Here is a 57,671-nt window from a genome sequence, read left to right as displayed (position 1 = left end):
TTTTTTAGCATCTCTTTCCATCACGCTTAAATCTGCACCAACATAGGGAGCTAAATCAATTTTATTTATGACCAATAGATCGGATTTAGTAATTCCAGGACCACCTTTACGGGGAATTTTATCACCAGCCGCAACATCTATAACATAAATTGTTAAATCTACCAATTCTGGACTGAAAGTTGCCGCCAAATTATCTCCTCCACTTTCTAAAAACACCAAGTCTAAATTTAGAAACTGCATCTCCAACTGTTCGATCGCAGCCAAATTCATTGAAGCATCTTCCCTAATAGCAGTGTGAGGACACCCTCCCGTTTCTACGCCTAAAATGCGATCGCTCGCCAAAGCTTGAGAACGAACCAAAAACTGAGCATCCTCATGAGTATAAATGTCATTAGTCACCACCGCGATTTGATAGCGATCGCGCATTGCCTTACACAAAGCATCAACTAAAGCTGTTTTTCCCGACCCCACAGGTCCCGCAACACCAACTCGAAAAGCGTTCATTTAACTCCTAAACAACCTTGTATACTGAGTTTCATGAGCCATGCTTGCTAGAGACAAGCCCCAACTACAACAATTAAGATTATCATCTTCCAACTTCATAATCTCCCCTGTGGCAACAACAAGTAATTCTTGTAACGAAAGCAAGACTAGCTGTCCTGCAGTTTGTCCTAAAGGAATGAGTTTTACACCAGCAGTTATCAAATTGCTTGCCCAACTGTGTAAATATGCCAAGAGTGCAGCTTGTACTTCAATATTCCAATGTGCAGCAGCAATTCCAAAAGCAATAGCGTAATTGCAAGGATTACCAACAGCATCTGTAATAGGCACAATTTGTGGTAGTAATTCTACCAGAAGTCGGATAAGCGATCGCCCCATTTGCCAGCTAGAAGCGCGTAACTCCTCAGTTTCACGAGCCGCCGATAACCAGCTATTCCAATAGGATAACCCCTTTAAATCCCCCATTTTCAAAGACTTGTAAGCCCTTACCATAACAGCACCTTCTAACCGAATTGCCCCATAACGCAGTTCTGCCTCCAACCAATGTTGCAAAGTGACACGATCCTGAATAGAGCCATTTTCTACCAATGTTTCCAATCCTTCAGAATAGCTGTAGGCACCCACTGGCAAAGCAGGGCTAGCCAGTTGTAAAAGACACAAAAGATGATTTTCAGCGAGCATGATGGTGTCCATAAGCACCAGATTCAGGTTGAAAAGGTGTAATTTCTTCTTTGACTTCTAGCCCAAGTTGTTCGAGCATTGTGCGTAAAACTGGATCGGGAGACAACCGTAAATAAGTTGTTGCGATCTCTATAGGTACATGACGGTTTCCCAAATGGTAAGCTGCCCTAAGTAAATCTAACAGAGTTGGGGCAGTGACAGTAAAAACAGGTTCGGGTTTGGCAGCAATTCTCACCAAACTCTCACTCGTTTCATCTAGCAAAATATCTCCGTCTTGCAATACCATCCCTCTCGGTAAACGAACAAAGACTGTTTGTCCATCCTCCGTCTCAAAGCGATGACGGGTGCGAGTCCGTTCCTCTGCAGTTAAAGCCAGAGTTAAAGTCACTACTGTATCTGGATTTGGTTGTTTGCGCTGGGTCAAAGTATACATGGGGCATAATTCTTTCGCTAGATGAAGTTTACGGCACCACAAGTAAATTAGGTGATAAACATCTACGGAGATCGCTATGAGAGCAGATAATCCAACTCAGCAACATCCCACGCAAGATCATCCAACACCACCCTACTACGATCCAAAACCCGCTAGTATATCTACCGTTCAAGACCACGGACAGAACGACCGTAAAAAAAGTTTTCCCATAGAGCTTTCGCTCAACGTTTCAATAGGAGTGTTAGCCGTTCTCCTTTTTGCAACAGCTTATTATTACGGGCTTCTTCACTAAGATTACGTTTGTAGTTGCGCTTTAGCGCACGAGAGCGTAACTACGAACCAATAATTCTATTAACTAATCTATAAACGCGCTTTGTGCTATATAATCTAAACAGCCCTGAGCAAACACAATGCATCAAGGTAAATCGTCATAGACATTTAGTCGTTCTTTCCTGACTCCCCTTCACAATGCGTTTATGAAATTACCCGAACTCAATGCCGACACAATCGATCGCATTATTGAAATGGCGTGGGAAGACAGAACACCATTTGAGGCAATAGAAGAACAATTTGGTTTGCAAGAAAAAGAAGTCATTGCCCTGATGCGCCGAGAAATGAAAGCATCCAGTTTCCGGATGTGGCGGGAACGAGTGACAGGGCGTAAAACCAAGCATATACAAAAGCGAGAATTTGTTGCCGGTCGGTTCAAATCAGAAAATCAAAAAACATAATTACATTAGAGGCTGTCTAATTAGTCACAATATAAGCTAGAGAGGGTATCTCCAAAACATCTGAAAAGTCTTTCAAGAGAGGACTGAGCATGAGTACGGTTGAGAGAACTCCTCACACAAGCCCTATACAACTATCATCGTCTGTTCTGAGTAAAAGCCAAAGCGAAATTTACAGGCGTAACCTTCTCTGGCACGGCTTCTTTGTCACTACGCTAGGATTTATCATCGGCATATTTATACCTCTGTACGCCAATCCACGTGCAGGACTCGCAACTCATACACTCGCGATCGCACAAGGAATGTTTTTAAGCGTTACAGGTCTTACCTTCCCATACCTTAAGATACCGCACTGGATGGGTATAATAACTTTTTGGCTACTAGTGATTAGCGCTTATGTAGGTGTCAGTGGTGAATTTCTAGGTGCCGTATTTGGCTTAACAAAGATTTTGGTAATCACTGCACAAGGACTTCCTCTTGGTCCTCTTTGGATGGAAAACATTGTTGAAATATCTACCAAAGCGATAACTGTCTTTATCCTTCTAGCCTGCGGCTTCATCCTCTTTGGATTAAGACCAGTGACCAGTGACTAGTTTCCATCTGCGTTCGTCTGCTACAGGCTGCGGTTCAAATCAAGAAAAAGCGAGAAACTTTTGAGACATATATTAAGTCTCCTTCTATACTCTACTCAAGCACTCGCCCATGTTTGAATCCGCCAAAGGCATCCCCGGATTGCCCGACTTAACGCATCCTACCGAACTTATTCAATTCGGGAACCATCTACTCAAAGCCTCACTATTACTTGTATTCCTAGTGCTTGCCCTAGGAATTGCAATTGCCCTATTAAGTTTTACCCTACGCCGAAACCAAGAGCAACAAGCCATTTTAATCGGAGAATGGGCTGTTAGTTACTTCCAACTACTGAAAGGATTGCAACACTTAACCCTGATATTAGTACTGGTTGTAGGAGGATTTTTTCTCTGTTCCACATTAGGTAACCGATACCATCATTGGGAACAGGCAAAAGTCGCCCAAGTAGCTGAAAGCGTTGCAGGTGAAAGACTAGAACAAATGGCACCCCAGGTGCGTTATATCACCGAAGAACCATATACATACACCACTCAAGTTAATGGCAAAATAGTCAAAGTCAATGATAAGCAAAAAATCAACCGTTTCCTTACCTTAAGTGGTTCGCAAATTCAAGTCAAAATCGATCAAAGCCCAGATGTTCAAGCTCGCCGTGCAATATATAAAGTTGATTATGTTGCTGACTATAAAATAGTTAATCCACTTAAAGATATTAATAATTTTTTCTTTGAAGCACAACCGCCTATTGGCTATTCCCTATTGCAAAGCTACAAAGTCGAACGTGATGGAACTCGCTTACAGCAAACCAATACAGGCGATTATGGCTTTCCAATTCAACTACAGCCCGGTCAAGAAACAAGTCTGAAAGTCACGTACAAAGCTCAAGGAGGACCGCGTTGGGTTTATAACTCTAACGGACAGTTACTGTCTAACTTTCGCTTGAGTGCGATCGCAAACTTTGCCGGAGCCGATTTTGCCAGTGGTATTATACCAAGCCAAATGGAAACTGATGGACGAAGCACTAGATTTACATGGATTTTTGACGATAACGTTTCTGTGAGAAACCCATTTGGAGTTTTTACCAACACCAATCCCATTCGTGATACTGGAGTCCTTCCCCGCTTGCTTTTATTAGCACCAGGAATATTTCTCTGGTGGATATTATTGCTATATTTATCACTACCAATAAGTTTAAGAAACGTCACAATTGCAGGTGGAATCTTCTTTGCTTGTTTGCTTACTTTGACCTATCTCAGCCGCCTCATGAGTCCTCCAATAGCTTGGACTTTCATTTCGCTCATCTTGCTATTTTTAACTTGGGGTTTGGGGTCAAACCGTAATGCTTCCCTAGCCGCCATTATCTGTACAATTTCCGGTGCTGTGTTTCCCATTTTTGGGTTGTTAGTACCTTATAGCGGTCTAACCCTCAGCCTTGCGGGTTTTCTTTCAGCGATTTGGCTTGCAGTTCGTCATTGGTATGGCTGGTATGGTTTGGAAAAAGAATGAGGGCTTGCAAGATCCCCGACTTCTTGAAGGATGCTGTTGGCGAATGATGGGTCTCACCCCCCATTCACCAGCTGTATCCTGCCCTCTGCCCTCGCTTGCGTGCCTTCTTCAATTTATTTTTTGGAAGTTTCTGATGATAAAGGCAAGGCAGATGACCCTGTAAATTACTTCGCGATCGTTACAGGTATGGATTTAACTGGTTGTAACTTAAGGTTAGATTGCCATTATCAAATACAAATTGTTCAAAATTAGTGGCGATCGCGGTCATCCCATCTCGCTCAAAAATCACCTTATTGTTGTTAGCGCCCAAACTGATATTAAAGTCGTCTATCTTGTAGCCAAGGCTGAGTGTATCGAAACCTGCACCACCATCTATTTTCGCGTCACCGAAACCTTGAACAAAGTCTTTTGAGTCACCCATATCGATGTTGACGCCACCACCAAAACTGGAGGCTTCTAGTCTATCGGCTCCATCACCCATATTAACAATGCCGCCAAAGATGCCGTAAGATTTGCTGCCAGTAGCCTTGGCAATGATACTATCTTGTCCATCTCCAGTACGAATATTACCGTTGGTGTTGTCAATGGCGATCGCTATGTCCTTAACTTCTGCAAAAGCATTGACAACAGACTGAGCCAAAGCTTGATTTTCTGAGGGGGCACTGCTGACAGCAGAACTAGCAGCTTGTGACAAGGTCGCCGCACGAGAAGTAGCTGTAGCAGAGATCGTATCTGCACCCCTACCTGTAGTTATTGTGCCATCTTTATTATTAATACCTCTGGCAATGATGGTTGCGCTAGCTAAACTTTCAGCAATTGCAAGAGCAAAAGCTGTTAGATTGGGAGAAACAGGAGCTTTGGCAACAGCCTCGACGATGGCTGAGGCATCTGCTATAGCTGTAGCAACTGCTGTAACAGAACCTTCCGTATCGCCATAAATACCATCACTACCCATACCGTTGTTAATTTCACCACCTGAGTTATCAATACCATCGGCAGTAACCTTAACATTAATCGAGGCAAAAGCATTACTAATAACACTAGTATCAACAGTCTCAGCAAAAGCGATGGCTTGAGATACTGTTTCTGCTGTAGCCCAGATGTTGGCTGTTGCAGTACCTTTTAGTTGATCGAGTCCTCTTCCTGTATTGATAGTCCCTTTGTTGTTAATACCGTTGGCCGCAACACTAGCCCTTGCACTAAATGCGTTAGAGGCAATAACAGAGTTAAAGTCTCGGGCTCCTACACCCACAAGGACTCCGAAACCAAAGTCACCATTTACAGAGTCAGTACCAATGATTTTATCAGCACCTCCACCTGTATTTACAATGGATGACTTGGGGTTGAAGATCGTTGTTCCCGGCTCAATGACATTTGATATCTGATTAAAGTTGACTGTACTTAAGTTTAAGCGTGTCATTAAATAGTCCATCAGTACGATAGTTATTATTGTCTCAAACCTTGATTATTTCGTAAACTCTCCTCCTCGACTGAGTTAGCTTTTTATCGTTTCATCTCCGAAAATTTCTCTACAAAGAGCGATTGTTGAAGAAGGCGAGGACGGATAATTCTAGAGTGTCAATAATAGACCAAGACGGGAATTGGGATTATCGCTTTTTAGTATTTTTGTTCTATTTCGGCAGTCCCCAATGGGCGTAGGTTATCTCCTTACGTCAAACATATCCCAAAGCAGAAATTGTTTTGTTGGGCTTGGACTGGCACGCTGCTTTCCTGAAAAATAGACCATCACCGATTGATAGAGTTGTTGTTATTCCCCGCAGTTGTGGTGTCCGTGGTGATGCTAATACGGAAGAAGACTCCGCAGAACTAGCTGACTTTTTTGCCAAAATGGTGGCAGAAAAGTTTGATGTTGCTATTCAAATACATGGCGGGGGACGTTACTCTAACCCTTTTGTACCATGACTCGTTCCCGTCACCGTCCTGCCATTTCTTGGCGTCTTCACTGTCCTGTGTGTGGTGTTGATTGTACCCGTGGCTCTTGTAACTATCGTAACTCTTTTGTAGATGATGTCTCCGTACAAGAGGTGGTTGAATCAGTGCTGGAATTGCTTGGTAATAAGTCTACTACAACTGAATAAACTCTATCTTACGGAGGCTATAGCAACTCCTTCAGAAAGATGCGTTCGCCATAAAATATCCGGTATCAATTAATTCGTGAGGTAAGCACATCACCACATCTCAGGAGACTCATAAATGAATTGGAAGGACATTTGGCCGCTGCTTAAAGAAACATATCAAGAATGGAGTAATGATAAGGCGTCTAGATTAGCAGCTGCCCTATCTTACTACACAATTTTTTCCATCGCTCCATTGCTGATTATCGTTATTGCAATCGCAGGAGCAGTCTTTGGAGAAGAGGCAGCTAGGGGGGCAATTAAGGCGCAACTTCAAGGATTAATAGGTCAATCTGGGGCAGAAGTGATTCAAACAGCCATAGAAAATGCCAGCCAACCTCAAGCTGGGACTGTTGCTTCTCTTATAAGTATTGTTGTCCTTATATTTGGTGCTACTGGTTTATTTAACGAATTACAAGATTCCCTCAATACCATTTGGGAAGTGCAGCCAAAACCGGGACGCGCTGTCAAGACTATGGTTAGACAACGCTTTACATCGTTTGCAATGGTGGTAGCCATTGGATTTTTACTGCTTGTTTCTTTAGTTGTCAGCGCAGTCCTAGCAGGTATAGTAGGTTACTTCAGTCATTTACTCCCAGGAATTGATTTTATCTGGCAGGTGATTAACTTCATTCTTGGCTTTGCAATCACTACGATATTATTTGGACTGATTTTTAAAGTTTTGCCAGATGTTAAAATAACCTGGAATGATGTTTTAATTGGAGCTGCGCTCACTTCACTGCTGTTTTCTATTGGTAGGTATCTTTTAGGGCAGTACTTAGGAAACGGTAGTTTTGGCTCAACTTATGGTGCTGCTGGTTCATTAGTTGTTATCTTGGCTTGGGTTAACTATGCCGCTCAAATTCTATTTTTTGGTGCTGAATTTACCCAAGTTTATGCTAGAAAATATGGTTCCCGTATTGTTCCGACTGAAAATGCGATTCCTCTGACTGAAAACGCTCGTCGCAATCAAGGATTAAAACCTCAAGGCAATACACAAGTACTAACTAGAAAACCCGCAAGCGATCGCAAATCGCTGTCTAAATTAGCTAATAAGTTATTGCGGAGTATCACACCAACTAAGCGTATAAAAAGGAGAAAAAACCGCTAAGAATTTAATCCCGTGTTGCAAAAAGTTATAACTCTAGGCGCACGAACTCATCTCACTTATAAGCCAGGAGAACTCGGTCAACTCGCGCATACCTTTGATGAGATGGCAGAAACACTCAAAATACAGGAGCAAGCGATCGCAAATTATAAAGTAGGTTGGGTTGAGGAACGAAACCCAACCTACACAATACATTTAGAGATTTAACATTTACTTTATAAATGACCTCTAACTAATTTGACCATAAAATGCTAAACAATAAAATATTGCCTTTCTTCCAGTCCATAGGAACACCTATCACTATATTATACCAATTTGAAAAGAAAATGCGACAGATAGTTGGGTGAGATGAACTTTAGGTAAGGCTTTCTCAATCAAAAACCAACAATCAAAATGGTATTATTTATTACAAATCGAGTCTTAAATGAAGGACCAACTCCTGTAAATCCAGATGGTTCTTTTGCTTTACCAAGATCTATCGGCTTTGCACTCTCAAATAACCAGGCTGAACAATCTGTTTATTTTTGCCGACGTAACGCTCAAAATGAATATATTGAAATTGGCAGCCAAACTTTTTTTAGTGAGTTAAAGTCTGCAAATGTTCAGCAAATACTGCTTTTTTTACATGGCTTTAATAGCCTCCCTGAAACCAATATTTTTCCAAAAGTAGAAGAACTTCAGGCTTTGTTTGACCAAAAGTCTGCTGGCTATATTTTAGTGATTCCCCTTATTTGGCCTTCAGATAATGATTTTGGCGTTGTCCAAGATTACTTTGACGATCAAAAGGCAGCCGACGCTAGCGATTTTGCTTTTATGCGTTTATTTGAAAAGTTTTTGGGATGGCGTGAGGAGAACAGCACTTTGGAAGACCCCTGTCTCAAACGGGTTAATATATTAGCTCATTCATTAGGGAATCGAGTGTTACGAGGTGCCCTCAATCGTGCAGTTCAGTACTATCAAATGCACGGTCTACCTCTTATCTTTCGCAATACGTTTATGGCTGCAGCGGATGTCGTTAATGAAGCACTAGAATCACGTCAGGAGGGTCAGTTTATTCCTCAAACTGCGCGTAATTTGGTGGTCTATCATGCCGCAGACGATCTTGCGTTGCGCTCTAGTAAAGTGGCAAATGGTATAAATTCCATCTCTTCACCGCGACTTGGGCATACGGGACCAGCATGGATGGACAGGGTACCTAAAAATGTTTATGCATTTGACTGTGCAGATTTTAACAACAGTTATGATTCTCCTTTAGGTCATGGTTACTTTGACAAGGCAGAAGATGGTAGCCCTGGGTTGGTATTTGACCATATGTGGGAATGCATTAGAACCGGGAGAGTACCTGTGGAGGTACCGGGAGCTCGCACGCAAATCTTAACTAATCGGTTTTGGTTGGAAGGATAACTCAGGTTATTCTTGATTTTCCTGCAACAATTCGTTTGACTGCGCGTTTGTCGCCAATTTTTATGATAGCGGTATTGCTTGCGTCCTTTTGCATCACGTCCTGTAGCTTGTCAGTGTCCGTTAGGTGATGGACAAATCCATACATCAGTCCAAGCGGGCGGTATAACAAGAGATTTAAAGCGATTCAATTCCTGTTCATCGCAAATTTCATTGCCATGAATATCAATGTAGCAAAATTCCTCGTCTACGCGTTGACGCTGAATTCCTGGAACATCATCGCTAACGTAGCGTAACCCTACTATCTTTGCTGATTGAATAGGGTCAATTTGAAGCGCCGCTTCAACAACATTTTCAATAACTTCCTTTTGAAGCACGGATTCCATAGGTGGAAAAATACCTGTTTTAGGATGAGCGATCGAACAGCAAATTCAATGTATATTTTTAAACTTAACCAATTCCTACCTAACTAAAATCTATAGAAAAGCAGAGTTATTCAAGCTGTAAGTCATAGTAGGTAGGGCTAAAGCCAACCGTTTGATATTGGTGGGCTTTAGCCCTACCTACTAAAAACTTAAAAATATATCCTGTTCGCCTGTTGATGTCATTGAAGACCCTTATTAACTGAATTTCCTCATTGTCTTCATTTTAAGTAGCCGTTATGAACTGCGTACACTAGGGCAAATGAATTGTTTTTTATACTAAACCATGCATTTGTGTAACTCATTGCTCTGTTACCTATAGAAGCCAATTAGAGGATTGCCCTACTTCTTTTCTGAGGTTCCTTTACATGTGTAGTTTGTTTCGCAGCTCATCAGTCAGCCATATATTATTAGCTTTTGGAATGGCAGTCGCTACAGTATCTCCTGTCATGATGTCGATCCCAGCTTCAGCGCAAAATGCTGTTCCAACCCTTCTAACTTCAACATCAAAAACAAATTTTTCTGACATTAAAGCCGATTATTGGGCGCGTCCATTTATTCAAGCCATAGTTGAAAGAAATATTATAGATGGCTTTGCCGATGGTACTTTTAGACCCAATCAACCTGTAAAACGCGCAGAATTTGCGGTTATGCTTCAAAAAGCTTTTGAGCAAAAGCGGGTTCGGCAGTTAAACGCTGGAGGCTTTAAGGATGTTCCTTCTAACTACTGGGCTGCTTCTGCAATTCAGGAAGCATATGAAACAGGATTTATGCCCGGTTACCCAGCAAACTTGTTTCTTCCCAAACAGGAAGTTGGTAAGTTTGAAGCAATTGCTGCTTTGGCAAATGGTCTGGGCTTGACAGCAACTGCTCCTGCATCCAATATTCTCAATGGGTATTACACTGATGCTCCGATAATTCCTAACTACGCTGCTGATGCTGTAGCAGCAGCAACACAAGCTAACTTAGTTGTTAACTATCCCAACGTCAAGCAACTCGATCCACTAGAACCTCTAACTCGTGCCTCCGCAGCAGCGCTGTTATACCAAGCATTGGTTTGGCAAGAACGAGTAGAACCACTTCCTAGCAATATCACGACTGCTAAATATATAGTTGGTCAGGCGACTGATACCAGCAAAAATAATCAGATAACTCCTCATGATGTTGTGACGGTTACCGCATCTGATAGTTCATTTTCCATCCTTACTTCTTTGTTAAGGACAGCAGGTTTAGCAGTGATTCTGCAACACCCGAATAATTCGCTGACTCTGTTTGCTCCAACTGATGAAGCGTTTACTAAATTACCCGAAGGCACTTTAGAGTGGTTGCTACAACCACAGAATAGAGAAACACTCATTAGAATTTTGACATATCACGTGATTCCTCGGAAACGCCAAATCAATGAACTTTCTGAAGGAAAGCTAAAAACTTTTGCAGGCAAACCTGTCAATATTCAAATCAATTCTCTTACTAACCAAACGACGGTGAATAACGCAAAAATTCTTCAGTCTAATATTCAAGCAAGTAACGGAATCATTCATGTTATTAATCAAGTTTTGATTCCACCTAATGTTAATTTGAGTAAAAAATAACCTAGGCGAATGGAATTCGCGTCTATACAAGCAAAACCCACCTTCGTGGGTTTTAGTTTCTTAATTTTTGAGAAGTTTGAGTGCTAAAGCGCTGTGGAGAGATTAAAAGGGGGTTGTCTTTGTCTTTAACAATAGTGGTTTGTGCAATTCGCCAGTGACAGACTTGACATAAATGTGAAATTAAACCAAGGAGGTTAAAAAATGCTCGAGCGCAGACTGAAGTCAAGTTTAGTGTAGCCATAACTGAAATACCTGAAGGACTTAGAGTTGCAGATCGGTGTAAGGCACGTGAAGCGTTTGTCATGGAATTACTCCTTCAAGGTGAGAACTGATGAACAGTTTAGGCTGGCACAATAGTACAAGAAAAACAACGTGGGGAACTTTAAGATGAAACACCTTGAAATAAAAGAAGCAGATACGGCTCTTGCTCTTCTACTTGATGAAGTCACTACAACTCACAACGAAATTCTTATTACCCGAAATGGGATGCCTATTGCCCGTATAGTTCCCTTGACGATAAATTCTGATATACCAAACAATTATCCACTGCGCGGAATGCCAATAACAATCTCTGAAGATTTTGACGAAGCCATGCCAGAACTGTAGGATGCACTGTCTCAATGATTCTATTGGATACTCACGTGTGGCTTTGGTTACTGCACGAACCCAACCAATTATCTAGTCAAGCACAAACTATAATTAATGCAGAAGAACTACAAAATGGTTTGTTAGTATCGGCGATTTCGGTATGGGAAATTGCTGTCAAGTCAAGTATTGGGAAATTAAATTTACCATTACCTATCGAGGAGTGGTACAAATTAGCGAAAACTCATTCCGGCATTGTAATTGAACCTTTGTCACCTATAGATGCCATAGCTCCTAAGATGCACATTTTATAACCCTGATACAGCAAGGGTTTTAGAAAATGAAAAAAATGTGCGTCTTTCATATATTACTAGCGGCGATTTTCGCGGCTAGTCGGAGGCTCATATCTTGCACCATCGTCTTATTGCAAAAATCAAAGCCCAAAAAGCTTATTGTTTCGTAGGTAGGGCTAAAGCCCACCAGCCCTCCCAACAGAAGGTGCAAGATGTCAGATAGCCAGCACTCAATTACCAGGTGATTTTCACCTAGACCCAGCTGACAGGATTATAGTAGCAATTGCAAGGCGAGATGGAATATCTTTAGTCACTTGCGATACCAAAATTATAGATTATTTTCATGTGCAAACTATTTGGTAGTTTTCAACAATAATCGTTTGTGCATAAGTAAACTTTCACTTCACCTAATAAGTTATATGGAAGAGTTAGCTCGAATAAAATAGACTTTTTTTATCAGAGTTTATTTTATTTTTCAAGAAAAATTCTTGTTTTTCAACTATCTCCTTCTATTTTCCTCAATTGAGATACATCTACTTTGTTTTAGGTGAAGTTGATGAAACAAAACAGACGAAGCCGAGGTGTTATTCTCACCCTCAAAGGCTGGGATAAACTTCAAACTGCTAAAACTAAAGCCGAGTTGACCGATAATGCTCACGATGGCTTTACTTTAGAAGAACTGAGTTCGCGCATGGGTTTGTCGCTGCATACTGTCTCTAGGATACAGGGACGGTTGGAACCGATAGATAAAAGTTCGTTGCAATCTGCTTTTGCTGCTTTTGGGTTGGAGTTGTGTAAGGAAGATTATACTCGACCAAACCCTCCTAATGAATTAGAAGTGCGACGCGCTTGTCCGCAGTATGACTGGGGAGAAGCACCAAATGTCTCTGTGTTTTATGGTCGCTCTGCTGAACTGGTGCAACTACGGGAATGGATATTAGAAGAACAATGTCGTTTAGTGGCGTTGCTAGGAATCGGTGGTATTGGCAAAAGTGCCTTAGCAGTCAAGTTAGGGCTGCAAATTCAAACGGAATTTGAGGTAGTGGTGTGGCGAAGCCTGCAAAATGCGCCACCAGTAGAGGAGATTTTAACGAGCGTACTGCAATTTTTGCTGTGGACGTTGCGAAAAGAAATAGCAATCGCTCAAAGCTTTGATAGCAAAGTATCGAAGCTGATGGAATGTTTGATGAATCACCGTTGTCTGTTGATTTTAGACAATGTGGAAACTATTTTATGTAGTGGTGGTCAGGCGGGGCAATGTCGTCCTGGCTACGAAGGGTACAGTCAATTACTTAAATGCCTTGGGGAAGCACCTCATAGGAGTTGTGTCCTTCTGACTTCTAGAGAAAAACCGAGAGCGATCGTACCATTAGTTGGAGAGCGAACAGGAGTGAAATGTTTGCGATTGGGAGGATTGAGTTCCAGCGAAGGACAACAGTTATTCCAGCAGAAAGGACAATTCACGGGTACAGAACAACAGTGGCAAATGCTAATCGAGCATTATGGAGGCAATCCTTTAGCATTGAAGATGGTAGCATCTGGAACCCAAGAGCTTTTCAACGGTAAGATAGCCTCGGTTTTGGAGTACGTGGAACAGAGAGTATCGATTTTTGAGGACATTAGCGAGTTGTTAGAATGCCAAATCAACCGTTTGTCGGTGGTGGAAGAGGAAGTGATGTATTGGCTGGCAATTCATCGAGAACCAGTCTCTCTTGCCGAGTTAACTGAGGATACAGTGACATCTTCTTTCAAACGTCTCATACCTTCAGCAATCAAATCCCTGTTGCAACGCTCATTAGTTGAAAAAAACGGCGAGCATTTCTTCCTGCAACCAGTGGTGATGGAACATATCACACAGCGATTTGTTGAACGGGTTAGTCAAGAAAGGAGGGACTCGCTCATCCAGAACATCCAAACCCCTACTCCCTACCCCCCTCTTCCAAACCCATGCTTTGATAAAAGCAACAGCCAAATATTACATTCGGAAAACTCAAAAGCAAATCCTACAGCAACCGTTGCTTGAGCAATTGCTAAGGTTATTCAACCAAATGAATCCAAGGCAAAGCAGAACGAACAGTGTTAAATAGGTGTTTATCACCTGTGTAGAAATCTGCTTGAAATCTTTGAGCTAATGCTAAATAATAAGCATCATAAGCAGCAGGGAGGTTAAATTATTGCGCCACTTCTCAGGCTTGCTGATGAAGTTGGCGATCGCTGTAAAATTGAATGGGTAAATTCAGAGGTATCCGCTCAATAAGTAGGGGTAGCTACACTACACGAGTGCGCGATGCCACTTTTGTAAACAAGAACTATTGCACGTAGAGGCAATGATACAGCCACCGTTGTATCCAAAGCTGAAAGTGAGGCGTTGGCTGGGGTTCACCACTAGGGGTGAGAGGAGCATGCTTCCGAAAAAAAACACACGTAAAAAAGTATCCACGCTATCGGGGGCAATGAAAATCTTAAGCCTGTGGAGAAAATAAGAGGAACTGTGTTGATGCAAGTTTTGATGGTACGTGATTCTGGGAGTAGCACGAAAAAATAAAAAATCAAAAGGTACACATGGTGGCCTAGAATGTAAAACATGACGCAAAAACATGAGGGTGAAAAATCAAAGATTGAATTGCTGCAAGGTATTGACCCAAGAGAAATTGCCGATTCTTCGCTGCGTCAAACTATAGAAATACTGCTGAACATAATAGAAGAACTAAATGCAAAGGTAAAAAAGTTAGAAGAAGAAAACCAAAAGTTACAGGATGAGAACAACCGTCTCAAAGGAGAAAAGGGCAAGCCAGACATCAAAGCAAATAAAACTAGTGGATTCAAAAAAGACCATTCATCCGAGAAAGAACGAAAAACTCCAAGGGAGCATAGTAAAAGTAGTAAAAATGCCAACATTCAAATAGAGCGAGAAAAAATTTTAGAGTACCCTCAGTCTGAGCTACCGCCTGATGCGGAGTTTAAGGGTTACGAGGATGTAATCGTACAAGATATAGTACTTCAAACAGACAATGTACTATTCCGTAAACAGAAATTTTACTCGGCGTCAGAAGGTAAAACATACTTGGCACCATTACCTGTAGGTTATGACGGAGAATTTGGTCCGGGAGTAAAAGCATTGGTCATAAGCCTATACTATGGAGGCAATATGACTCAGGGTAAATTATTAGAATTTTTAGAGGATATTGGTATTTCGATGTCAGCAGGTTATCTATCAAACCTGCTAATTAAAAGCACTGTTGATTTTGAATCTGAGTTTAACGAAGTATATATATCAGGTCTAGAAAGTAGTACTTGGCAACACTTAGACCAAACGTCGGCACGTGTCAAAGGGATAAATTACACTACCAACGTAGTTTGTAACCCGTTGTACACAGTATACTCAACGACATTAAAAAAAGATAGATTAAGTGTACTAGGGGTATTACAGAATAAACCAGAGCTTGATTTTCTTCTCAATCAGCTTACCTACGAGTTATTGGATACTTTAAATATACCCACTAAATGGATTAATCAGCTCAAATTATTGCCTCAAGAAACAGTATTCACAGAGTCAGAGTTTAGTTTTCTACTGGATACATATTTAAGCAAACTAGGGTCTCAACATCGTACTCGTGTATTAGAAGCAGCAGCAATTAGTTTTTACCATCAGCAAACCGACATTCCAATAATACAGCTCCTCGTATGCGATGATGCTCCTCAATTCAAGCTATTAACTGATAATTTAGCTTTCTGTTGGGTGCATGAAGGACGGCACTACAAAAAATTGACTCCATTTGTTGCTTACCACCAAAAGATTTTAGACGATTTCCTGACAGAGTTTTGGAATTACTACCGAGAATTACTGGCTTATAAAGATTCTCCAAGCCAAAAGAAAAAACTTGAGCTTGAGTCAAAGTTTTGGGAAATTTTCGGTACTGAAACTGGTTATGGGCAGTTGGATGAGCGAAAACGGTTAACAGCAGCGAAAGTATCTGAACTGTTATTAGTATTAGAATATCCAGAACTGCCGTTACATAATAATCCTGCTGAACTGGCGGCTAGAACAATGGTGCAACGACGCAACATTAGCTATGCGACTCAAACGATTGAGGGTACTAAAGCTTGGGACATTTTTATGTCTCTTGTTGCGACTACTCGTAAATTGGGAGTCAGCTTTTTCAAATATATGCAAGACCGGATTTCTCAGAATTACGAAATTCCCTCTTTGGGAAATGTTATTAGAGATAAATATTTTCTTATGCATCAGCCAGAGTCATGGCTTGAAGAACTATTTTGGATGTCAGGATAAACACAAAGGAGATGTTAATCCACTTATCAAATTAAAAACTCACTACATTTGAGTGTGCTTGTAATCGTGCTGCCTAAAAATTTCTTTGTTCGTTGGTGCAAAAGTCGCCAGGAACATTGGTGCGCTTAAAAGTGCATTTTTGCACTAGTACCGTGCGGCGTCAATACATATACTATTTTTCAGCCTTGCATTCCACCGAATTTTCGGAACTTTTAACGAACCGCGTTCTGATCTTGAGGTCCCAATCCCCATAGAGACGCACAAAACAACTTCGGTCTTTCTTCAAACTTCACACCGATGTTCAATCATGGCTATTGCTTTTCACTCGTGCATCGCCCGTTGACTGGATTGGGTGATGTCCGATCGCCTGTTTACCGGATTGGGTGATGTCCGATCGCCTGTTTACCGGGTTGGGTGATGTCCGATCGCAATTCTACCGCATGGGGTTGAGCGCACATCCCTATACCACCCGAAGCGTTAGTCAGATAAAAGACGTTTTTGTCAACAGGGCACGCCCGCGCTTTATAGTAGTTCCTCCCATTCTGATTCTATATTCTGATTCCACAGCTTTGGGGTCAGACCCATCAAGATCCCACAGTATCCTCCACTCTCGACCGTATCAGCCCGCTACCCCAACTTATTGAGCCGATACTAGTTCTTGATGGTTGGAGTTCAAAAGTGACCAGTAGAGAAGGTTTATCTACTAAGTCAAATTGAGTTGAATCTTCGTCTTCTAAATGCAAAGCGACTGCCTCACGAAGGTTATGCACAACTTCATCCAAAGTATCTCCCTGAGTTACCACGGAAACTTCTAGACATTCTGCTACGTATCCGTGCTGTTCACCTGGTTGAATGACTGCTCTAATATTCTGCTTCAACTCCATAAGCCATCTTAAAAATACAAGAATTTATTAAGTTAGGTTATACTTTTATACTACACCATTAACTATAAATAATTCGTATCCGCTCAATAAATTAGGAGTTGTGACAGCGAATGCATTCCTTGAGGTGTCCTTGCTCCGCTTGGCGTAATTTGAGAAAACATTATGTCTCTAGTTTCAAATATAATGAAACCTGTTTGCGGGAGCGACACAGGAATTCTAGACTTGAATTTTTGATAAAACGAGGTAAGCACTTGATGAAAGCAATTGAAGTCACTGGCAAAATTGATGATGGGGGAAACCTGATTTTAGATAAACCGATAAAAGGAGCAACTTATCCTCATCAAGTTCGGGTCATTATTTTGGTTCCAGAATCAGTAGAAGCAGAAGATCTCGCTCCGGATGATACACCCGTCGAGGAAATCAAAGCTAGCTTGAGAAGAGCTTTACAGCAAGTCAAAGCTGGAGAAACTAGACCAATCAGCGAGCTATGGAATAGAATTGATGCAGAATGATGTATCTAGGCGCATTTTTCCTCTGTGCGATATCATAGAAGCGACGGGTAAAGGCAAGCTGAGATACAAAGAAGAGGTATTTATGCAAATCATGCTTTTGAGCCACGAAGAGGTGGCAAAAATTGCAGAACGTATGTACTCAGATAGCATTCGACAAAAAGTAGAATCAAAAGAAAATATCGGCAAGATGGTAATCATTGATATTGGGTCGGGTGACTACGAAGTAGATAAAAACGGTTTACATGCAGCAAACAGATTGAGTGAAAAACATCCAGACGCACGGCTTTATGGAATTCGCATTGGCTATAACGTCGCGGCTTCACTGGGTGGCGTAATGGAGCGTGTTTGCGAGTGATTTCTGGTATTGTTACTGCTGGACACGCGATTATCACTGTGATGTTCCGTATTCCTAATCGGGCAGACTTGCCAATTGAATTTGTTGTAGATACAGGATTTACAGATGAGCTTTGCTTACCACCAGAAGCAATAGCTTTATTGGGATTGCGCTTTAAGTATGCCATGCCTGCTAATTTAGCCGATAACAGTCAAGTTGTACTGCCAGTTCACGAGGCTATTATCCTTTGGAACGGTGAGGAGCGTGATGTTCGCGTACTTGCTACAGGACGAAGACCTTTAGTTGGAACCGCATTGCTGGAAGAACACGAGCTGGTTGTGCAGTTTACAGAAGGTGGATTGGTGACAATTGATGAATTGTAGTACCAGAAATGACGAAAAATTCATCAATAAAACGCTCCCCAGCATCAATATTGCGCGGCTCTTGCTCTTCTACTTGATGAAGTCACTACAACTCACAACGAAGTTCTGATTACCCGAAATGGGATGCCTATTGCCCGTATACTTCCCTTGACGATAAATTCTGATGTACCACACAATTATCCACTGCAGGGAATGCCAATAACAATCTTTGAAGATTTTGACGAAGCCATGCCAGAACTTTGGGATGCACTGTCTCAAGGATTCTATTAGATCCCCACGTTCCGGCATTGTAATTGAGCCTTTGTCACCTATAGATAATCACAGTGAAAGCTGTTTATCCTTCTATCCTCATCAAGTTCGGATCATTATTTTGGTTCCAGAATCAGTAGAAGCAGAAGATCTCGATCCGGATGATACACCTGTCGAGGAAATCAAAGCTAGCTTGAAAAGAGCTTTACAGCAAGTCAAAGCTGGAGAAACTAGACCAATCAGCGAGCTATGGAATAGAATTGATGCAGAATAACGATGTGGTTGTAATTCAGTTTGCTACGGAATTGGAAGAAGAAATTAGAGAGTTACTATCTGAGTTTTATCCTCATGAAGGATAGCTGACTGGAGAGCCATACTTTAGTAGTAACACTTTGAGCTACGAAGAAGATTGGTTTGGGTGAATGTGCTACAAGTATTTTATGGTCGTTCTGCTGAACTGGTGCAACTACGAAAATGGGTGTTAGAACAACAGTGTCGTTTAGTGGCGTTGTTAGGAATTGGTGGCATTGGTAAAAGGTATGCTTTCAGTTCCGTTTCAGAGGAATCTGCTTTTGCTGCTTTTGGGTTGGAGTTGCGTCTCGCCAGCAACAGACTTGACATAAATGTTAAATTAAAGCAAGGAGGTTAAAAAATGCTGGAATCAAAGACTGAAGTCAAGTTTACTGTAGCCCTAACTGAAATACCTGAAGAACTTAGAGTTGCAGCTCAGTGTAAGGCACGTGAAGCGTTTGTCATGGAATTACTCCGTCAAGGTGAGATTAGCGCTGGTAGGGCAGCAGAATTACTAGAAGTCAATCGCTCGCAACTATCGGAATTGATGTATCAGTACAAAATATCTCCTTTTGATGGCACAATGACTGCCGAAGATTTGCAACAAGAGGTAGCTGAATATCTTGAAGATTTGAGGAAATTTTCTGTGTGATTGTTGTATCTGACACTACACCTCTGAGTGAATTGGCTAAAGTTGGGCATCTGCTCCTATTAAAAGATGTATCTAGGCGCATTATCATTCCTACAGAAGTCTACAATGAGTTGATAGCAGCAGATAACCCCTTGATTACAGCAGTACCTTTAGAAAATTGGATTGAAGTACGACAAGTTATTGATACACAGAAAGTAGTAACACTTCGAGCTACAAAGAAGATTGGTTTAGGTGAATGTGCTGCAATAACTCTTGCTGAAGAAATAGGTGCAACACGGATTTTAGTTGATGACCTTGCAGCACGAAGAGAAGCCTTGGCAAGAGGTTTGTCTGTTATTGGTACGGTAGGTATACTAATAATTGCTAAACAGCAGGGTTTAATTCCCAGCATAAAAGAAGTCTTAGACGATCTTATTGCCAACGGTACATACATCAGTCAACAACTTTACCAACAAGCTTTAACTGCTGTAGGAGAGTAAACTTCAAATGCCCTCGTTTATGAGGTTTTTTTTCATTACCGCTCAGTTTTGCATCGAAGTGCTATAACTCTTGCTGTTAATTGTGGAGAGTTGCAAGCAGCAGAACGTTTAATTGTTCGCTTGGTTCCGCGATCTCCTTGATAAGTATGAATAAACGGCTTTTTCCTGTCCACCTACTTACTATAGGCTAGCACTATAATTTTACTGTACCAGCCTATCCTTTCGTATCCGCTCGATAGATCGGGAGTTTTGACAGCGAATGCCTTCTTTTATGTTATGTAATTATTGATGCTACATTCTGCTATATAACCGTGCTGTTCCCCTAGATGAATGACTGCTCAAATATTCTGCTTCAACTCCATAAGTCATCTTAAAAATACAAGAATTTTACTAAGTTAGGTTACGCTTTTATGCTACATCATTAAATATAAATATAGCCGTTTTCGCTTGAATGAAGTGCAGATTTATCTGTGTTTATCTGCGATTCCTTAATTATTTGATGTGCATCCACTTGAAAATTTAGCATAACTGCGTCCCATGTTGGGGAAGTTCGCAAGTTTTCTGCATTTTTTATTAAACTCATCAATAAAACGCTCCCCAGCATCAATATTACGGCTCGTAAAATAATCAATAATTTCTTCCAAATCTTGATTAGCTTCTGGGGAGATAATGTGTTGTTTCATCCTTGATTCTCTCTAGCTTTACGCAATTTCTCCCGCAGTCGCTCAACGACAACTTCCCCGTCAATACCTTCACCTCTCTCTAACTGTTCCGCAGCGACTTCTACTTTTTGACGGGTTTCCTCAATCCAATTTTGATAGCCTTTTTCCCAATCCCTCAATAGTTTCAGTGCTTTACTAATAACTGCTTCTGGATTGTCGTATTTACCTCCAGCAATTTGTGTTTGAATAAATTGCTCTTCTTCGGGCTTAAGTTGGATGTTCATAATTTTTATTTATTGTGGATTGGCTCTGTACCTCTATTATGGTGCAACACTTTGTTATATAGCAGTCCTAAATGATTTACAAACACCTCTTCCTTGTCTTCCTTGTCTCCCTTGTTTGGATCTCAAATAGGATTGCTATATTTTATTTGCTAATCATGAGGTTGTTTTTTTCTCAACAAAACCGTCAGCAGTTTTCGGCTATTATATATTATATAACTTCATTTTTTGTAAGGCTGCTTAATACACTTCAGGGGCTGTGTACCTCAAAGCCAAACTTACCCAAAAGCTCTATTAAGATGCATCTACTTTGTTCTAGGTAACGTTGATGAAACACAACAGACGAAGCCGAGGTTTTATCCTCACTCTCAAAGGCTGGGATAAACTTCAAGCATCCATTACTAAAGCCGATTTGACTGATAATGCTCAATTAGGCTTTACTTTGGAGGAACTGAGTTCGCGCATGGGTTTAGCGCTGCACACTGTCTCCAGGATACAGGGGCGCAGTGAACCAGTAGATAAAAGTTCGTTGCAATCTGCTTTTGCTGCTTTTGAGTTGGAGTTGTGTGAAGAAGATTATACCCGCCCAAACCCTCCTAACGAATTGGAAGTGCGACGCGCTTATCCACAGTATGATTGGGGAGAAGCACCGAGTGTATCTGTATTTTATGGTCGCTCTATTGAACTGGTGCAACTACGGGAATGGGTGTTAGAACAACAGTGTCGTTTAGTAGCATTGTTAGGAATTGGTGGTATTGGCAAAAGTAGCTTAGCAGTTAAGTTAGGGCTACAAATTCAAACAGAATTTGAGGCAGTGGTGTGGCGAAGCTTGCAAAATGCGCCACCAGTAGAGGAGATTTTAACGAGCATACTGCAATTCCTGCTGTGGGCATTGCGAAAAGAAATAGCGATCGCTCAAAGTTTTGATGGCAAAGTCTCAAAGCTGATGGAATGTTTGATGTACCACCGTTGTCTTGTGATTTTAGACAATGTGGAGACGATTTTATCAAGTGGCGATCGCGCAGGACAATGCCGTCCTGGGTATGAGGGGTACACTCAATTACTTAAATGCCTTGGGGAAGCACCTCACAGGAGTTGCGTCCTGCTGACTTCTAGAGAAAAACCAAGAGAAATGATACCGTTAGAAGGAGAGAATACAGGAGTGCGAAGTCTCCAACTAAGGGGATTAAATCCTACCGAGGGACAACAGTTATTCCAGCAGAAAGGACAGTTTGCGGGTACAGAACGAGAATGGCAGGTACTTATCGAGCATTATGGGGGCAATCCTTTAGCACTTAAGATGGTAGCATCTGGAACCCAAGAGCTTTTTAACGGTAAGATAGCCTCTGTTTTGGAGTATGTGCAACAGGGGATATTGATTTTTGAGGACATCGGCGACTTGTTGGAATCCCAGTTCAACCGTTTGTCGGTGGTGCAAGAGGAAGTCATGTATTGGTTAGCAATTCATCGAGAGCCAGTATCTCTCGCCGAGTTAGCTCAGGATATAGTGATATCTGCTTCTAAGCGTCAATTACCGCAAGCAATCAAATCCCTGTTGCAACGCTCGTTAGTTGAAAAAAGCGGCGAGCATTTCTTCCTGCAACCAGTAGTGATGGAATATACCACACAGCGATTGATTGAACGGGTTTGTCAAGAAATTAGGGAATGGGGCATTGAGCATCGGGCATCGGGTGTAGCGTTTGAAAACCAATGCCCTACTCCCCTATTCCAAACCCATGCTTTGATGAAGGCTACAGCCAAAGATTACATTCGGGAGACACAAAGACAACTCATTATACAACCCTTGCTCGAGCAATTGCTAATGGAATTAGGCAGTCAACAAAAGCTTGTTCAAACGTTGCAGGATGTACTAGAGCAGCAAAGACATCAAGCAGCAAGACTAGCAGGATATGTGGGGGGTAATATTGTTAATTTGCTAGCACATATGCAAGTAGATTTACGAGGGTCTGACTTCTCAAATTTAACAATTTGGCAAGCTGACTTACAGCGTGTAAATCTAGCTGGAGCTAATTTCCAGTCTTCCGCTTTCGATCGCTGTGTATTTGCAGAAAAATTAACTAGTGTGAGGTCAGTAGCATTTAGTCCAAATGGCAAATTGTTAGCCATAAGTGACATTGATGGATACATTTACTTACGCAGCACCTCGGATTATCAACACCTTTTAACACTTCAAGGGCATCGGCATCATAGTTTGACATCATCTGTTACTTTTAGTCCCGATGGCAATATCTTGGCAAGTAGTAGTGATGATAATGCTGTTGAGTTGTGGGATACTCAAACAGGTAACAGCTTAAAAGTTTTACAAGAGCACACTGCACCGATTTGGTCGATCGCTTGGAGTCCTGATGGTTGTCAAATAGCAACTAGTAGTTACGATCGCACTATCCGCTTGTGGGATGTGAATACTGGCAATTGCGTCAGAATTTTTCAAGGTCACACCCATGCAGTATCGGCAGTCAGCTTTAGTCCAGATGGTTGTACCTTGGCAAGTGGCAGTCATGACTGTACGGTGAGGGTGTGGGATGTTGCGACAGGTGAAACCTTAAAAGTTTTGCAAGGTCATGCGACTTGGGTCAGTGGAGTCAGTTATGCACTTAGAACAGATTTAAGTCACAGTCCAGAGGTTACGCTTTTAGCAAGTTGCTGTTTTGACGGTTCCATTCGCCTGTGGGATTCCCAAACTGGTACTTGCCTCAAGGTGTTAAAGTATGATACAAATCACGCATTGTTGACACTCAGTTTTGCTCCAGATAATCGGACTTTGGCAAGTGGTAGCGATGACTGTTCAATTTATTTATGGGATGTGCAGCAAGATGAGTGCTGCTTGGTGTTGTGTGGTCACACCCATCGCGTGTGGTCAGTGTGTTGGAGTCATGATGGTAACATTTTAGCAAGTGGCTCTCAGGATGGTACTGTGAGGTTATGGGATGTGCAGCAAGCTACGTGCCTTAAGGTATTGCAAGGACATACAAATGAGGTTTGGTCTGTAGCTTGGAGTCCGGATGGTTGTACCTTATTAAGTGGTAGTACGGATGAGACGATGAGGCTTTGGGATATAGATACTGGGGAATGTACAAAAATATTGAGAAGCGATCGTCTTTACGAGGGTATGAATATTGCGGGTGTAACTGGGTTGAAAGCAGCACAGAGATCAGTGCTCTTGGCTTTGGGGGCGGTGGAAGGTGTGGGGTAGGTTTTATGGTAGGCAATATCGTGTATGTTATTTTGTAAAAAATGCTTGGGGAAATTTGAAAACTAAGCAATGAATCGAGGATTTTTCAAGCTATATAGCTTCTAGGTTTGCTCTGGAGACTTTTTTTCAGCAGACTCTAACTCAATTGCGACACTATCCATTGCCATAACCTACTAAGCTGCTGTTTTACCTTCTGGTAGATTGAGTAGAGAGTATTCATCAGCCAAGAGGAAAATGATTCAAGAGAGGCTATAATAACTCTCCTTATACCCTCCTCTAGTCCATCAAGTTCATCGATTATTTGCTGTTTATCTTCATTAGTTAAAGCCATAATTGAATAACATTCATTAATTAAATATGAAATCCGTCTGTTTATTTTTTCCAACCACAGTCAGGATTGGAAAAAATAACCTTTTAACTAAAGATACTACAAATTGTACTCCAAAACCTTTGTAATTGGTCTTTTACCTTATTGTAAATTTCGGTTGCTGCGCTTCTTAACCAATTACTAAATGCCTCAAGAGAAGATATTTTTCTTTCTCTTTCCCCGCTATCTAATTGATCTAGCATTTCCAAAACTCTTTGTTTTTCTTCATCTGTCATTTTACCCATGCTTTGAAGTCTCCTTAATGTTGTGGTGTTGGGGAATCTTCAAGCCATTGTTTGACCTTAAGTATCATCTCTTGGTCATCCGCTAAGTCTTTAGAATTAGCTTGTATAACTAAGAAAAGCAAGTCACAGGATGGGATGATATCTTGATAAATCTTTTCATATTCTTTATCTTCTGAAATGCTTCGCCCATAACCAGGCAAATCAATAACAGATAAAGTTCCCCCTGTCGATAGTTCAAAATTCTTGACTTGTGCTTCAGTAGTACCTACAACTGTATGGCTGGTTTTCAATTTAGCGTTAAAAACATTGTTAATCGTTGTAGTCTTACCTACACCTGTTTTTCCTAAAACAGCTACTCTCGGTGGATGTGCATATTCTTCAGTCAATTTGTTTCGTATAAGTTCTAGTTCTTCAAAAGAAAGAATTTTTTTCATTTCATCAAAAAGTTCATTCCTTGAATCGTTTTTTTGCTCTTGATTCCTTATGCGCTTTTCACGCTCTTGCTGAACAAATTCTTTTACCTCAAAGTCGGCTAAATCGAAAGGATCGGTAGGACGCACGTTATCAAGTTTAAACCCAGCATGAGCGTTCCTTATTATCTTGCTTAATAAGGGTAGAAGACGGTAACACTTTAAAGCTGAATAATATTCCAAATACGAGGAAGATATTTGTGAATATTTAGCCAACTTATTAATGATATCTTCACTACGACGTTGAATCGCTCTCTCTGCTTCCTTAGTAGGTGCGTTCAGTCGTTCATTCCATCCATTTTCCACTAACTTATCAACTTGATTTAAGCCGATAACTAAACGAAGTTGGATATTTTTCTTGGTCTTTAAGAAAGAGCTTATCATCGTAAATCTTTTCCTTGTTCAACTTAACGTGCATTGCTATAAGCTGTTGAAAGAATACTCGACTTAAAATTTTCTAATCCCCATTTATAGACAGCTGTATATGGAACAATTTGAGTTTTGCTAAAAGGGAAAATACCACTAATGATATCATTAAATATTTTATAAACATCATCTATTTTTTCTGGCAATAGTCTGAATTGTGCTTGCGATGGTTCATTTAAGTCAATATTAAAAGATCGTTCACCCTCATCTACACCTAATTGATCTATTTTATTCAGAGCAACTGTAAATAAAAGTGATGAATGAAATAGTGGAATTAGTTTATTTAAGAAAATTTGATCTCGCTTGTAAGCTCTAGTATCTGCCTGAGTAATCCATACTAAAGAGTGCGCTTTTGGTAGCCAATATTGATAATAAGGCATATAGAATTCGTCAGCTTCTATGCTCTCACCAATACCAGGCATATCAACTACTTGTACTTGAAAACAACATAAATCTGAATATTGCAACTGATTCAAAATAGCAACTTGAGGTTCCTTGGTACAAGCAACTGCATTATCAGTATCCCAATTAAATCCGAACAACTGATTTATAGTGGTACTTTTACCAACGCCTGTTTTACCAAAAAAAACGATTGTAAATGGATTTTCTATAATACTGTTTGTTGAAATTGGATATATTGTACTCACCCTAATTATTACTCCTATGTACTAAAATCAATTGTTTCTTTCAGTTATAATTTGGAAATATTGATGAATTATGATTTGATTGTTATTGAATATGGCAACGTCCTTTGTCCAGCTTTAGTACTTGCTTTTTGTTCATGCACAATAATTATTAAAATCATCAAAAAACAAGGATTTACGTTTTAGATTGGAAAAAATTATACAATAACGACTACAATTAACACATTCAATTTCATTTACTATTATTTCTCCAAGTTTTACAAATATATTAGGTGTAAGTCAAATCAATGCAATGCCACTAAAAATGTTACATGATTATAGTTTGCCTATTTTTACTGACTGACACAAGGTAACTTTAGCAAGTTAATTTCAACTTAAGGCTTTCGTAAACAAACAAGAGCGATCACCCATATCTACTAGTACAAAGTAACTCCATTACCAAAAGTACGTTCACTTAGTGGTAGCTGACTGAAGCATTGCTCAATATAATTTATTTAACTGGAGTATAAAAAATTATTTACCAAAACGGTAAAGCATCAATGGACGCATTGATTGGTCAAAAGTTACTGCTGTATTGTTGACATTGGAGACTACCATGATTGAGACAACCCAAACATTCACTCCCGATTGGGTATCTCCTCCCGGTGATACCATTGCTGACGCCTTAGAAGAGCGTGATTGGACGCAAGCACAATTAGCAGAGCGTTTAGGCTACACCACGAAACATATCAGTTTGCTCATCAACGGCAAAGCACCGATTAATGAAGAAACAGCCCTGAAGCTAGAACGAGTTTTGGGTAGTACAGCAGCATTCTGGCTCAGATATGAAGCTCAATATCGCGCCGCTTTAGCTAGGAAAGAAGAAGAAAACCGCTTAAAGGAGTGGATATCTTGGTTAGATCGCTTACCAGTCAAAGAATTGATGAACCTTGGTGTAATTCCCAAGTGCCATTTAAGCGCCAAGAATAAACCAGCTTTGGTAAAAAAGTTACTACAATTTTTCGGTGTTGCCGAGCCAGAAGATTGGCAGAAATACTATGCAGGCATGGAAATTGCTTTTCGTCGCACCCGCTTTGAACAAAGTGATGTTGGTGCTATTACTGCTTGGTTGCGTTTGGGTGAAATAGAGGCAGAAAAACTGGACTGTCCTAAGTACAGCAAATCAAAGTTTGAAAAAGTGGTGCGCTCAATTTGCACGTTGACGGTGTTACCACCAGAGGAATTTGAACCACAGATGCAACAGTTGTGCCGAGACGCGGGGGTTGTGCTTGTTTTTGTACCATCAATTCAGCGATCGCATATCAGTGGTGTAGCGCGGTGGTTAAACCCCCATAAGGCACTGATTCAACTTTCAGTTGACAGTAAAACTCATAACCGCTTCTGGTTTCATTTTTTCCATGAAGCAGCACATATCCTACTACATGATAAAGAAAATATCTTTCTTGATGAATGGGATGCTCTTGAAAGTTCGGAATCAGAGCTAGAACAACAAGCAAATCAATGGGCGCGGAAACTTTTGCTCCCGTCTGAGTGCTAACCCATCGCTTAAGAAAATAAGCTAACGTGAGAACAGCCTCTGTATTCAATGCTTCCAAAACTTGGAGATTTTTAGAATGAAATGGACACTTGAAGAAGCCAAAAAACAGCTACCTTCAATAATTAATGCCACAAGTCTTGAGCCTCAGCTAATTTATACTCAGGAGGAATTAGTGGCTGCAATTGTAGATCCTGAGCTTTTCTGCGAATTTTTAAACTGGCGGCAAAAAACTGCCACAACATCTCTAGCTCCAGTCTTTAAAGAACTTCAGCAGTTATGTACTGAAGAAAATTATAGCCTAGAGATACCATCACGAAGCAATCGTGACAATCCTTTTACTGAGGAATAGGATGAGTCATCTTTGTGACACGAATATAATCAGTGAATTAACTCGCCCAATGCCAAATCCAGGGGTAATAGCATGGAGTGGTACTGTGAAATCTATTAATATAAGTGCGATTACAATTGAGGAAATTTATTATGGTTTAACAGCGAAGCCTAATGCTAGAATTCAAAACTGGTTTGAAAGCTTTCTGACAACTCACTGTCAAATTCTCCCCATTACCTCAGAAATTGCCAAGTGTTCAAGTGAGTTAAGAGGGTTTTTGAGAACTCAAGGGAAACCACGATCTCAAGCTGATATATTTATTGCAGCAACAGCTAAAATACATTCTTTGACATTGGTTACTAGAAATATTAAGGATTTTGATGGTTGTGGTATATCCACGTTAAATCCATTTAGTTGAATCTTTAGTACTAAATCTAAAAAATATTTGCCAATGCTATTGTAAGTACCAGCCATTACTCGTGCCTCAACGTAAACGCGTATTACAGCACGTAAATAAAGGGCTGGAAATAAGTTCTGAGGAACTAATTCAGCCCCACCCTTGGAAAGTAATACGCAATACCAACGGGGCGCTTTGCTAACGCATCTACCAAACAATCGGAACTAAACCTGATGCAGTTATATTTTTGTCACACGTCACTAACTGCACTATCTCACCTTTACTTACCAACACTGCAAGCGGCAGAACGTTTAATAGCTACAGCTTTATCTGGAAATCCACCGACTGAAATAGCCGAAGAATTAAAAGATTTGTTTATTCAAATTAATTTACATCCTTATTTACAACGTCATGGCATAAGTATTGATAACGAACAAATTAATGCTTTAATTTTAAAGAATGCAAGATAACGGTAGATGGAATTTATTCTTTCAAATATGAGCTTCATATCGCTTAATAAAAACCCACGCTACTACTTCGAGCCAACTAAGCTTACTGCTGTGTCTTTAATATCTTTAGCACTTGTATACAGTTGATGCGATAAAGTCCCATAGCTAAAAATCATGTCATCAATTCGCTGCCACAGTTCTTCAAGGTTCATCATTAGCTCTGCTTCGTCTCCTTCTGTACAAACTGAAATAATATGATTTTTACCTCCATCCCAAAAGCTAACCGCGACTAGAAACTCTGTTTCGTCCTTGCCTGCCCATATCTCTGTTAAACTCGCTATAGTCTGTGGTATTTTATCAATTTCCGTACAAGGGTAGGCGATTAATTGTTCGCTTGGTTCTAGTTCAAAGCTGGCGAATAATAAATTGTTAGTTGAGGATAGTTCTTCAAACCTGACTGTATCCTGCTCAACCAGCAATTCAAAATTTCTACTATTACAGCACGTAAATAAAAGGGTAGCCATCAAGGGTGATAATTTGTTGTCTTGTGCTAACGCAACTCTAGCAAGGGAGGTGACCCTCTGTCCTAGCAATGCCTGAAACTGTCCTTTTAATCTATCCATGCGAGTGCAGCTCCTTTTCTTGCTTCTAAAAATGTAACAAATTCACCATTCGATTGTCGAATCACAATTGCGTCACCTTTTCGGCTCCATAGTGCATCAGCAATAGACATATAGCGTTGTTGCCTTGTCTCTCCAGTTATGACAATTTCCTCAATCAGTATTTTGATTTCTTCTTGTCCTTGAGCAGAAGACACTTTGGCAATCTCTTTTTTTCCCATAGTCCGACGAATTTGCTCAGCATGTTTACGAAACTTTTCCAAATAGTTATTGCCGTAACTCACAGTTTGAGGAAACGAGTTAGGACTACTCACCGTTTGAACCTCCAAATCTGCCATAGCCCGGTTACAGGATGTTTGAAAGGTTATGATTCATGTATCAAATATTTTTTACCCCACCCTAACCCTCCCCGATGGATTGGGGAGGGAACTAAATTTCTCTCATTTCCCCCCTTTCACGCGTGGGGACTAAGGGGGGTAATCATGTGATTAAAATGACAGTTAACCACTTTTCAAACATCCTCTAAGATTGAGTCTTAGAATAAGAAGATAGCCATCGACGCTTTGGTTTCAGCGTTCAAAAGCAAATCTATCTTGATGTTGGTGGAATCCCCGACGGAAGATATAATAAAGAAGTTTGGAATAAGTATTGCGATCGCGTAGGATGGAAAGTGAACGGAGAGTGGAGCGACAAACCCCAAAAGTTTCTTTTCTCCGGCTTTGCTTGTGGTCGGTATTTTTAGCAAAAGCCTCGGTACTTAGCAGCGCACTCTTCCAAAGTTCGCCCTAACTGTAAAAAGGCAGGATGCCATTGGGTGATACCATCATTGCAAAGAGCGCTCGTGAATACCATAGTTACTAAAATCGTTAATACGAACCAAATATAAAGATTTTACTTTCCGTTACATAGTTGAGTTTTTCTCGCCGACTTACTGATATTTTGTATTGACTGTGTTTATTGGATGAAAATGCTAGTCTATTCTTAATGAATAACAGTCAAAGATAAACCCAGTATGACTCAGCTATCTAGTAACCGCACCTCACGTCGCGGAAGGGTATTTCCAGAACGCAAGTTATCTCCAGAAGAAATAGCAAAGCATCAGGCAGAAGATGAAGCTTTTGCTCAACGCTGTCGCCAGATTTATGACCGAGTTGCCAGCGAAATGATGAAAGAACATTATGATTGGTTCATAGTTATAGAACCTGATTAGCTGATTCTTATACTTTTTTTAGCGAAATTTCACTATGGAACTAGCATTAATAAAGCTAGGAGGATCGCTCATTACAGATAAGGATAAGCCTTATACTGCGAGACCTGAAGTGATGCAACGATTGGCTAGAGAAATCAATTATATACGGAATCAAAACCCCAATCTCAAATTAATTATTGGTAATGGAGCAGGTTCTTTTGGTCATCAATCGGCTAAGAAGTACAAAACTATTGATGGTTTTGTCTCTCCTTATGAAAGATTGGGATTTTGCCAAGTACACCAGGATGTTTTAGACCTTAATCTGCTACTAGCTAAGATTTTCTTGCAAGCAGATTTACCAGTGGTTAGTCTCCCTCCTATAACAATGGCAGTCACAAAAAATAAAAAGCTATTGGAAAGTAACTTTTCTTCTATAGAGAACAGTCTAACTGCCGATTTGATTCCTTTAGTTTTTGGTGATGTTAAATTGATGGAATTCCAAATTGGATAGTATCAGCTAAGACACTTGCTAGCTCCCGGTTTGCAAGTCGTGCGAAATGTTCGGCTCGTTTGTAAACCTCATCTGGCAACGTAATAGTTATTTGATTACTCATAACTTTCACGAGTTTTATTTTTAGATTTTTACAATTTTATCATAAATTATCACCGACTAAATTTATTTACTTAAGGGAAAACCACTCTGTATGCATTTTGTGGAGTGATTTTGTTAGTTAGCGATCGCTACTGTAACTACTTCATTAATTTATGATTTAGACACCTCAAACAAAAAACAAAGGAAAGAAAAGCAGAGATTTTCTTCAATTCACTAGAATTTAGAGAAAATTGGCTTTTCAGTGTATCGGCAACGCGGTAGTCATATTACAACAATTCGTCAAGAACCCACCAATCAAGTTACAGTTCCCAATCATAAAGAAATTGCCAAAAGCACATTACGAGCAATTATCCGACAAGTTTGTTTAAGTGTAGAAGAGTTTATTGCTTTGCTATGAAATCTACTTCATAACTCTCCTAAGTGCAACAACTAATATCTAGCATTAGACTTTAATCATACCATTTTGCATACAGATAGTTGTTAAGAATGTTTTCATCTTTGCTCAGTAATATATTGTTATTTATTAGAGCATTTGCTGTAATAATTCGGTCGAAAGGGTCGCGAGTCCAAGTAATCGTTAAAGCCATACTGATAATATCATTAAAGCTTCGCTCGCATATCTTTAAGCCAATTTGATTGGATAGATGAGCAATAATCAAATCTGGTTTATCCTTAATACGTTTTATCTCATATAAATACTGTAATTCTAATCTAACAATTTCCGAAATATAAACTTCATTTTCATTAATTAAAGTTTTAGCAATGTTAGTTAACTTATCTGTCAAACCAGAATATAGCCATGCTACTACATGAGTATCAAGATAAATCAATCTTAACCTCCTGCTCCCAACTGAGGTTAACTAAATCATCTGGATTGCCTTGAATAACATCAGGTTTAAAAGTCAAATTTTTAAGTTTATCTTTTTTTTCTGTAGAAATAATTTTTAATGACTTTCCATTTTTGATAATTTCTAGCGGAATACCCGTTTCTATGACTTCATCCAGTAGACGGTCGATGTCATGGCTCAATTCCGCGATGGTAACCTGTTTCATAAGAGTAGTTTTGTTGACTGAGTAGATTGCTAGCTTGACTTTTATGTAATCTAGTTTCAATTTTACTACATATTACATAAGAAAGATGAAGCTGCATTAAATCTAGTTATTGACTACTCTCAACAACCTGTTCCCCCTGTCACCGAGGAAACCTTTCAGTGGATACAAACACTATTACCTACTAACCAATAACTACATTTCTGACCCTTAAACATTCAATAATTCGATGAAATGTTGGGTTTCGTTCCTCAACCCAACCTACACTCTTCTTAATTCATCTCTTACGTACTCATTTAGTGGCAAGCGCCATTTTTCGAGAAACAACCATGGAATGTTCGGGAATTAGGTTCAATTGTATATACAGTCATACACTGTCCTTAAACCGTATTGATGATAGGCATTGCGCCTAAAAATACAAAAACACGTAGGTTGGGGAGCCATTCACGTGCTCTGGTTCCCAGAGTTGAGTGAAGTGGCGTTTGAGGAACGAAACCCAACATTAACAGACATTTGTTGGGTTTTTCAACAGTTTTACCCAACCTACGTAATTTCATTGTTTGAGCTAACCGCAGCCTGTAGCTGATGGATGCTGATAAATTTGTACCTCAGCAGACTAGAAAACGCTATGGTCATGCGATCGCCAAAGTTGAAAATTCCCAACTAAACACTTTCAACAGTCATGTTAATAACTGTTTCTACTGTTGTATTAGGTTCAGCCTGTAGTAAAGATTCGCCTGTATTTAAAGCATTACGGGGAGCACTCCAAGGTTCTAAACAGTAAAAATCTTTACCTTTGACAGTCCAAAATACTAGAGTTGAATAATTCTTGTCGTAGCTAACAGTTAGTTTGAGATTGCGACTTTGGTCAGTGACGACAGCAGATTGTTTGGAAAGATTAATGAAAGCAAAATCGATTTCATCCTGCTCAAAATCAAACTCTCCTGCAAATGATTGAACAGTCTTGTCACCCTTCACTTGATATTGATTGGACGGTAAATCGACAACCAATTTGCTTTTATCAGGTGCATAAAAGTAAGGATGAATGCCCGTTGCAAAAGGCATAGGTTCTTGAGATAGATTGGTGTGGCGGTATCGCAATTCTAAGTTATTGCCCCGAAGTGTATAAATAAAATTTAGCTCAAAGTCGAAAGGATAAACTGCACGGGTTTCTTCACTACTTTTAAGATTGACAGTTAGGCTAGCACCATTGGAATCTGACTGTTCGCTAACTTCCCAAGCAAGATTACGTGCAAAACCATGCTGTTTGAGTTGATATGTTTTTCCGTTGAGGGTATAGGTGTCATCAACTAAGTTACCACAGATGGGGAAAAGGAGTGGAATGCCACCCCGCACGGATAGAGTAGGATCGGCAAACCGCTCGGTATCCATGTAAAAAATATCTTGTTCCCTAAGGAGCCAAGTAGTAATAATACCTCCCCGTTCCGGAACAACGGTGACTTTGCTCCTGGTACTTTCATCTGAGAGAATGTATGTCTTGTATTGCTGTTGCTCTACTGCGATCGCGCACATAAATTGTTTACCAAAAACGCCTGATACCAAGGTCTCACAAAATGGTCTCAGAATTTTGTCGGCTAGAGCACGCCATAGTCTCCTCGTTCCCCAATGCCGCTTTTTGCAAGTGCATTGCGTATACAAAAGATACGAGCATTCGAGCTGCTCTACCAGTTACCAGTCGAATTTCTAGTAGATTGTCAAGATTGAATTGATGGGTTACAAAAACAGGTAATATAAACAAATATCCTTGACCAAGCAGTAGCGCAAAAATACCCAACTAAGCAGATGAGTAAAAAGTATATTGTCAGCTTGACAGCAGATGAAAGACTGATTTTGGAAGAGTTGACAAAGATTGGAAAATCTCCAGCTTATAAGGTCAATCATGCACGAATTCTCTTGAAAGCTGATACCAATACTCTGGATGGGGGTTGGACAGACGAAGCAATAAGCATGGCATTAGATATCAGTCTCCCGACAATGCCATCTTCAATCAAGTCAACGAAGCGATCGCTTAGCGAAACATCTGGCTTGAGTTGCGGATAACGAGCAGTTTTAGGTAAAGCAGGAAAGATGTGCAACTGTCCAAAGGCTTTAGAGAAAAGAAGTACCGTGCAATTTGCGCTGATATTAACTCTTATTAAGGAAGCAATGCAACGCCCGTTCTGGAAGAGAGCTTGCAAATTCTTCATCCAGTGGTAAGTGACCTACTAATAATCGGTAATAGATTGGACCATAGAGAATATCCATTGCCAGTTCGGGATCGAGGTTCGGATCGAACTCGCCGCTTTGAATACCTTTCTCCATCACTGCTCGTGCTGCCAAGCGTTGTGGTAAAAGAAATCTTTGGCGGAAATTCTCTAGAGCTTCCTTATCCCCTTGTCCTTCAGCTATGATTTCTGCCACAATCCGACCGTAGTCCCCACTAAATGCTTTCACTAGAGAGATAACTTGTCCCAAGAGTGCTTGTGCGGCAGAGGAGTCCTCAGGAAAAGGAATTTCTGAAATCACTTTTGCCAGAAAAGCATCGATGACTACAGCTGTTTTACTTGACCACCAACGGTAAATTGTGGTTTTGCCCACACCTGCTTCTCGTGCGATCGCTTCTATTGACAAATCCCGAACCGTCCCTTCCTTGAGCAATGTCCAAGTTGCATTTAAAATCGCCTGTTCTGCCTCCACAGAACGAGGACGTCCCGCCGAGTTTACAACATTACTTTGTTTCATCACAAAAAAACTTCCTGCACTTTCTTTTATTATATATTACGATACGTATTGTTTATTATTAAAATATTAATTCATGTTTCCAAATCTTTTATTGCCTTTTTAACCTCAATCAAAAGTAAACCTAAATCTTGAGTGATTACTTGCCAAACAATATCTAAATCAACATCAAAATCAGCATGAATAATACGATTTCTCATACCGATAATTGGTCGCCAAGGTATTTTAAAATACTTAGCTTGGCAAGGTTCAGAAACGTGATTAGCTGCTTCACCCATAATTCCAAAGCTAGAAGTTGGCTAAATAATACAAATTATAGAAATATCACTATCAGCAACAACAGTCTAGGTAGTGCGATCGCTTGGTATTACAGCGACTGTAATCTGCACTAAGCTCATCAATTTCTATGGGTTGCGGCACGATATTCTGAAACTGATTCCCTACCTTAACACAATTTGCACCCCATTGCCCGCTTTAGTCAGGGTTTTGCTATAATATAAAGAGTGCCATCACCTCATAAACCTAACAATCTCTGGTTTAAGACCTTTAAAAACAGAGCGATGACCATAAATTGTTAAAAATTAATGCGACGATAGATTTCAGTCAGTGGAATTTCTACGTTTAAACTGTGCAGAACGATCGCCTGCTCGAGGTGAGAGTGAACTTGCCATAACCAGCGATCGTTACTGTTACGATCCTGTTTGTGATACTGCTCAATATAGGGTTCAGTTTGGCTCACAAGCAGATATTCATCAAAACTGGCAATAGAGCGATATTTTCTGAATTTTTCGCCTCTATCGTAGGCTTCAGTAGAGGGCGATAGAACTTCGACAATCAGTAAAGGATTGAGAATTTCATCATTGCGCTCGCCATTGAACTCTGGGAAGCCATTAACAACCATCAAATCGGTATAAGTACCACACTGATATTCAGGAATCCAAACTCGCAAGTCACTGTTATACAAACGAAAATCGGTGTCTCTCAGCAAAAACCCCAAGTAAATTAAAAAGTTGCTGGCAATTGCACTGTGGGCTTCTGAACCTCCCGACATAGTAATAATCTCTCCGTTGTGGTATTCATGGCGTTCTGGGTTTGTTTCTTCCATAGCCCGATACTCGTCTAATGTCAGGCGAGTTGCGATCGCATTTGGGGAACTGGTTTGAGCAAAGACCACAATCAGACCTCTTGAATAATTAGCTGGAACAGAATTAAAACATTATTTATCGGAAAATCGCAGTGATGATGATAACTTTAGTGAAGCATTAGCAGAATTATTAAAGCGCGATCCTAATCCTGTAATTTATTATAAAGATATGCCTTTAGAAGAGCAAGAACGAATTTTTATGGCAAAAATCACAAAGCATTAGCTCTTGCTAGCACGATCGCGGCTTGTGTAACGACAGCCTTAAAAGTCAAGCACTCGCCTGAAAAGTAAAGTGCGATCGCACTTCTTGTAACCGTGCATCAAGAAAACCCTCTGATAGAATGTGCGATCGCTCTGTAAACTCAGTCTTGCGTAAATCCCTCTTTTAAGAAGCTAGTTATGCTTTTATTGTCACCCCGACGAGAACTTGTCTCTTGTCATATAAACCGACACAAACTAAAAGACGTTCTCTAGCACGGGTTGCTGCAACATAGCGCTCGCATCTTTCAAGTAATTCTGCTGTAGCAAGATGATTCATCGCATCGGATTCAGTTGTACATCCCATTACGATCGCTCGAAATTCCAAACCTTTGATTCGCTTCATTGTACCAAGGCGAACCCCTGGTTCTTCTGGTCCTGGATCTTCTTCTCGTGGTTTGAGTTCAAAGGTTAAAACACCTTCAGTTTCTAAAGCAGTTCGTATTGCTGGTTTGTAGGGAGTGATACAGATTTCATAAGCAGCAAACCCTTCCTCTGTGATTAGCTGTTTTACCCAATTAACAATACGTTTTGCCTCTTCTTTCTCATCCGTACACCTAACAATCTCTGGTTGAGGACCTTTAAAAACAGAGCGATCGCCTACAATTGTAGTCTGTCCGTTGTTCAAATCGTCAACTGCAATACCTTCAAGGATAGATTGAGCAAACAGCCGAATCTGCTCGCTGGTACGATAATTGACTTTTAATTGCCGGGAGCGACCTGTGACATGAATGCCTGCTAAACTTAAAGGTACTTTTGTGCGATAAATGCGTTGATGTCCATCCCCAGCCACACATAGAGGATCTGACAATCCTTGATTCACTTGGCTCAGTGCAGCAATTAACTTCAAGGCTTCTAGGCTGAAATCTTGTACTTCATCGGCTAAAACGTGCCTAAATGGGGGAAAATTACCTTGCTCAACTGCAAATCGTGCTTGATGAATTGCACCTTCAAACGTCAGGAGATTTCGCTTGAGTAATAAGCGTCTAAAAGCCTGGAATACCTTCCACGCTTCACGCCGTTCTTTTCTACCCATACGGGGTCGCCCTGTACGCAAAGTTGTTAAATAAGCTTCTTCAGAATCAACTCCATTAGCATCTATTACAAGGTCAAACTCCTTTTGGAGTTCTGCTTTCGACATTGGTAAATTAACAATATTTGGGTCTTCCCACACCTCTTCCCAAAGGTCATTGAGTTCTTCTGGAGACACAATCCGTCCCTTCCATCCACTACGAGCGCAAATAGTACGAGCAAGCTGATTTAAGTTAGTAACTTCTATATGTTCTGCTGCAATTGGATCGAGACGGCGCAAATAGCTTTTGATAGTGACAGATAAGTTAGTTGTAAAAGTCGTTAGGAGTATCCGTTCCTTGGGATTGTGTAAATGCTTAGCTAAGTAAACAGCACGGTGCATGAGTGCAACAGTCTTACCAGTTCCGGCTGCACCTGTAATACTCATAGGTCCGTTGGTTCTCCACTCAACAATCTTCTTTTGTTTGGGATGGAGGAAAATCCGCCATTCCTCTAAAGAACCTCCTTCTAGCATTGTCTTGAGAGCCTCTTCTCCTTCCACGACCACTAAATCTCGGTTTGGTCTTTGAGTTAACTGAGAAAAGTCTCCCGGACCCGCAATGGTGACAGGTTGATTGCTGTCTGTATCTGTTCCCAATGCTTGAGCTAGGGCTGCGTCTAGTGATAAACCAGCGACAATCCCCAAAAGAACTTCATAGCACTCTGACGGCAAATATTCGCTCAGAACGTCTAGATCGCGATCGCTATTCACCTGGCGAACTGCTGGGATAAGTAGTTTTGGCACTCCGGCATGGAATAAGTCATCATCAGTAAGGGATGAGAGGGGATAATCTGGAACTTTTGCGATCGCAGGGTTAGCATCTTGCAATGCTTGTGTCGTTTCTTGAACGTCAAAGATTTGGAATGCTCCAGTAATGCCATGCACTTCAAAACGCTTGTTTTTTGCCCAAGCATAGGCACGGTCATGGGAATCAACATGAACTAGCAAGAAAGTATCGCCTTGTTCGGGTGCGATGACAATAGCCCGATAACCATCTGGTAAATCCGCACCTCGGACTTTTGGATCGAGCATAATTTCTTTCAACCCATGCAATCCAATTGTTGGGTCCCAAGGATTTTTTTGAAACTTTTCAATCAGTTCTGGAACTTTTTTCTGAACTTTTGTAGGTAGTTTGTAAAAACGTTTTAGCACTTCCGCGTGCATCATCAATTGAGCCATCAGGAATTCCCCCTTGTTTCAGTACTAACGAGTTCAATTAAAAAAGCAGTACCCTTTGCCTGCAATTCATCAGCTGTCACTACAGTCCAACCATTGGCTTGCCAAGCGGAAACGAATAAGGTTTGGTCTCCGGCTAATACGGCAATTGGTGGCGATGTCATCACCCACGCCAACTCTGCTACTGCAGTGCTATCAATGGCTTCATCTTCGTAAGCAGCTTGAGGTATTGGCACTCCCGCCACAGCAAGTTCATCGATCGCAGATTGGAGTGATGGAATGACCTCCGCTCGAATTTCAGCCCATTCACCGTTAGTCGCGATCGCACTGGTACTGGGAAGTACATCAGGTGCAGTACCAGCCTCAACTTCTGAGGTTGTGAAAAACGCAAACGCACCACAAAACTGCAACAAGTTTAAGCACGTCAAAAACTTGCGCCACCGGGGACGGTAGGTTTGGCTTGCTGAACGCTCCGTTTCACTATCCCCCAAACGCGCCGTAACCCGCACTTGGTCGCGTCGATTTGCCAAACAATCAGCAATTGTTGATAGAGCAATGACATCCGTACCACCGCTTGTTCTGTCATAGCAAACCCACTCACCAGAATCAATACTGGGGGGAACAATAAAATCTTGACCGTTGCGCCAACGATCGAGAGCATTACGCAATGTCGCTTCAGCATGGACGCGACTTGCTGCTAAGACTTCTAGGGGAAATGCGGCTATAAACTCTGCCAAACGACGCCAACCACTTGCTTCTGGACGTTGGATAAATGCTGTCAACTGTTGCCAAGCATTACCAATAGCTAATCTTCCCACAGGCATAGTCAAACCCTTGCTAATGGCTGTGGTAGCGAAAATTTCAACTTTTGCTGCTATTTGTTGAGGAACAACTAGAAATTCCTCTAAATTGGTTGCACTTAGGTCATCCCATGTTAAATTCCAAATATGGTAGCGACCTGATGCTAAAATAGATCGTCGCTTCACCATGTCATCTGCTAATCGATTGGTTTCTACATGGAACTCAAAACCATCTGTAAATATGGCAACGGGTAGAATGGACTCATCATCAGCACACCGTAACATAAAGTCAGGTTGACAGCAAATAGCAACTCCTTGAGAGAGTCGGAGTTGTGGCTGTAACTCAAGTTCCCAGGTGCGGTTAGTGTTGGGTAAACTAAAGCGAAAACCCGTTTTCCCAAAGACTAGGGTTGTCTCCCAAGAACCGTTATGCTCGTTCACCCATTCTTCCAGTTTGTTCATAAACCTCCGCTCTAAAGCACTGCCAAGCAGGAATTTGTTGGGAATTTCAGTTAACGCCCGATGTTCCTGTCGGAGATCGCCTGCTGTAAGGAGTTGCTTGAGTAATTTGATACCTCGTTCCCGGCTAATTGAAGTTGCACTGTGTTGTTGGGAGTAGGTGCGGATGCAACGATAGCAACCATCGGTATCGCGATCGCTGTCTTTTTCACTCAGTCTTCCACACCGACAGGTTTCTAAAGCATCTAAAGCACGCTGCATAACTGTTATAATGCCTTCACCAGTACGTCCGGTAGCATCAGTTTCTTGAAACAGGGTTTTGAGATAACCTGTACCACCAGGAACTCGGTCTAGAATAATTAAATAATCGCGTTGTAGATTGTTTTCACCATCAGGGAGTCGCTGGGGAAAGATAGTCAGGTGGCTGGGGTTACCTTCAAAACGCAGTCGCAATCCCAGTAACAAACAAGCTTCGAGGGTAGCAATTTCGTCATCGCTTAAGGAGGGGACAAGAATCCGAATTGCTTCGGAACGAATTTCGCGATAGAGATACACGGATTCTGCCTTAAAAGAATTCAAAGAGCGACCTTCGGCTTTGGCTTTTTCTTGTCGCCGCCGAGCAGAACAACTGCGGCGATGGGTCACTTGTTCAATAGATTTTCCTGGTGTAGCAACAACACCACAATCTACGCAGACTTGGAAGCCTCGATCGGGAGCAGGTCCTTCGGGACCAAAAGCAACACTACCTGCTTCGTCAAAATAACCAACGTTAACTTCACGTAAAACGACGGCTGCACGATATTCAATGCCAAAGGGTAGGGTTTCCTCGCCGACTGCTCCTGTTGGCGCATCCACTGTTAAGTCAAAACTCCGTCGCCGTTGGTAAAAGGTATGTTCTCGTTCATCAGAGCGATCGCTTGACAGACTATCGTATTGCTCCATAACGGAAATTGCTTCCGAACGAGAAAATTCAACGAAAGAGCGATGTTGACCGATATCTGCTTGACTATCATGGCCACCATCATAACCGCATTGCGGACAGGCAGGTTCTTGGTTAATATTACTAGATAAACGCATATGTCCGCATTGACCGCAAATTGCCCAAGTTTCTGTAAGCGGTTCTTCTTTACTACCAATAGAAATTTGTTGAATTTCAAATTGGCGTTGGTGGGTATAAAAGAAATTATGGGGTGCGAGTTCCCGCAGCGCAGTTGCGGCTGGTCTAACGATTTCAATTGGGGGAACAGGATTTTCTGTGACTCGGTGGCGATTATAGACTGAACCATAAAAGCGTACACCTGATTCCGGGAAAGCATAATTTGGTAAAAGTCCGTGGTCAGTCAGCAACTCTAGGGTTGTGATTCGAGAAAGGCTATTTTGTCTGCCTTTGAGGACTCGCAGTTCGTCTTCAATTTCCCGTCGGGCTTCTTCTTCATGTTCTTCTAGCTGCGACTTTTGATTCTGCAATCTTCGGCGGGCGTTTTCTATCTCCCGTCGCTGACGGTCAAATTCGTTAGCAACTTTACGAATCCGTTGTAAAAGTAATTCGGTTGCAGTTTCGCTATAAAACCGTGTTTTTGTATCTTCTCTAATTACATCTGTAAAACGTGCTAAAAAAGATTGCTGCAATTGTACTTGATTTTGAGCTACCCAATCCATGAAACTGGGAAAATGACCGTTTGTGTTTTCCATATCTCGGATAAAGAGTGTACCAGTCCGAGGAAGTTCCACCAACTGCCCGGTTTTAGCAGCAGAGTCAAAACAGTAAGCTAAATATTGGCGCACCAGTACGGCTGAAGCATCAACCCAGCATCCCGGTGCATCCACTTTGCCACGGAGCATTTCTACGGGACGAGCATAAAAGAAAAGGTCATGGGGTTGATGGTTGATGACGGAAACAATTAAGGCTGTACCTGTTGCTCGTCCGGCGCGACCAATGCGTTGCAGGTAGCTAGCAGTTGTAGGTGGAATTGAACAAAGCATGGTGCTCGATAGGTCGCCAATGTCAATCCCCATTTCTAAGGTGCTGGTACAAGTAAGCACATTTGGGTCGTCAGTATGTTCGCTACGGGAGAAGGTACGCTCTAGTTGTTCTCGTTCCTCAGTGGCTAGCAGTCCTGTGTGTTCGTTGGCAATGACTCGACGTAAAGCACCTTTACGGTAGCGGTCTTGGTAGTATAATTGTCTTCTGGTAAAGTTTTCTTGAGAGTAGGCTCCGTTTTTGGCACTATACTCTAAACTGGGAGCGCCAACCCACAAGCTTGCTTCGTTGGCAGGTCGGACTATCTGACGCCCTGTTTCCGAGCAAATAAAACGGATTCCGTTGGGTACTAGCCGCACGGCTGCTGGATTAATGGCGTAGTAAATTTTATGACTATCTGTATGGAGTCGAAGTAAAAGCTTTGTTGTCTCTGCGGCTTCGTATAGTAGGCGGAGTAAGTCAATCGCCTCGGCTTCTGTCATGGGAAGGTTGAGCGCCCGATGTGTCCAGCGAATATGCCAGGGCTGTGTATTCCCGGAGGTGTTACCAAAGATAAAGTCATGGTGTTTATCAGCACGAGTTACCATTAACTTGGGTCGGTAACGGGTGAGAGGTGGGTGAACTTCTCGACCGGGAATTGAGCGTCCAAAGGGGGCTTTTCCCCAATAGTTTTTCTGTGCTAAATCTTCTAAGTAAAAATGCCCCAATGCACCGCGCAATCGGTAGCGGTAAAGCAGCCCTAGTAACCAGCGACGGAGGTTGTCTGGATTGAGGTCTCGCAGTTGTGTGTCCACAGACTCAATGCGATCGCGTATCTGCTGAACTGTCTGTTCAATTTTCTGCCAATCCCATGCAACACAGGCGGAACCACTTGCTTCTATTGTCCGCCCCCGCAGTAACATGATGCCAAACTCATTTGTCGCTTGCCAAGTGAGGCGTGTTTCAATGTCAAAGGCTAGAGATTTCGGAGGATGGGTTAATTTAGGATTGTTGCGGTAATTGAGATAATCTTGGTAACTGTGCAGGTCTGGAGGTAGTAAAGCTGAGATTGCTTTTTTCATAGTTCCGGGTCGCCCAAATCCGGGAGTACCCCACCACTCCAACAAGCGCCGCCCAACTTCCGGTAATGGTATACCCTCTGCACCTGCATGGTCAATGACTCGTTGTAGTGCGGTACGGAAGGAGAAGTTATAAGTCCGGGCGGAAAGAAAACCAGCGCGGTGGGAAGCATCTTGAACGCTATCGGTAAAGGCGAGGAGTTTGGGATCGCTGTTGAGCATAGACCCGAATAACTCATCTACCATCACACTGGAAAGTGTAGCTGAACGGGAACCAATAATGAAAATGCCTTCTCGCGAACCGCAGCAAGGACAAGCTTGAACTCCTCGCAGGGAACCATTTTCTAGTTTTTCCACATCTTGGTTAAAGGCAACTCGAAAGCGGCGAGTATCTTTTGTTAAGGGACAAGCGCCTTCTCCTTGGCGTAACACTAAACTGGCGGGATGCAAGTACCATGCACCGAACAAATTTCCTGTATTAATTGAGCCATTTTCATCGGGGACAATCAGTACAATCCGAGAGTCGTGAGTCCCATTGCGACCAAACCACCCATTATAGATCGTCTTGACATCATTGGTTAGCTTAAAACCTTGAACTCCTTTGGCGTTGACTGCAGCTTCTGACTGTCGATTTTGAAAACCAATCCAACCAGAAGCACCGCATTCGTTGCATTGGAAGGGGGGAAGAATTGGTTCTGGTGAGGGTTCGTCTAACCAACCAAATTCCGGTTTCTCGGAGACAATCCGACCAATGCGGGCTAGTTCTCTTACCCAAAGCTGTACCTGGGTGGGAACTAGGGGAAATGCTCTATTGCTGCGGATTTCTTTAGCATGGGCAACAATGGCAAAGAAGGCGGTTATAATGCGTTTGCGTTCTTCGCGATCGGGAACAGCAATAAAGGAAAAGTCTTTGGCTGCTAAGCTTTCCGCCAGCTTTGTCCAAGTGAGGGGACCTTCAAAGGAACATTCGGCTGTATCAAAGAGTTCCAGCAGGTGCTTGAAGAGTTGTGTCCCTTTTAACCAGTCTCCCAGTGCAATTGACCAACTCTCAACGGCGGCGGTGCGATCGCCTTTTATAGGTTCTTCAAACTGTGGTCCGCCCCAGAGTTGTGCTTGGCGGATAGCATAGGCTGTAGCATCTTCATCTGCGTGAGGGGTGCAGTCTTCGGGGGTGGGTAAATCTAGGGAAATTAATTCTTCGTCAGGTTTGACAATTTCTTCCACCGTCAGTCTATCTTCGACAATGACTGCTTCGGTGGGTATGTCTTCTTCAAATAAAGTACTGGCAAAGCGGGCTAGGCGATCGCCTCCTGTTTCCATTGCATCCATAGAAATCAAACCAGTAGCGCGATCGCTTCTGTCTCGGTCATCCATTGTGGCGCTAGTACCAACAATGCAGAGGTTCCCTTTGGGTATGGCGAGTCGTTCTTTTAGTCGTCGGATCAAACAAGCGACATCTGCACCTTGAGCACCATCATAGGTATGCAGTTCGTCTAGTATTAGATATTGGAGTGTGTTGGGTTGATTGTAGCGCCAGAGTTTCTGGTCTTGTGGTCGCAGCAGGAGAAAATCCAGCATTTTGTAGTTGGTTAACAAAATGTCGGGGGGGTTGTCCAGTTGGGTTTCGTGGTTGGTGATTCCGTGGTCTTTACCCATATTGGTTGTCCCGGAGTCTTTAGAGGTGGGGTCACTGGGGTCGTAGCGTCCAGTGTAAGTACCAACACGGATACCTGCTTTTCTTAGGGCTGGATTGTCCCAGATGGCTTTGGCGAAGCGCCGTTCTTGGTCGGTAGCGAGGGCGTTCATGGGGTAGAGGACAATGGCTTTGATTCCGGGGTGTCTGGCTTGTTTGGCTCGCAGAGTGTGGTCTAGCAGGGGGTAGAGGAAGCATTCTGTTTTCCCAGAGCCAGTACCAGTGGTGATGAGCGTGGGTTCTGGTTTGTGGTTTTTGCTGGTTAAGCGTCTCCAAGCAACGCTTTGATGGCGAAAGGGAAGGAAGGGAATGCTGAGGTCAAAGGGGGGGGTGTAAGGTTTGTTTACCAGCCGGAATGGACGCCGCAATTGTACCCAGGGTCCTTTGAATAGTCCTTGTTCTGGATCTTGGAGGAATTTTTCAAAGGCTTGGCTGACGGTGCGATCGCGAAAGTCGAAGGTGGATTGCAGGTAGTATAGGACTTGGCGGCGGATGTTTTCGGCAATATGGGCTGGTAGCATGGTGTATGAGGATAGTTGATGAGTGGGGTTAGGGGTTGTTGCTCCTTTTTGGCAAGATTACCTATTTAAAAAACCGCAGAGGCGCAGAGGACACAGAGGTAAGAGTTAGAGAGATAGTGGTAATTTGAGGGTATGTTGGGAGTGGTTTTTCAGATAAATTAGTTAAATTGGAGGATTTTCTAGACCATATTGGAGGGCTTGAAAGCGTTTAACGAGTTTATTGAATGCTTCATCCCAGGTATTGGCTTCTAAATACTTGGGTATAAATTGTGGTAAGTACTGATTCTTATTATCTATAATTTGAGTAATTATTTGATTGAGTTTGTTTAAGGTTTGATGGCTAAATAGGGTGCGTATCTCTCGACCAATTAGAATAATTGATGCTTCATCAATTTCAAACTGTCCTGATGAAATTTCATCTAAAAGTTCTTCAAATACTCTTTCTTCTTCCTGATAATTTTGAAGAACTAAAATAATGTCTTCTAAGTCTTTGTTTTCTCGGCGTTCATTCCAAGCTAGTAATTTTAAAGCTATAAAAGCATAAAGACTTACAACCCTAATTTCAATATCATCTATTTTTTCAATTTGTGTATTTATAAAAGTTTCTTCTAAGCCTAAAGTACTCATTTGATTACCATCAGACCAAGTAATGGTGTGTTCTTCATTACTGATTTCACCAAAGGGAATAACATCAACTTCTATTCCAGTGTTAATATGTATAAATTTATGGATAACATTGGTTTTTTTAAATTTAGGAGCATCGCCAGCCGTCATTTTAGTTACTAGGACATCATATTTATCCCAGTTTTCCAGTTTTACTGCTACATCCCAATCTGTAGTTGCTCGACCTTGAATTTTATATTGACTGTCAAAAATTAACAATCTTGCTTGAGCGCCTATCAACAACATTGGAATTTGTAATGGCGCTATAATAGCTTTGAAATCACTGAGAAATTGTTTTGTATCTAAATTTAGTGGTTCATTCATGACGTTTTATATCAGTGATTTTTCTTTTTTATAAATATATTGATTGTAAAGTCGATTAGCTGTTTCTTTTAAACGCTCATCTGGATTTAAAGCTAATTCGGCATGAATTAACAATGGATTGACAACAGGTTTATATTCATAATCTTTATAATTATTCTGAGTTCCAAATTGTCTGAGAATGGTAATGCTTCCTCTTGGGTCTGGTTTAAGGCGTAACTGAGTGGTTATTATGCGATAATTTTCTTGCTGTGGGATATGAAGAACTGCGCTGATTGGTTGTAAGTATTCTGTCAGTAGAGCAGCACCTAATTCTCCACCAATTAATATTGAGTGAGTTTTAGCTGATTCTAATAATTTGTTACTAATATCAGAAAATTTTAGGTTTCCTATGGGTGTAAATGTATCTATTAAAAGTTCTGACCTTAAATTCTCTATATAGCCCATTTCCCATCTTTCTAGAAGTTTTGTAAAATTTTCGATTCGATATTCTCTACCGCTTTGACGTTGTAAATAATTCAATTCATACAAAGAAGTTAAACTGCGTTTGACAGTTTTCACATCAACCCCAGCAACTTCTGCTATAATTTGCAAATCTTTTTTCAATATAGAAGGGTTTTGAAGTAGGGCGTATGCTACTTTCAAAGTACTGGGAGTGATTTTAGCAGCAGAGGATGATTTCTTGTTTTGAATTGAATTGCTCCTAAGTAAAATATAGAAGTAGGAATTGTTTAGATAAATATTGCCTGTAGTGTCCAGAAACTCAATATTTTTATCCAAAAGTTCATTAACTACTGCATCAGATAGTGTGTCTGTCACAAGTAATGGTCTTTGGCTATCATTCAGGTGCTCTTTGAGATGATTGAGATAGTCAAGTGTTGAATCGAGTGTTTCCAGAGTTAGGGGAGATTTGATTTCAACAACATATTTTATTTCATGGTAAGGTGTGGATATAGTCAGCAGTCCATCAGCTAGAATCTCCCCTAGAAAAGGTTCTATGGTTGCTGTTGTCTTAATCTGGGGTAATTCTTCCAGATGTTGCAAACATTTTTGTAGCCAGGGATGTTTTGGTTGCATAGCAAATAAGAGTTTTGATGTTCCTGATAATTTAATTCAACCTCAAATCAAGTTTTTCGTTACACTAGACCTCCTTTATGCCGTATCGCCTTTTAAACACGTCATAGGCAATTCTGTAATCTTCTTCCCTGTCAACTTTGGTAAATGGTGGATAGAAGGTTTTGGTGACTGTTTCTAAGCCATCGTTGATTTGCCAACTGATGGTGAGGGGAGTAGTCCCATTCCAGTCTTTGCGGGCTTCGCGGACTTCTTTCCCTCCCGCAGTTTTACGGTCAGTACTGGGGAGGCGTTGACCTTTGGCATCATACTCATCTGCAAGTTCGTATTGCCGCATGACGGGGAACTGTACGCGATAGATGGTGTTAAGTTCATCAAGAGATAAACCGAGGGCGAGGGCTACCAGTACATCAATTTCCAAAAGGGCTTGGCGGCGGGAGTAGTCGCTGCGGAGGGGGGAATGCCATGTCCACTGCTGGGGGTCGAGTTGATGCCAAGGTGCCTCAAAGGAGTCTAGCATCGGGTTCTCTACTGCCCAGTTATCTTGGGGCATTCTAGTGAGGGCGACGGATGACCAAAGGTTGGCGTAGGCACGGGTGAGGGCGTTGAGGCGTAATCCCCGGTGCATGATGGGGGTGAGGTGAGGGTTTTGAATTTGAGGTAGGATACTTAAGTCTGAACTATAAATATTTGTTCTACCTAAGATACGTATAAAAAAGTCCGAAATAATTGATGCGCTTTCAGCAGCAAATCCAACTAAATCAAATGTATTTTGAAATTTAGTAGAACAAACTGCATGAATATGGGTAACTCCAGGTGGCATGATAGCACTGATTAATGTTCTCTCAGTGCTAAGACTTGCCATAATTCTATTAACAAATCTGTAATGAGCAGTAACTTCAGTATTCTTCCAAGTAGGAATAGCTGCATTAAATGCAGTGCGATCGCCCTCCTTATTCCCAGGACGATAAACTGCTCGTGGCAAATAGTCTTCAGGTATTACTGTTAAATCGATATCATCGTAAGCACCTTTGGATTGACAAACAGGGCGTGGAGTTTTGTTTAAAGGAGTTCCAACATAAAAGTGAGGTCCGCTAACAACCCATTCAGAGGTATTTTGTGGCTGAAAACTAGGATTATCTTGCCGTGTAAGAATTCCATCCCGTTGAGAGTAGGTTTCATCAAACATAACTGTGGCAGAGTATTTGCCCTCTAGCTCAGGAAGCCACTTTGGTGATTGACTAATTTTTTCGATAACTGTTACCAATTGGCGGGCGTGTACTTGTGGTAAGCGAGTTTCGATAATTGATACCGTAGAGTCCTCAAGTAAAGCATGAAATATTTCTAAAGTTTTTTCTGTGATATGAACAATGCGATCGCAATGACCTTTAGTTTCCCAGATAGCATTATCTGTTTTTAGTCCTGGAATTGAATCTTGAGGATTAGTATGAGTGCGACAAGCAGATATAGTGATAGGAGTATAAAGGTTAACTAGCTGTATAAAATCGATACTAGTAGGAGTTCCTCGAAAAACATTTAGGCTGAAATCTGCTTGATCGCCAACATCTTCAAAGAGCTTTAACTCGTTCTTAAGGTGATAGTGTCCTACTAAACGAGAATAGTATACTGCTCGGAATTGACCACCTTTAGGATCGTCATATACACCTTCTGGATGTAACAATCCACCAAAGCCATTTTTACTAAGTAAAGCCCAACTTTTTACAATAAAATTCTTATACAGATTTGTCTGACTTCCCCGCAAAGCCTCATACAGTCGGTGACAATTCAAAAAAGCAACCGTTCCCAAACTGGATTGTTGAGCCTCTAAATAAATTCTTATTGTTGATTCCTCTTTTAAAACTTGAGGACGTTCTTTGTTAAACTCTGCACTTCTAGCATCTCTTACACCTAAAATCGGATTGAAATCACTTAACAATGCTGCATCAGCCCAAGATACCTTTAACCAGGGAGGGTTTCCTAAAATGACATCAAAGCCTTTGGACTGACTTGCATCGCATCCCAACACTTCTGGAAATGCCAACTCCCAATGCTGAAACCTCTCTTGTTCTGCAATGTCTCTACTGACTCGATACCAAGCTACCGCAGCACACAATAGATCGGTATCCAAATGAGTTTGTGCAGTTGCTTTCAGCAAATTTGCCCCATCAAAATTCAATCGATAGGCTTTAATGCTCAAATCTCCTTCTCTCGCCAATAATATTTGTGCTGCTTCTAAATAATCTTCCCGTTTTGGTAGCGCTTCTACCGCATCCATTGACCAGAAAAACAACGCACACCAAGAGTCCATTAACAGTTTCAACCGTTGAAAACTGCCGGAGGTTGATTCTAACTTCGCTTTCACTTCTTCTTGTAAAGCAAGGCTGGGACCGGGTTCAGTTGTTGGTCGTTGGGGCCATACGCTACCGGGGCAAGCAGTTTTCTTTAATGCGGCTAATCTTTCTTTAGCATACTGCTGTTCGTGTTGGTCAATTAAATCGCTAATACTTAAGGCTAAATTTACCTCTGCTTCTGTCCACTTGCTTTTAACTTCTTTTTTCACCCAGTCTTTTGCTTTCTGCACTTCCTTGGGTTGAAACTGTTTCACCAAGCCATCACCAGAGGTTGGCACCATATCAGGGTCGAATACCAGATAGTGATAAACTTCGTTTTTGCCTCGCTGTTCTCCTGACTTGAGTTGGCGGGGTTCTACCGCCTCATGACCGCTTTTGAGATGCACTCCCGCCAGCAATTGCGCTTTTGTCCACACCGCCCGTCGTGCGCCAATTAAACTGTTACCTGTTCTGAGTCGCAAGCCAAACCAAGGTGTTGCACCCCGTACCCATTCTTCCTGTCCTTCTTGATGAACTAATTTCGCCCGGTGCATAGAGTTCAACCACAGAGACAGCGCCCCTAATTCCACTGCTGTAGGATTGAGGTCTACGCCGTAGAGGTTACGAGTGGTGATGTAGTGCTTAACGCGACGCAATTCATCCGGGTAATCCGAAGGTTCTATGGATTGTCCTAGTTGCTTTTGCTTCAATTCCAGGTACTTCTGTGCCAATTGGTTTGCTGCTTCATTTAAGAACGCACCGCTTCCCATTGCTGGTTCACAGACGGTTAATTGCAGAATTTTGTCTGCATCTTCTGGTGTATAATCTTTTAATAAGGGTCGCAGTGTTTCTTCAACTAAACACTTTGTCAGCACTTCTGGGGTGTAATAAGAAGCACTCTGTTCTCTATCTAATCCCGACAGGTGCAAGATAAATGACCCTTTGGTATAAATCCTTGGTTTACCATCTCCCAGGCGTTCTACCTCATCTTTCTTAAACTCCTCCAGTCGCTCTTTGGGAACAAACCAGGTTTGAGTTTTGGACTTGCTAAATTCATCTTGGGCGCGTTTTACTTGGATGAAATCCTGCTCTGCAAACATCCCTTTATAAGACAAAAGCCCCTCATAGACCGCCCCTAGCTGATTGATGCCTAAGTCTGCATAGTTAACCCTTCCAGTCGTCTTGGTTTTTTCGTCGTAGCTGAGAGAAAGGAGGCGAATCACTTGTTGCAAGCAGTGGTTCGATAGTTGCGCCCGGTTCAGTAAAGGGGTGGCTTTAGGGTCAAAAAGTGTCGCGGTTAGAGGTGGTATTTCAAAGCTTCGCGGTTGTTCGGTCAATTGCAATTGCAATTGGTTGGGATTATTTTCCTGTTGTCGGGGATGAAATCCTTCATGGACAAGGGTGAAAAGTCTATCTAAGTGTGTTTGAAAATAAGTTCCTTCAGCAGATTGTCCGGAAAGTGGTACTAACTCCAAATCTCGCAACGCTTCCAAGCTATAGCCCAAGCGGTAAGCATCGTCATTGATAGGTAAAATACCAAGTTCCGTCCCATGTGCTTCTGCATAAAAGCAGAAAATCAACCGATATACAAAGGTTAGGGCTTCATGACGCAGTTGTTCTGCGGTGACGGTGGTTGAGCCATTGGGTAGTGCTTGCTCTGGGCGCAGGTTAATCATACCTAAATTACGACGACGACGATCGCTTACCCATTCATTCGCCAATAACTCAATTGCTTCCCGAACTGCTACCTGTAGGTTTTCTGTGACTCCATGAGCAAGTTTGTGGCTTTGTTCTCCTAAAGTATCGTGCAGTAATTCCGTAGATTCACTGTCTGGTGCTAGTGTTTCTCGTGACAAGAAAGTGGCGATTTGCTCAAAGGTTGCTTTTTCATTACGACCAAAAGCTTCATCCAAATCAAATGCTAACCAACGCCCGTTAGCATAGGTTTTGCGGTCAACTAGCAGTATTCTACTCCCCGCCAACAGCATCACCCAACGTGGCGCGTCTTCGATTTTAAAAATCTCACCTATGGCTCGACCCCAATCACCTTGAACCAGTTTGTGGTGAGAATCTACCAACTGTGCTGTTAATAGTTCCTTTTCCAGAGGATCTTCGCTAGCAACTCCATCTGGTAAACTCCCATCTGGGATACAAAATATACTTTCACATATTATCAGCCAAGGTTGACCAAAGCGCTTTAACAATCCCAGGATTGGAATATAAACATCCTCTGTTTCCACAGGTAAGTCCATTGCTTCCAAGTCATCATACCCAAGTGCTTGTAACAGGTAGGAGTGCCAAGATTGAATTTCGGCTCCTGCATTTCGCCTGTAATACCAATTTAATTCTTCAATTGCTTGGGCTTTTGCCTTAAAATATCGTTGTCCTAGCTTCTGCAATTGTCGGGGTGATGCTACTGCTCCTGCTTCCTTCCACGACTGGGTAAACTTCTGTGCATCTTTGGAGAAGGTGGTATCGAGGTAGTGAGACGAGTAGTATTCACCTACGTTAAGAATAGCAAAATCCAAAGTCATCACTTCACTCCTTCTATAACCAAAATTAATCGAGTAATGGGGGATTCACCTGGTAATAAGTGCATATCTCGCCAATGCTGCTGTCGGTCTTTGAGATATTTGTCCATCTCATCCCGTTCTCTTTGCAATCGTTTAGCTGAGGCGCTATTTGCGTCAATTCCAGCTAGGTGCTGGTTGATAATATCTTGTCGTTTCTGACTCCACTGTTGCAGTCGTTGCTCTTCTTGTTGCAACAGGGGTTTAACCTTTTCCTGACGCTGTTTTTCTAGCGAGCGCAAATGTTCTAAACTAGCTTCTACTGCTGCTGAAATCAACAGTTCGGCTGCAGCAACTCGCGCTGGTGCTTTTGTGTTTGCAAGTCGTTCAAATCCAGCCGCCGCCAAGGTATCTCGTAGAGGCGCAATTTCACTGCGACCGCCCGGTTGAATACACACAGCATGAGCATTTACAACTAAAGGTGTACCAACTTTAGAAGGAACTTGACCTATGAAACAAAATGCCAGTTCTTTATCTTCTAGTTCTCTGGAAGTGACAATAGGGGCTTCTCCGCGTGCAAACTCCATGAGTAACCGTTCTACCAACCACTGCATAATTGGGTGAGTTTCGCTACACAGTAGTTCTTTAGACCAGTAGCCAGAGGTATTGCGAGCGGCTGTAATTGCATCCTTTACCCGTTCTACACTATCTGTGAGGCGAAACTGGTCGTGTTCTTGCCAAGCTTCTTGAGGAATCGCAGTTGCACCAAAAATGATATCATTTTTCTCTGAAGGCGCACCTAAACGTCTCTTTAAATCGAGAGGTGCGGTGAGTGTAATCATTTGCTCTTCAACTTCGATAGGCAAATACTTAGGATCGGATTCCTGTAAGAGTCCATAAGCTGCTTGCAAAAAATCGAAATCTTTGTAGAAGCGAATGCGATTGCTAGCCAATCCGATATCACGAGGATTAATTTTGGGAGAGGGCGTTTGTGTAGCCGTGCTAGCAGATTCTTCAAGATTATTATTTTCGTCTCCTTCACTTAGCAATAACGCCAATAGGTCATCATCGTCTTTAAGGTTAGCTGTGGAAATAATTAATTCTAATTCTTTGGCTTCAGTGGAAGTTGTTGTACCCTGTTCCGCTCGTTTCTCTAGAACGTCATTATCTCCCTTCAACAAGCCCTGTTCGGCGATGTACTCTGTTTCTTGTTCGGGGTCATACAGTTGAAGCAAGCTTTCTCCAGACCTGGTACTGCGATTAATTTCTTCCACTTTGGTGATTAAACGCTCAAAAATAGCCGAGTCCCCTTTCAGAAGCCCGTTTTTCGTCTCAACCATCAAATACCGCAAAATAGGCGTTTTGGTTTGCCCAATCCGGTCAATTCTCCCGTTCCGTTGAATCAGGGTGATAATAGACCACGGAAGATCGTAGTGAATAACTTGGTGACATTGGTGATGTAAGTTGATGCCTTCAGATGCGACATCTGTTGCAATCATCATTCGTACAGGTGAAGTTTGAGTGCCAAATGCTTCTACTGTTTTCATCAAATGTACATCTGGACAAGCCCCACTGATGGAGGCGATCGCTTGTTTTGGTTGGTCTTCAAATTTCTCGCTATGTTTGAGGTTAAATGCTTGCGCGATCGCAACAGCTAAGGCTTTTTGAGTTTCAACATATTCAGTAAATATAAGGATACGCGGACTATTTTCTTTACCTGTCCAACCAATATTCTCTAGTTGAGCGAGTAACAGATGAAAACGTGAAGATTCCGTTAAGGAAAGATTTTTTAAAGTGACTTCTAACTTTTTCAAATAAGGTAACTCAGGGGATTTTGGGTCTTCTGTCTGTAGCTTTTTAATTCGTTTGCCAACAGTACCTGCACAAGATTCCGGGCTAGAAAGAAACTGTTTATAAAGACCATATTGAATCAAGCGCTGGTTTCTCCAGTCTGAATGCTGTGCAGTTTCTTGTGCTGCTTGAACGGCTTCTCGTAATTCCCCTAAAATACTGTAAGCAGTTTCTTCTGCTTCGGTTGCTTGGTTTCTAGTTTCTGGAAAAGGTACAACCAAGCGATCGCTAAGTTGTTGTCCCACTGGATCGATCTGATGACGTACATCTTCTTTAAAGCGCATCAAATAAAAGCCGCGAATATCCCCTGCATCGTACTCTCGGTAACGAGGATCTGGAATTGCAGATGGGTCTAGTAAGGAGATAAGACGCCCAAAAGTTTCTCGTTTGCCATTATGAGGTGTTGCTGTTGTCAACAACATACTATCTGTACGCCTTGACAATAACCGAGCCAATCGATGTGCCAAATGGTTTTCTGGAACACTTGCGCCTGCAACGTTGTGAGCTTCATCAATCACCACCACATCCCATTGAGTTTCTTCCAAAAAGTGGCGATAGCGCCCAACGTCCTTAAGAGTGTCAATGCTGATGATGACTCGGTGATAAACTTCAAATGGATTTTTGTTTGTTGGAATCCGCAACCTGAGTTTAGCAATACCTTGAGAATCCAAACGTACAAGAGGAATGGCAAAACGATTCCAAAGTTCTGCCTGAAACTGCGTCAGCATTGATTTCTTGGTCAGTACCAAAATGCGATTTGCCCGTCCCCGACGCATCAACTCAGTTAAAATCATGCCTACCTGGATAGTCTTGCCCAATCCAACTGCATCGGCCAATAATAATCTAGGTCGGAGTTGTTCGAGCGATCGCCGCACTGCTACCATTTGAAATGGCATCGGGTCAAATGCACCTAACCCCACTAGATCGGGTTCTTCTCCCGTTGCTGGCATATGTCGCAATTGAGCTTCTAGGAATAACTTGGAACGACGGAAGCCATTTGAATTATCTGGAACCAGCTTTGTTTTACGCGGATCGACTGACTCAATTCGATCGAGTTGCGTCAAAAAAATCGCTTGATATCCCCGCACTAAATCATCAACTCCCACCATATGCACTGCATATTGTGAGCCGATGTCATTAGATGCTTCTACACGCTGTACCAGCCATTCAGCGTCACGGCATAAGACTCGCATTCCAGGAGCGAGGGGAAGGATATTGGACATACATAAGTAACTTGTATAAATAAATACATTGCTACTGTTTGATTCAGACTATGGCTCATAACACGGAAATCATGTTTCAAGTGTTTTTTAGCTTTGGTATAAATTAAACAAGTGCTTCAATATACCTGTATAACACCTTGATTTTCTCCTGTCAATTTTTTAGACTCATTTTTATAATCGATTGTCTATTCCGTAATAATACGGTTAAAGTTTTGGTTTTATCCAGATCTATCAATTGAAATTTGTAATTATAACCAAAAAATATCAAATGTTTCCACAGATACTTGTAATACTACTAATCTAAGTATTTCTAGCATAAAGCAACCCAAGTATATCATTAACTTCCCAACAAAGCGTCACTGGAAGGGTAAATCAAAAATAGTATCTGAAACTTATTGCCCAATTTTACCTTGAGCGATCGCACTGCGCGTCAGTATAAATCGCATTCCGGGTTTGAGGGATAGTGTTCTCTGTGGGCTGCAAAAAGTCATCTTCAGTCCACAACTCCGACTCGTTTTAAAGCAGTCGTTAATTCTGCCATAAATTCAACAAAAGCGCCGACTTTAGCCGATAGGTATCGTTTCTGTGGATAGACCACTGCGATGGGCAATCCAGCGCGAGCAGTGTGGCTTTCCAGAATCGGTTTCAGTTCTCCACGAGCGATCGCCCTGGCTACCATAAACTTGGGAAGTTAAACTATACGTTTATTATGAATGGTGCATTTATGGAAGTGATGTTTGCACCGTTCTTTGGAGCATATGACTTTGAGAACGGTACGGCTGAAGCCTGGGGAGATGGAAATACAAAGATGGATCTGACAACTATGGATGACACAGCCAAATACACAGCTGAAGCGATCGTAGATCCAACTACTATCAACACAACCTTCCAAATTACAGGCGATGAACTTACCAGAAACGAAATTATCGCTGTTTATCAAGAAGTCACAGGTCAGCAATTAACAGCGAAATATCGTGGCACGATTGAAGATTTAAAAGCTCAAATTGAAGTGATGAAGAGCAACCCAAATCCCTGGATGTACATTCGCTTGCAATATTTGTGGTTACTGGAATCTGGCATTAGTAAACTGGAAAATTTGGTGAATGACCGTTATCCACAGATTCATCCAATAACAGTAAGAGAATTTTTTGCGAATCAAATTTCAGTCAATAAGTAGTTGTCGCTAGATAAGCAATTTCAACAATTCAACGGCTCGGTCAGCATCAAATATGTGCGATCCCTTCTAGCAACTACCGAACCGTCATCTCTCCTTCATCCAGGATCGCGTAATGTGCTCCAGAGTCAAGAGCATCTTGCGGCACAGATGTGAGGTAGGCTCCACCCACTGCCACCTTTACCAAATTTCATATGGATGTTTGTCTTGAAACTCGTGTAGAGGAGCAGAAGTAGCTAGACTACTTCTGCTCTTGGATATTTCCCAAACTGGCATTGTTTGATAACAATGGCTACAACGCCAGTAGATATCACCATGACTTATATGACGGAGTAAACCGTATGAACAGCAAGGGCAACTATGATGGCTCCATATAGATTGCCAGCTATATGTAGTTATATTTTCTTGGCTGTTATCAGTGATACTATGAGTTAGTGATGGGTTCGATTTATTTAAGAAATCAGGCATTTTTTTCTCTCCTTTATATTGTTGTGAGACACAGATTTTACAAAAAACCGTGGGACTCACTTGTCGTTTAATCTACAGAAATTTATGAAATACTGTACTCCGTTTTAGCTCTATTAACCTTGAGGTACTGTCCCATCCACTGAGTACCTCTTAGCTCCCGAATTGCTGCTTCTTCAGCACCTGTTTCCATTTCAACAACGACAAATCTTGTTTTTTCGCTAGTTTTATGGTTTATGTATACTTAAATTTTCTTGACAAAACCATGTTCTGAAAATATTTGCATGATTTCGGTTTCTTCAACTTCAGAAGCTAAATTCCTTACATAAATTGACATAAAAAATCTCCCAAATCAAAGGATATATAAATTGAAATCGGCGAGGAGTTTATAAATAATTCCGGTCGCATAACCGAAAATAATTTCTGATAACTTAATTATAGCTTAATCACCAAATAATTGTTGTAACAATAACTCCTAGAGAAAATGGGGAAGCATATTCAGCAATCAGAAAAAAGGCAGGTTGACTTATACCAATTTAATCTGAAGTTGCACATTATTTTTACCCCTCCTAACCTCCCCTTATAAAGGGGAGGAAAATAAATTTCCTGTTTCCCCCCT

General features: G+C 41.5%; 59 protein-coding genes and 3 pseudogenes (1 of these 62 running past the window's edge). 34 read left to right on the top strand and 28 right to left on the bottom strand.

Annotation, left to right across the window (positions count from 1 at the left end; all coding sequences use genetic code 11):
* The 3 genes in view from ureG to ureE are tightly spaced (each overlapping or abutting the next) and all read right to left on the bottom strand, a layout consistent with a single transcriptional unit that may run on beyond the window.
* Positions 1-504 carry the 5' portion of an urease accessory protein UreG gene (ureG, locus tag F7734_RS20845; RefSeq protein WP_155746450.1) on the bottom strand. Its footprint begins 93 nt before the window's first position, so the window shows 504 of its 597 coding nt (coding positions 1-504); it begins with the start codon at positions 502-504; its stop codon lies off the left edge, out of view.
* Positions 505-1,194, bottom strand: a complete 690-nt coding sequence (locus F7734_RS20840; RefSeq protein WP_155746449.1) for an urease accessory protein UreF — start codon at positions 1,192-1,194, stop codon at positions 505-507. It lies immediately after the preceding gene.
* Positions 1,172-1,615: an urease accessory protein UreE gene (gene ureE, locus F7734_RS20835; protein ID WP_155746448.1), complete on the bottom strand. Its 444-nt coding sequence runs from the start codon at positions 1,613-1,615 to the stop codon at positions 1,172-1,174. Before ureE ends, F7734_RS20840 begins: the two co-directional genes overlap by 23 nt.
* Before the next feature lie 76 nt (positions 1,616-1,691).
* Between ureE and F7734_RS20830 the strand changes: the two genes are divergently transcribed.
* The 4 genes from F7734_RS20830 to F7734_RS20815 all read left to right on the top strand — a co-directional run bounded on the left by F7734_RS20830 (position 1,692) and on the right by F7734_RS20815 (position 4,437).
* Complete coding sequence (locus tag F7734_RS20830; RefSeq protein ID WP_155746447.1) at positions 1,692-1,907, top strand: hypothetical protein; 216 nt, start codon at positions 1,692-1,694, stop codon at positions 1,905-1,907.
* 184 nt (positions 1,908-2,091) lie between these two features.
* A complete protein-coding gene (locus F7734_RS20825) occupies positions 2,092-2,346 on the top strand; it encodes a TIGR03643 family protein (protein ID WP_155746446.1) in 255 nt (84 codons plus the stop codon).
* Positions 2,347-2,435: 89 nt separating this feature from the next.
* Positions 2,436-2,936 carry a hypothetical protein gene (locus F7734_RS20820; protein ID WP_155746445.1) on the top strand — a complete coding sequence of 167 codons (501 nt, stop codon included), beginning with the start codon at positions 2,436-2,438 and terminating at the stop codon, positions 2,934-2,936.
* 109 nt (positions 2,937-3,045) lie between these two features.
* The gene (locus F7734_RS20815) at positions 3,046-4,437 is read left to right on the top strand and encodes a hypothetical protein (RefSeq protein ID WP_155746444.1); all 1,392 of its coding nucleotides are present in this window, start codon (positions 3,046-3,048) and stop codon (positions 4,435-4,437) included.
* A gap of 178 nt (positions 4,438-4,615) precedes the next feature.
* Here the strand turns inward: F7734_RS20815 and F7734_RS20810 are convergent, their stop codons facing one another.
* Positions 4,616-5,857 carry a hypothetical protein gene (locus F7734_RS20810; protein ID WP_155746443.1) on the bottom strand — a complete coding sequence of 414 codons (1,242 nt, stop codon included), beginning with the start codon at positions 5,855-5,857 and terminating at the stop codon, positions 4,616-4,618.
* A gap of 281 nt (positions 5,858-6,138) precedes the next feature.
* Here F7734_RS20810 and F7734_RS20805 point away from each other — a divergent pair, with 281 nt between their 5' ends.
* The 5 genes from F7734_RS20805 (at position 6,139) to F7734_RS20785 (ending at position 9,084) form a co-directional block, all read left to right on the top strand.
* Positions 6,139-6,360, top strand: a complete 222-nt coding sequence (locus F7734_RS20805; RefSeq protein WP_155746442.1) for a hypothetical protein — start codon at positions 6,139-6,141, stop codon at positions 6,358-6,360.
* Positions 6,357-6,536 carry a hypothetical protein gene (locus F7734_RS20800; protein ID WP_155746441.1) on the top strand — a complete coding sequence of 60 codons (180 nt, stop codon included), beginning with the start codon at positions 6,357-6,359 and terminating at the stop codon, positions 6,534-6,536. Before F7734_RS20805 ends, F7734_RS20800 begins: the two co-directional genes overlap by 4 nt.
* A gap of 115 nt (positions 6,537-6,651) precedes the next feature.
* On the top strand, positions 6,652-7,683 hold the full coding sequence (locus tag F7734_RS20795; protein ID WP_155746440.1) for a YihY/virulence factor BrkB family protein: 1,032 nt from the start codon (positions 6,652-6,654) through the stop codon (positions 7,681-7,683).
* A 12-nt stretch (positions 7,684-7,695) separates the two neighbouring features.
* The gene (locus F7734_RS20790) at positions 7,696-7,887 is read left to right on the top strand and encodes a hypothetical protein (RefSeq protein WP_155746439.1); all 192 of its coding nucleotides are present in this window, start codon (positions 7,696-7,698) and stop codon (positions 7,885-7,887) included.
* Between the two features lie 186 nt (positions 7,888-8,073).
* Complete coding sequence (locus F7734_RS20785) at positions 8,074-9,084, top strand: alpha/beta hydrolase (RefSeq protein WP_155746438.1); 1,011 nt, start codon at positions 8,074-8,076, stop codon at positions 9,082-9,084.
* A gap of 110 nt (positions 9,085-9,194) precedes the next feature.
* Here the strand turns inward: F7734_RS20785 and F7734_RS20780 are convergent, their stop codons facing one another.
* A complete protein-coding gene (locus F7734_RS20780) occupies positions 9,195-9,467 on the bottom strand; it encodes a hypothetical protein (protein ID WP_155746437.1) in 273 nt (90 codons plus the stop codon).
* A 458-nt stretch (positions 9,468-9,925) separates the two neighbouring features.
* Here F7734_RS20780 and F7734_RS20775 point away from each other — a divergent pair, with 458 nt between their 5' ends.
* The gene (locus F7734_RS20775) at positions 9,926-11,095 is read left to right on the top strand and encodes a fasciclin domain-containing protein (protein ID WP_155746436.1); all 1,170 of its coding nucleotides are present in this window, start codon (positions 9,926-9,928) and stop codon (positions 11,093-11,095) included.
* Between the two features lie 52 nt (positions 11,096-11,147).
* Here the strand turns inward: F7734_RS20775 and F7734_RS60805 are convergent, their stop codons facing one another.
* A complete protein-coding gene (locus F7734_RS60805; protein ID WP_166482033.1) occupies positions 11,148-11,399 on the bottom strand; it encodes a hypothetical protein in 252 nt (83 codons plus the stop codon).
* Positions 11,400-11,482: 83 nt separating this feature from the next.
* Between F7734_RS60805 and F7734_RS20770 the strand changes: the two genes are divergently transcribed.
* From F7734_RS20770 to F7734_RS20745, 5 genes are all read left to right on the top strand, one after another.
* On the top strand, positions 11,483-11,701 hold the full coding sequence (locus tag F7734_RS20770; RefSeq protein ID WP_155746435.1) for a type II toxin-antitoxin system prevent-host-death family antitoxin: 219 nt from the start codon (positions 11,483-11,485) through the stop codon (positions 11,699-11,701).
* Between the two features lie 14 nt (positions 11,702-11,715).
* Positions 11,716-11,994 (top strand): type II toxin-antitoxin system VapC family toxin, encoded by a 279-nt coding sequence (locus F7734_RS20765; RefSeq protein WP_243146992.1) that lies wholly within the window; start codon positions 11,716-11,718, stop codon positions 11,992-11,994.
* A gap of 198 nt (positions 11,995-12,192) precedes the next feature.
* Positions 12,193-12,336, top strand: a complete 144-nt coding sequence (locus tag F7734_RS66180) for a PIN domain-containing protein (RefSeq protein ID WP_347566251.1) — start codon at positions 12,193-12,195, stop codon at positions 12,334-12,336.
* 193 nt (positions 12,337-12,529) lie between these two features.
* Positions 12,530-13,996 (top strand): NB-ARC domain-containing protein, encoded by a 1,467-nt coding sequence (locus F7734_RS20755; RefSeq protein ID WP_155746434.1) that lies wholly within the window; start codon positions 12,530-12,532, stop codon positions 13,994-13,996.
* A gap of 561 nt (positions 13,997-14,557) precedes the next feature.
* Positions 14,558-16,264, top strand: a complete 1,707-nt coding sequence (locus F7734_RS20745) for a transposase (protein WP_243146991.1) — start codon at positions 14,558-14,560, stop codon at positions 16,262-16,264.
* A gap of 584 nt (positions 16,265-16,848) precedes the next feature.
* Here F7734_RS20745 and F7734_RS20740 read toward each other — a convergent pair.
* On the bottom strand, positions 16,849-17,148 hold the full coding sequence (locus tag F7734_RS20740; protein ID WP_243146990.1) for a type II toxin-antitoxin system HicB family antitoxin: 300 nt from the start codon (positions 17,146-17,148) through the stop codon (positions 16,849-16,851).
* A gap of 254 nt (positions 17,149-17,402) precedes the next feature.
* Between F7734_RS20740 and F7734_RS20735 the strand changes: the two genes are divergently transcribed.
* The 8 genes and pseudogenes from F7734_RS20735 (at position 17,403) to F7734_RS20700 (ending at position 20,048) form a co-directional block, all read left to right on the top strand.
* Positions 17,403-17,660: a hypothetical protein gene (locus F7734_RS20735; RefSeq protein ID WP_155746433.1), complete on the top strand. Its 258-nt coding sequence runs from the start codon at positions 17,403-17,405 to the stop codon at positions 17,658-17,660.
* The gene (locus tag F7734_RS20730) at positions 17,650-18,015 is read left to right on the top strand and encodes a hypothetical protein (RefSeq protein ID WP_347566250.1); all 366 of its coding nucleotides are present in this window, start codon (positions 17,650-17,652) and stop codon (positions 18,013-18,015) included. The genes F7734_RS20735 and F7734_RS20730 overlap by 11 nt, the downstream gene beginning before the upstream one ends.
* Entirely contained in the window at positions 18,012-18,377 is a 366-nt protein-coding gene (locus tag F7734_RS20725; RefSeq protein ID WP_166482040.1) for a clan AA aspartic protease, read from the top strand. Before F7734_RS20730 ends, F7734_RS20725 begins: the two co-directional genes overlap by 4 nt.
* A 72-nt stretch (positions 18,378-18,449) precedes the next feature.
* A pseudogene (locus F7734_RS20720) lies at positions 18,450-18,647 on the top strand (type II toxin-antitoxin system Phd/YefM family antitoxin); the annotation flags it as partial.
* 31 nt (positions 18,648-18,678) lie between these two features.
* Positions 18,679-18,900 carry a hypothetical protein gene (locus F7734_RS20715; RefSeq protein WP_155746432.1) on the top strand — a complete coding sequence of 74 codons (222 nt, stop codon included), beginning with the start codon at positions 18,679-18,681 and terminating at the stop codon, positions 18,898-18,900.
* Positions 18,901-19,050: 150 nt separating this feature from the next.
* Positions 19,051-19,275, top strand: coding sequence for a hypothetical protein (locus tag F7734_RS20710; RefSeq protein WP_207714161.1), 225 nt, complete (start codon positions 19,051-19,053; stop codon positions 19,273-19,275).
* Between the two features lie 3 nt (positions 19,276-19,278).
* On the top strand, positions 19,279-19,569 hold the full coding sequence (locus tag F7734_RS20705) for a UPF0175 family protein (protein ID WP_155746430.1): 291 nt from the start codon (positions 19,279-19,281) through the stop codon (positions 19,567-19,569).
* A complete protein-coding gene (locus tag F7734_RS20700) occupies positions 19,566-20,048 on the top strand; it encodes a DUF3368 domain-containing protein (RefSeq protein ID WP_166482032.1) in 483 nt (160 codons plus the stop codon). Before F7734_RS20705 ends, F7734_RS20700 begins: the two co-directional genes overlap by 4 nt.
* Positions 20,049-20,536: 488 nt before the next feature.
* Here the strand turns inward: F7734_RS20700 and F7734_RS20695 are convergent, their stop codons facing one another.
* Positions 20,537-20,731, bottom strand: a complete 195-nt coding sequence (locus tag F7734_RS20695; protein ID WP_155746429.1) for a type II toxin-antitoxin system RelE/ParE family toxin — start codon at positions 20,729-20,731, stop codon at positions 20,537-20,539.
* On the bottom strand, positions 20,728-20,994 hold the full coding sequence (locus F7734_RS20690; RefSeq protein WP_155746428.1) for a type II toxin-antitoxin system ParD family antitoxin: 267 nt from the start codon (positions 20,992-20,994) through the stop codon (positions 20,728-20,730). Before F7734_RS20690 ends, F7734_RS20695 begins: the two co-directional genes overlap by 4 nt.
* A gap of 325 nt (positions 20,995-21,319) precedes the next feature.
* On the opposite strand from F7734_RS20690, the gene F7734_RS20685 reads away from it, so the two are divergent.
* On the top strand, positions 21,320-24,205 hold the full coding sequence (locus F7734_RS20685) for an NB-ARC domain-containing protein (protein WP_155746427.1): 2,886 nt from the start codon (positions 21,320-21,322) through the stop codon (positions 24,203-24,205).
* 414 nt (positions 24,206-24,619) lie between these two features.
* Here F7734_RS20685 and F7734_RS20680 read toward each other — a convergent pair whose 3' ends face one another.
* The 3 genes from F7734_RS20680 to F7734_RS20670 are packed head-to-tail and all read right to left on the bottom strand — an operon-like array spanning position 24,620 to position 26,360.
* Entirely contained in the window at positions 24,620-24,808 is a 189-nt protein-coding gene (locus F7734_RS20680; protein ID WP_166482031.1) for a hypothetical protein, read from the bottom strand.
* 23 nt (positions 24,809-24,831) lie between these two features.
* Entirely contained in the window at positions 24,832-25,671 is an 840-nt protein-coding gene (locus F7734_RS20675; protein WP_155746425.1) for a GTPase, read from the bottom strand.
* A gap of 23 nt (positions 25,672-25,694) precedes the next feature.
* Positions 25,695-26,360, bottom strand: a complete 666-nt coding sequence (locus tag F7734_RS20670; RefSeq protein WP_207714160.1) for a GTPase — start codon at positions 26,358-26,360, stop codon at positions 25,695-25,697.
* Positions 26,361-26,952: 592 nt separating this feature from the next.
* Between F7734_RS20670 and F7734_RS20665 the strand changes: the two genes are divergently transcribed.
* The 4 genes from F7734_RS20665 (at position 26,953) to F7734_RS62145 (ending at position 29,089) form a co-directional block, all read left to right on the top strand.
* Positions 26,953-27,894: a HigA family addiction module antitoxin gene (locus tag F7734_RS20665; RefSeq protein ID WP_155746424.1), complete on the top strand. Its 942-nt coding sequence runs from the start codon at positions 26,953-26,955 to the stop codon at positions 27,892-27,894.
* A 76-nt stretch (positions 27,895-27,970) separates the two neighbouring features.
* Complete coding sequence (locus F7734_RS20660; RefSeq protein ID WP_155746423.1) at positions 27,971-28,243, top strand: prevent-host-death protein; 273 nt, start codon at positions 27,971-27,973, stop codon at positions 28,241-28,243.
* A gap of 1 nt (position 28,244) precedes the next feature.
* A complete protein-coding gene (locus F7734_RS20655) occupies positions 28,245-28,640 on the top strand; it encodes a type II toxin-antitoxin system VapC family toxin (RefSeq protein ID WP_155746422.1) in 396 nt (131 codons plus the stop codon).
* Between the two features lie 212 nt (positions 28,641-28,852).
* On the top strand, positions 28,853-29,089 hold the full coding sequence (locus tag F7734_RS62145) for a hypothetical protein (RefSeq protein WP_207714162.1): 237 nt from the start codon (positions 28,853-28,855) through the stop codon (positions 29,087-29,089).
* Between the two features lie 62 nt (positions 29,090-29,151).
* Here the strand turns inward: F7734_RS62145 and F7734_RS20645 are convergent, their stop codons facing one another.
* Positions 29,152-29,691 carry a hypothetical protein gene (locus F7734_RS20645; protein WP_155746421.1) on the bottom strand — a complete coding sequence of 180 codons (540 nt, stop codon included), beginning with the start codon at positions 29,689-29,691 and terminating at the stop codon, positions 29,152-29,154.
* The gene (locus F7734_RS20640) at positions 29,679-30,026 is read right to left on the bottom strand and encodes a hypothetical protein (protein WP_155746420.1); all 348 of its coding nucleotides are present in this window, start codon (positions 30,024-30,026) and stop codon (positions 29,679-29,681) included. Before F7734_RS20640 ends, F7734_RS20645 begins: the two co-directional genes overlap by 13 nt.
* Positions 30,027-30,250: 224 nt before the next feature.
* Between F7734_RS20640 and F7734_RS20635 the strand changes: the two are divergent.
* The 4 genes and pseudogenes from F7734_RS20635 to F7734_RS20620 form a co-directional block, all read left to right on the top strand.
* Positions 30,251-30,430: pseudogene (locus tag F7734_RS20635) on the top strand (GUN4 domain-containing protein); the annotation flags it as partial.
* A gap of 270 nt (positions 30,431-30,700) precedes the next feature.
* Positions 30,701-30,898, top strand: coding sequence for a hypothetical protein (locus F7734_RS20630; RefSeq protein ID WP_207714159.1), 198 nt, complete (start codon positions 30,701-30,703; stop codon positions 30,896-30,898).
* A 34-nt stretch (positions 30,899-30,932) separates the two neighbouring features.
* Positions 30,933-31,388 carry an isopentenyl phosphate kinase gene (locus F7734_RS20625; RefSeq protein ID WP_243146987.1) on the top strand — a complete coding sequence of 152 codons (456 nt, stop codon included), beginning with the start codon at positions 30,933-30,935 and terminating at the stop codon, positions 31,386-31,388.
* A gap of 331 nt (positions 31,389-31,719) precedes the next feature.
* A complete protein-coding gene (locus F7734_RS20620; protein ID WP_166482036.1) occupies positions 31,720-31,887 on the top strand; it encodes a type II toxin-antitoxin system HicA family toxin in 168 nt (55 codons plus the stop codon).
* A 52-nt stretch (positions 31,888-31,939) separates the two neighbouring features.
* Here F7734_RS20620 and F7734_RS20615 read toward each other — a convergent pair whose 3' ends face one another.
* The 3 genes from F7734_RS20615 to F7734_RS20605 form a co-directional block, all read right to left on the bottom strand.
* Positions 31,940-32,320 carry a PIN domain-containing protein gene (locus F7734_RS20615; RefSeq protein WP_155746419.1) on the bottom strand — a complete coding sequence of 127 codons (381 nt, stop codon included), beginning with the start codon at positions 32,318-32,320 and terminating at the stop codon, positions 31,940-31,942.
* On the bottom strand, positions 32,307-32,543 hold the full coding sequence (locus tag F7734_RS20610; RefSeq protein ID WP_155746418.1) for a type II toxin-antitoxin system Phd/YefM family antitoxin: 237 nt from the start codon (positions 32,541-32,543) through the stop codon (positions 32,307-32,309). Before F7734_RS20610 ends, F7734_RS20615 begins: the two co-directional genes overlap by 14 nt.
* 660 nt (positions 32,544-33,203) lie before the next feature.
* The gene (locus tag F7734_RS20605) at positions 33,204-34,073 is read right to left on the bottom strand and encodes an aldose epimerase (protein ID WP_155746466.1); all 870 of its coding nucleotides are present in this window, start codon (positions 34,071-34,073) and stop codon (positions 33,204-33,206) included.
* A gap of 270 nt (positions 34,074-34,343) precedes the next feature.
* On the opposite strand from F7734_RS20605, the pseudogene F7734_RS20600 reads away from it, so the two are divergent.
* Positions 34,344-34,526: pseudogene (locus F7734_RS20600) on the top strand (IS630 family transposase); the annotation flags it as partial.
* 159 nt (positions 34,527-34,685) lie between these two features.
* On the opposite strand, the gene F7734_RS20595 reads toward F7734_RS20600, so the two are convergent.
* The 10 genes from F7734_RS20595 to F7734_RS20550 all read right to left on the bottom strand — a co-directional run bounded on the left by F7734_RS20595 (position 34,686) and on the right by F7734_RS20550 (position 56,092).
* Positions 34,686-35,282 carry a TetR/AcrR family transcriptional regulator gene (locus tag F7734_RS20595; RefSeq protein WP_155746465.1) on the bottom strand — a complete coding sequence of 199 codons (597 nt, stop codon included), beginning with the start codon at positions 35,280-35,282 and terminating at the stop codon, positions 34,686-34,688.
* Between the two features lie 71 nt (positions 35,283-35,353).
* Complete coding sequence (locus F7734_RS20590) at positions 35,354-35,557, bottom strand: HepT-like ribonuclease domain-containing protein (RefSeq protein ID WP_155746417.1); 204 nt, start codon at positions 35,555-35,557, stop codon at positions 35,354-35,356.
* Between the two features lie 296 nt (positions 35,558-35,853).
* Positions 35,854-36,453, bottom strand: coding sequence for a Uma2 family endonuclease (locus tag F7734_RS20585; protein ID WP_166482029.1), 600 nt, complete (start codon positions 36,451-36,453; stop codon positions 35,854-35,856).
* A gap of 367 nt (positions 36,454-36,820) precedes the next feature.
* Complete coding sequence (locus F7734_RS20580) at positions 36,821-38,932, bottom strand: UvrD-helicase domain-containing protein (protein ID WP_155746415.1); 2,112 nt, start codon at positions 38,930-38,932, stop codon at positions 36,821-36,823.
* Positions 38,932-45,441 carry a DEAD/DEAH box helicase gene (locus F7734_RS20575; protein ID WP_155746414.1) on the bottom strand — a complete coding sequence of 2,170 codons (6,510 nt, stop codon included), beginning with the start codon at positions 45,439-45,441 and terminating at the stop codon, positions 38,932-38,934. The genes F7734_RS20580 and F7734_RS20575 overlap by 1 nt, the downstream gene beginning before the upstream one ends.
* Positions 45,442-45,603: 162 nt before the next feature.
* The gene (locus F7734_RS20570) at positions 45,604-46,428 is read right to left on the bottom strand and encodes a nucleotidyl transferase AbiEii/AbiGii toxin family protein (RefSeq protein WP_155746413.1); all 825 of its coding nucleotides are present in this window, start codon (positions 46,426-46,428) and stop codon (positions 45,604-45,606) included.
* Between the two features lie 6 nt (positions 46,429-46,434).
* Positions 46,435-47,502, bottom strand: coding sequence for a type IV toxin-antitoxin system AbiEi family antitoxin (locus F7734_RS20565; protein ID WP_155746412.1), 1,068 nt, complete (start codon positions 47,500-47,502; stop codon positions 46,435-46,437).
* 64 nt (positions 47,503-47,566) lie between these two features.
* A complete protein-coding gene (locus tag F7734_RS20560) occupies positions 47,567-52,363 on the bottom strand; it encodes a hypothetical protein (RefSeq protein ID WP_155746411.1) in 4,797 nt (1,598 codons plus the stop codon).
* Positions 52,363-55,413, bottom strand: coding sequence for a DEAD/DEAH box helicase (locus F7734_RS20555; RefSeq protein WP_207714157.1), 3,051 nt, complete (start codon positions 55,411-55,413; stop codon positions 52,363-52,365). The genes F7734_RS20560 and F7734_RS20555 overlap by 1 nt, the downstream gene beginning before the upstream one ends.
* Before the next feature lie 493 nt (positions 55,414-55,906).
* A complete protein-coding gene (locus F7734_RS20550; RefSeq protein ID WP_155746410.1) occupies positions 55,907-56,092 on the bottom strand; it encodes a hypothetical protein in 186 nt (61 codons plus the stop codon).
* Between F7734_RS20550 and F7734_RS20545 the strand changes: the two genes are divergently transcribed.
* Complete coding sequence (locus F7734_RS20545) at positions 56,039-56,590, top strand: NmrA family NAD(P)-binding protein (RefSeq protein ID WP_347566249.1); 552 nt, start codon at positions 56,039-56,041, stop codon at positions 56,588-56,590. The genes F7734_RS20550 and F7734_RS20545 overlap by 54 nt on opposite strands.
* Positions 56,591-57,296: 706 nt before the next feature.
* Here the strand turns inward: F7734_RS20545 and F7734_RS66175 are convergent.
* A complete protein-coding gene (locus tag F7734_RS66175) occupies positions 57,297-57,389 on the bottom strand; it encodes a hypothetical protein (RefSeq protein WP_347566248.1) in 93 nt (30 codons plus the stop codon).
* Between the last annotated feature and the right edge of the window lie 282 nt (positions 57,390-57,671).

The organism is Scytonema sp. UIC 10036, from assembly GCF_009725235.1.
This window is presented reverse-complemented; position numbering and strand designations above follow the sequence as displayed.

Bases quoted from the DNA above. Each gene is read 5' to 3' on its own strand.
- F7734_RS20840 (WP_155746449.1), bottom strand. From the start codon at position 1,194: ATGGACACCATCATGCTCGCTGAAAATCATCTTTTGTGTCTTTTACAA.
- ureE (WP_155746448.1), bottom strand. From the start codon at position 1,615: ATGTATACTTTGACCCAGCGCAAACAACCAAATCCAGATACAGTAGTG.
- F7734_RS20830 (WP_155746447.1), top strand. From the start codon at position 1,692: ATGAGAGCAGATAATCCAACTCAGCAACATCCCACGCAAGATCATCCA.
- F7734_RS20825 (WP_155746446.1), top strand. From the start codon at position 2,092: ATGAAATTACCCGAACTCAATGCCGACACAATCGATCGCATTATTGAA.
- F7734_RS20820 (WP_155746445.1), top strand. From the start codon at position 2,436: ATGAGTACGGTTGAGAGAACTCCTCACACAAGCCCTATACAACTATCA.
- F7734_RS20815 (WP_155746444.1), top strand. From the start codon at position 3,046: ATGTTTGAATCCGCCAAAGGCATCCCCGGATTGCCCGACTTAACGCAT.
- F7734_RS20810 (WP_155746443.1), bottom strand. From the start codon at position 5,857: ATGACACGCTTAAACTTAAGTACAGTCAACTTTAATCAGATATCAAAT.
- F7734_RS20800 (WP_155746441.1), top strand. From the start codon at position 6,357: ATGACTCGTTCCCGTCACCGTCCTGCCATTTCTTGGCGTCTTCACTGT.
- F7734_RS20795 (WP_155746440.1), top strand. From the start codon at position 6,652: ATGAATTGGAAGGACATTTGGCCGCTGCTTAAAGAAACATATCAAGAA.
- F7734_RS20785 (WP_155746438.1), top strand. From the start codon at position 8,074: ATGGTATTATTTATTACAAATCGAGTCTTAAATGAAGGACCAACTCCT.
- F7734_RS20780 (WP_155746437.1), bottom strand. From the start codon at position 9,467: ATGGAATCCGTGCTTCAAAAGGAAGTTATTGAAAATGTTGTTGAAGCG.
- F7734_RS20775 (WP_155746436.1), top strand. From the start codon at position 9,926: ATGGCAGTCGCTACAGTATCTCCTGTCATGATGTCGATCCCAGCTTCA.
- F7734_RS60805 (WP_166482033.1), bottom strand. From the start codon at position 11,399: ATGACAAACGCTTCACGTGCCTTACACCGATCTGCAACTCTAAGTCCT.
- F7734_RS20770 (WP_155746435.1), top strand. From the start codon at position 11,483: ATGAAACACCTTGAAATAAAAGAAGCAGATACGGCTCTTGCTCTTCTA.
- F7734_RS20765 (WP_243146992.1), top strand. From the start codon at position 11,716: ATGATTCTATTGGATACTCACGTGTGGCTTTGGTTACTGCACGAACCC.
- F7734_RS20755 (WP_155746434.1), top strand. From the start codon at position 12,530: ATGAAACAAAACAGACGAAGCCGAGGTGTTATTCTCACCCTCAAAGGC.
- F7734_RS20745 (WP_243146991.1), top strand. From the start codon at position 14,558: ATGACGCAAAAACATGAGGGTGAAAAATCAAAGATTGAATTGCTGCAA.
- F7734_RS20740 (WP_243146990.1), bottom strand. From the start codon at position 17,148: ATGGAGTTGAAGCAGAATATTAGAGCAGTCATTCAACCAGGTGAACAG.
- F7734_RS20735 (WP_155746433.1), top strand. From the start codon at position 17,403: ATGAAAGCAATTGAAGTCACTGGCAAAATTGATGATGGGGGAAACCTG.
- F7734_RS20730 (WP_347566250.1), top strand. From the start codon at position 17,650: ATGCAGAATGATGTATCTAGGCGCATTTTTCCTCTGTGCGATATCATA.
- F7734_RS20705 (WP_155746430.1), top strand. From the start codon at position 19,279: ATGCTGGAATCAAAGACTGAAGTCAAGTTTACTGTAGCCCTAACTGAA.
- F7734_RS20695 (WP_155746429.1), bottom strand. From the start codon at position 20,731: ATGAAACAACACATTATCTCCCCAGAAGCTAATCAAGATTTGGAAGAA.
- F7734_RS20690 (WP_155746428.1), bottom strand. From the start codon at position 20,994: ATGAACATCCAACTTAAGCCCGAAGAAGAGCAATTTATTCAAACACAA.
- F7734_RS20685 (WP_155746427.1), top strand. From the start codon at position 21,320: ATGAAACACAACAGACGAAGCCGAGGTTTTATCCTCACTCTCAAAGGC.
- F7734_RS20680 (WP_166482031.1), bottom strand. From the start codon at position 24,808: ATGACAGATGAAGAAAAACAAAGAGTTTTGGAAATGCTAGATCAATTA.
- F7734_RS20675 (WP_155746425.1), bottom strand. From the start codon at position 25,671: ATGATAAGCTCTTTCTTAAAGACCAAGAAAAATATCCAACTTCGTTTA.
- F7734_RS20665 (WP_155746424.1), top strand. From the start codon at position 26,953: ATGATTGAGACAACCCAAACATTCACTCCCGATTGGGTATCTCCTCCC.
- F7734_RS20660 (WP_155746423.1), top strand. From the start codon at position 27,971: ATGAAATGGACACTTGAAGAAGCCAAAAAACAGCTACCTTCAATAATT.
- F7734_RS20655 (WP_155746422.1), top strand. From the start codon at position 28,245: ATGAGTCATCTTTGTGACACGAATATAATCAGTGAATTAACTCGCCCA.
- F7734_RS62145 (WP_207714162.1), top strand. From the start codon at position 28,853: ATGCAGTTATATTTTTGTCACACGTCACTAACTGCACTATCTCACCTT.
- F7734_RS20645 (WP_155746421.1), bottom strand. From the start codon at position 29,691: ATGGATAGATTAAAAGGACAGTTTCAGGCATTGCTAGGACAGAGGGTC.
- F7734_RS20640 (WP_155746420.1), bottom strand. From the start codon at position 30,026: ATGGCAGATTTGGAGGTTCAAACGGTGAGTAGTCCTAACTCGTTTCCT.
- F7734_RS20630 (WP_207714159.1), top strand. From the start codon at position 30,701: ATGACTCAGCTATCTAGTAACCGCACCTCACGTCGCGGAAGGGTATTT.
- F7734_RS20625 (WP_243146987.1), top strand. From the start codon at position 30,933: ATGGAACTAGCATTAATAAAGCTAGGAGGATCGCTCATTACAGATAAG.
- F7734_RS20610 (WP_155746418.1), bottom strand. From the start codon at position 32,543: ATGAAACAGGTTACCATCGCGGAATTGAGCCATGACATCGACCGTCTA.
- F7734_RS20605 (WP_155746466.1), bottom strand. From the start codon at position 34,073: ATGTGCGCGATCGCAGTAGAGCAACAGCAATACAAGACATACATTCTC.
- F7734_RS20595 (WP_155746465.1), bottom strand. From the start codon at position 35,282: ATGAAACAAAGTAATGTTGTAAACTCGGCGGGACGTCCTCGTTCTGTG.
- F7734_RS20590 (WP_155746417.1), bottom strand. From the start codon at position 35,557: ATGGGTGAAGCAGCTAATCACGTTTCTGAACCTTGCCAAGCTAAGTAT.
- F7734_RS20580 (WP_155746415.1), bottom strand. From the start codon at position 38,932: ATGGCTCAATTGATGATGCACGCGGAAGTGCTAAAACGTTTTTACAAA.
- F7734_RS20575 (WP_155746414.1), bottom strand. From the start codon at position 45,441: ATGCTACCAGCCCATATTGCCGAAAACATCCGCCGCCAAGTCCTATAC.
- F7734_RS20570 (WP_155746413.1), bottom strand. From the start codon at position 46,428: ATGAATGAACCACTAAATTTAGATACAAAACAATTTCTCAGTGATTTC.
- F7734_RS20565 (WP_155746412.1), bottom strand. From the start codon at position 47,502: ATGCAACCAAAACATCCCTGGCTACAAAAATGTTTGCAACATCTGGAA.
- F7734_RS20560 (WP_155746411.1), bottom strand. From the start codon at position 52,363: ATGACTTTGGATTTTGCTATTCTTAACGTAGGTGAATACTACTCGTCT.
- F7734_RS20555 (WP_207714157.1), bottom strand. From the start codon at position 55,413: ATGTCCAATATCCTTCCCCTCGCTCCTGGAATGCGAGTCTTATGCCGT.
- F7734_RS20550 (WP_155746410.1), bottom strand. From the start codon at position 56,092: ATGGTAGCCAGGGCGATCGCTCGTGGAGAACTGAAACCGATTCTGGAA.
- F7734_RS66175 (WP_347566248.1), bottom strand. From the start codon at position 57,389: ATGTCAATTTATGTAAGGAATTTAGCTTCTGAAGTTGAAGAAACCGAA.